The sequence below is a fragment of the Hydrogenophaga sp. genome (assembly GCF_050250835.1).
Lineage (GTDB): Bacteria > Pseudomonadota > Gammaproteobacteria > Burkholderiales > Burkholderiaceae_C > Hydrogenophaga.
Genome location: NZ_JBFWNX010000002.1, coordinates 1 through 56,979 on the forward strand (window position 1 = coordinate 1; position 56,979 = coordinate 56,979).

The 56,979-nt window shown below is 63.4% G+C and carries 53 protein-coding genes and 3 tRNA genes (1 of these 56 only partly in view); 16 read left to right on the forward strand and 40 right to left on the reverse strand.

The genetic code is table 11. From position 1 onward, the window contains the following. Nucleotides 1-70: 70 nt before the first annotated feature. The 24 genes from AB7F11_RS03140 to rpsB all read right to left on the reverse strand — a co-directional run bounded on the left by AB7F11_RS03140 (nt 71) and on the right by rpsB (nt 23,249). Nucleotides 71-159 (reverse strand) — tRNA-Leu (locus tag AB7F11_RS03140). Nucleotides 160-179: 20 nt separating this feature from the next. Then, nucleotides 180-623: a DUF4149 domain-containing protein gene (locus AB7F11_RS03145; RefSeq protein ID WP_428291423.1), complete on the reverse strand. Its 444-nt coding sequence runs from the start codon at nt 621-623 to the stop codon at nt 180-182. After that, nucleotides 623-1,099 (reverse strand): transcription elongation factor GreA, encoded by a 477-nt coding sequence (gene greA / locus AB7F11_RS03150; RefSeq protein WP_428291424.1) that lies wholly within the window; start codon nt 1,097-1,099, stop codon nt 623-625. The genes AB7F11_RS03145 and greA overlap by 1 nt, the downstream gene beginning before the upstream one ends. 111 nt (nt 1,100-1,210) lie before the next feature. Then, entirely contained in the window at nt 1,211-1,939 is a 729-nt protein-coding gene (locus tag AB7F11_RS03155) for an alpha/beta fold hydrolase (RefSeq protein WP_428291425.1), read from the reverse strand. A 105-nt stretch (nt 1,940-2,044) separates the two neighbouring features. After that, on the reverse strand, nt 2,045-3,019 hold the full coding sequence (locus AB7F11_RS03160; RefSeq protein WP_428291426.1) for a helix-turn-helix domain-containing protein: 975 nt from the start codon (nt 3,017-3,019) through the stop codon (nt 2,045-2,047). 63 nt (nt 3,020-3,082) lie between these two features. Beyond that, the gene (gene carB, locus AB7F11_RS03165) at nt 3,083-6,340 is read right to left on the reverse strand and encodes a carbamoyl-phosphate synthase large subunit (RefSeq protein WP_428291427.1); all 3,258 of its coding nucleotides are present in this window, start codon (nt 6,338-6,340) and stop codon (nt 3,083-3,085) included. A gap of 32 nt (nt 6,341-6,372) precedes the next feature. Continuing rightward, on the reverse strand, nt 6,373-6,735 hold the full coding sequence (locus AB7F11_RS03170; protein WP_428291428.1) for a hypothetical protein: 363 nt from the start codon (nt 6,733-6,735) through the stop codon (nt 6,373-6,375). An 11-nt stretch (nt 6,736-6,746) separates the two neighbouring features. Then, the gene (gene carA, locus AB7F11_RS03175; RefSeq protein ID WP_428291429.1) at nt 6,747-7,913 is read right to left on the reverse strand and encodes a glutamine-hydrolyzing carbamoyl-phosphate synthase small subunit; all 1,167 of its coding nucleotides are present in this window, start codon (nt 7,911-7,913) and stop codon (nt 6,747-6,749) included. A gap of 169 nt (nt 7,914-8,082) precedes the next feature. Then, entirely contained in the window at nt 8,083-8,883 is an 801-nt protein-coding gene (locus tag AB7F11_RS03180) for a TrmH family RNA methyltransferase (protein ID WP_428291437.1), read from the reverse strand. Then, nucleotides 8,883-9,530 carry a ribonuclease HII gene (rnhB, locus tag AB7F11_RS03185; protein WP_428291430.1) on the reverse strand — a complete coding sequence of 216 codons (648 nt, stop codon included), beginning with the start codon at nt 9,528-9,530 and terminating at the stop codon, nt 8,883-8,885. The genes AB7F11_RS03180 and rnhB overlap by 1 nt, the downstream gene beginning before the upstream one ends. Then, on the reverse strand, nt 9,502-10,653 hold the full coding sequence (gene lpxB / locus AB7F11_RS03190) for a lipid-A-disaccharide synthase (RefSeq protein ID WP_428291431.1): 1,152 nt from the start codon (nt 10,651-10,653) through the stop codon (nt 9,502-9,504). Before lpxB ends, rnhB begins: the two co-directional genes overlap by 29 nt. Beyond that, nucleotides 10,650-11,444, reverse strand: a complete 795-nt coding sequence (gene lpxA, locus AB7F11_RS03195; RefSeq protein ID WP_428291432.1) for an acyl-ACP--UDP-N-acetylglucosamine O-acyltransferase — start codon at nt 11,442-11,444, stop codon at nt 10,650-10,652. The genes lpxB and lpxA overlap by 4 nt, the downstream gene beginning before the upstream one ends. Before the next feature lie 19 nt (nt 11,445-11,463). Beyond that, nucleotides 11,464-11,904 carry a 3-hydroxyacyl-ACP dehydratase FabZ gene (fabZ, locus tag AB7F11_RS03200; protein ID WP_428291433.1) on the reverse strand — a complete coding sequence of 147 codons (441 nt, stop codon included), beginning with the start codon at nt 11,902-11,904 and terminating at the stop codon, nt 11,464-11,466. Further along, nucleotides 11,901-12,953, reverse strand: a complete 1,053-nt coding sequence (gene lpxD, locus AB7F11_RS03205) for a UDP-3-O-(3-hydroxymyristoyl)glucosamine N-acyltransferase (RefSeq protein WP_428291434.1) — start codon at nt 12,951-12,953, stop codon at nt 11,901-11,903. Before lpxD ends, fabZ begins: the two co-directional genes overlap by 4 nt. A gap of 9 nt (nt 12,954-12,962) precedes the next feature. Next, nucleotides 12,963-13,469 (reverse strand): OmpH family outer membrane protein, encoded by a 507-nt coding sequence (locus AB7F11_RS03210; protein ID WP_428291435.1) that lies wholly within the window; start codon nt 13,467-13,469, stop codon nt 12,963-12,965. Nucleotides 13,470-13,480: 11 nt separating this feature from the next. Next, on the reverse strand, nt 13,481-15,802 hold the full coding sequence (gene bamA, locus AB7F11_RS03215) for an outer membrane protein assembly factor BamA (protein WP_428291436.1): 2,322 nt from the start codon (nt 15,800-15,802) through the stop codon (nt 13,481-13,483). Between the two features lie 13 nt (nt 15,803-15,815). Beyond that, nucleotides 15,816-17,180, reverse strand: a complete 1,365-nt coding sequence (rseP, locus tag AB7F11_RS03220; protein WP_428290782.1) for an RIP metalloprotease RseP — start codon at nt 17,178-17,180, stop codon at nt 15,816-15,818. A gap of 48 nt (nt 17,181-17,228) precedes the next feature. Beyond that, nucleotides 17,229-18,413 (reverse strand): 1-deoxy-D-xylulose-5-phosphate reductoisomerase, encoded by a 1,185-nt coding sequence (ispC, locus tag AB7F11_RS03225; RefSeq protein WP_428290783.1) that lies wholly within the window; start codon nt 18,411-18,413, stop codon nt 17,229-17,231. 3 nt (nt 18,414-18,416) lie between these two features. Then, the gene (locus AB7F11_RS03230; protein ID WP_428290784.1) at nt 18,417-19,238 is read right to left on the reverse strand and encodes a phosphatidate cytidylyltransferase; all 822 of its coding nucleotides are present in this window, start codon (nt 19,236-19,238) and stop codon (nt 18,417-18,419) included. After that, nucleotides 19,231-20,001 carry a polyprenyl diphosphate synthase gene (gene uppS, locus AB7F11_RS03235; protein ID WP_428290785.1) on the reverse strand — a complete coding sequence of 257 codons (771 nt, stop codon included), beginning with the start codon at nt 19,999-20,001 and terminating at the stop codon, nt 19,231-19,233. Before uppS ends, AB7F11_RS03230 begins: the two co-directional genes overlap by 8 nt. A gap of 32 nt (nt 20,002-20,033) precedes the next feature. Then, nucleotides 20,034-20,594: a ribosome recycling factor gene (gene frr, locus AB7F11_RS03240; RefSeq protein WP_428290786.1), complete on the reverse strand. Its 561-nt coding sequence runs from the start codon at nt 20,592-20,594 to the stop codon at nt 20,034-20,036. 43 nt (nt 20,595-20,637) lie between these two features. After that, the gene (gene pyrH, locus AB7F11_RS03245; RefSeq protein WP_291121862.1) at nt 20,638-21,348 is read right to left on the reverse strand and encodes a UMP kinase; all 711 of its coding nucleotides are present in this window, start codon (nt 21,346-21,348) and stop codon (nt 20,638-20,640) included. Nucleotides 21,349-21,494: 146 nt separating this feature from the next. Beyond that, the gene (gene tsf / locus AB7F11_RS03250; protein ID WP_428290787.1) at nt 21,495-22,382 is read right to left on the reverse strand and encodes a translation elongation factor Ts; all 888 of its coding nucleotides are present in this window, start codon (nt 22,380-22,382) and stop codon (nt 21,495-21,497) included. A 111-nt stretch (nt 22,383-22,493) separates the two neighbouring features. Further along, the gene (rpsB, locus tag AB7F11_RS03255; protein WP_428290788.1) at nt 22,494-23,249 is read right to left on the reverse strand and encodes a 30S ribosomal protein S2; all 756 of its coding nucleotides are present in this window, start codon (nt 23,247-23,249) and stop codon (nt 22,494-22,496) included. A gap of 339 nt (nt 23,250-23,588) precedes the next feature. On the opposite strand from rpsB, the gene AB7F11_RS03260 reads away from it, so the two are divergent. Together AB7F11_RS03260 and AB7F11_RS03265 are read left to right on the forward strand one after the other, a co-directional pair. Next, complete coding sequence (locus AB7F11_RS03260) at nt 23,589-24,875, forward strand: FAD-dependent oxidoreductase (RefSeq protein WP_428290789.1); 1,287 nt, start codon at nt 23,589-23,591, stop codon at nt 24,873-24,875. Nucleotides 24,876-24,940: 65 nt separating this feature from the next. After that, a complete protein-coding gene (locus tag AB7F11_RS03265; protein WP_428290790.1) occupies nt 24,941-26,551 on the forward strand; it encodes an NAD(P)H-hydrate dehydratase in 1,611 nt (536 codons plus the stop codon). A gap of 7 nt (nt 26,552-26,558) precedes the next feature. Here the strand turns inward: AB7F11_RS03265 and AB7F11_RS03270 are convergent, their stop codons facing one another. Genes AB7F11_RS03270 through rnr form a run of 3 tightly spaced genes read right to left on the reverse strand, consistent with a single transcriptional unit; the run spans nt 26,559 to nt 30,380 of the window. Further along, nucleotides 26,559-27,110, reverse strand: coding sequence for a YggT family protein (locus AB7F11_RS03270; protein WP_428290791.1), 552 nt, complete (start codon nt 27,108-27,110; stop codon nt 26,559-26,561). 56 nt (nt 27,111-27,166) lie between these two features. Next, a complete protein-coding gene (locus AB7F11_RS03275) occupies nt 27,167-28,066 on the reverse strand; it encodes a gamma-glutamyl-gamma-aminobutyrate hydrolase family protein (RefSeq protein ID WP_428290792.1) in 900 nt (299 codons plus the stop codon). Nucleotides 28,067-28,085: 19 nt separating this feature from the next. Beyond that, nucleotides 28,086-30,380, reverse strand: a complete 2,295-nt coding sequence (gene rnr, locus AB7F11_RS03280) for a ribonuclease R (protein ID WP_428290793.1) — start codon at nt 30,378-30,380, stop codon at nt 28,086-28,088. Between the two features lie 34 nt (nt 30,381-30,414). Between rnr and AB7F11_RS03285 the strand changes: the two genes are divergently transcribed. After that, nucleotides 30,415-30,499: transfer RNA gene (locus AB7F11_RS03285), tRNA-Leu, on the forward strand. A 55-nt stretch (nt 30,500-30,554) separates the two neighbouring features. Here the strand turns inward: AB7F11_RS03285 and rimO are convergent. The 5 genes from rimO to AB7F11_RS03310 all read right to left on the reverse strand — a co-directional run bounded on the left by rimO (nt 30,555) and on the right by AB7F11_RS03310 (nt 36,092). Continuing rightward, complete coding sequence (rimO, locus tag AB7F11_RS03290; RefSeq protein WP_428290794.1) at nt 30,555-31,940, reverse strand: 30S ribosomal protein S12 methylthiotransferase RimO; 1,386 nt, start codon at nt 31,938-31,940, stop codon at nt 30,555-30,557. Nucleotides 31,941-31,983: 43 nt separating this feature from the next. After that, nucleotides 31,984-32,526: a polyhydroxyalkanoate synthesis repressor PhaR gene (phaR, locus tag AB7F11_RS03295; protein ID WP_428290795.1), complete on the reverse strand. Its 543-nt coding sequence runs from the start codon at nt 32,524-32,526 to the stop codon at nt 31,984-31,986. 196 nt (nt 32,527-32,722) lie between these two features. Beyond that, nucleotides 32,723-32,799: transfer RNA gene (locus AB7F11_RS03300), tRNA-Val, on the reverse strand. Nucleotides 32,800-32,840: 41 nt separating this feature from the next. Next, a complete protein-coding gene (locus tag AB7F11_RS03305) occupies nt 32,841-35,150 on the reverse strand; it encodes a RelA/SpoT family protein (protein WP_428290796.1) in 2,310 nt (769 codons plus the stop codon). A gap of 21 nt (nt 35,151-35,171) precedes the next feature. Next, complete coding sequence (locus AB7F11_RS03310; RefSeq protein ID WP_428290797.1) at nt 35,172-36,092, reverse strand: alpha/beta fold hydrolase; 921 nt, start codon at nt 36,090-36,092, stop codon at nt 35,172-35,174. Between the two features lie 77 nt (nt 36,093-36,169). Between AB7F11_RS03310 and AB7F11_RS03315 the strand changes: the two genes are divergently transcribed. After that, complete coding sequence (locus AB7F11_RS03315; protein WP_428290798.1) at nt 36,170-36,940, forward strand: 3-hydroxybutyrate dehydrogenase; 771 nt, start codon at nt 36,170-36,172, stop codon at nt 36,938-36,940. A 66-nt stretch (nt 36,941-37,006) separates the two neighbouring features. Here AB7F11_RS03315 and AB7F11_RS03320 read toward each other — a convergent pair whose 3' ends face one another. Further along, nucleotides 37,007-37,759 carry an SIMPL domain-containing protein gene (locus AB7F11_RS03320; protein WP_428290799.1) on the reverse strand — a complete coding sequence of 251 codons (753 nt, stop codon included), beginning with the start codon at nt 37,757-37,759 and terminating at the stop codon, nt 37,007-37,009. Further along, nucleotides 37,756-38,052 (reverse strand): hypothetical protein, encoded by a 297-nt coding sequence (locus tag AB7F11_RS03325; RefSeq protein WP_428290800.1) that lies wholly within the window; start codon nt 38,050-38,052, stop codon nt 37,756-37,758. The genes AB7F11_RS03320 and AB7F11_RS03325 overlap by 4 nt, the downstream gene beginning before the upstream one ends. Before the next feature lie 169 nt (nt 38,053-38,221). Here AB7F11_RS03325 and ompR point away from each other — a divergent pair, with 169 nt between their 5' ends. Both ompR and AB7F11_RS03335 read left to right on the forward strand, forming a co-directional pair. After that, complete coding sequence (ompR, locus tag AB7F11_RS03330; RefSeq protein ID WP_428290801.1) at nt 38,222-38,953, forward strand: two-component system response regulator OmpR; 732 nt, start codon at nt 38,222-38,224, stop codon at nt 38,951-38,953. After that, entirely contained in the window at nt 38,953-40,356 is a 1,404-nt protein-coding gene (locus AB7F11_RS03335) for an ATP-binding protein (RefSeq protein WP_428290802.1), read from the forward strand. Before ompR ends, AB7F11_RS03335 begins: the two co-directional genes overlap by 1 nt. Here the strand turns inward: AB7F11_RS03335 and ispF are convergent. After that, nucleotides 40,340-40,840: a 2-C-methyl-D-erythritol 2,4-cyclodiphosphate synthase gene (gene ispF, locus AB7F11_RS03340; protein ID WP_428290803.1), complete on the reverse strand. Its 501-nt coding sequence runs from the start codon at nt 40,838-40,840 to the stop codon at nt 40,340-40,342. The two genes, AB7F11_RS03335 and ispF, sit on opposite strands and share 17 nt — an antisense overlap. Continuing rightward, nucleotides 40,837-41,559, reverse strand: a complete 723-nt coding sequence (gene ispD / locus AB7F11_RS03345; RefSeq protein ID WP_428290804.1) for a 2-C-methyl-D-erythritol 4-phosphate cytidylyltransferase — start codon at nt 41,557-41,559, stop codon at nt 40,837-40,839. The genes ispF and ispD overlap by 4 nt, the downstream gene beginning before the upstream one ends. A gap of 122 nt (nt 41,560-41,681) precedes the next feature. On the opposite strand from ispD, the gene mfd reads away from it, so the two are divergent. Together mfd and serB are read left to right on the forward strand one after the other, a co-directional pair. After that, a complete protein-coding gene (gene mfd, locus AB7F11_RS03350) occupies nt 41,682-45,221 on the forward strand; it encodes a transcription-repair coupling factor (RefSeq protein ID WP_428290805.1) in 3,540 nt (1,179 codons plus the stop codon). 35 nt (nt 45,222-45,256) lie between these two features. Further along, entirely contained in the window at nt 45,257-45,982 is a 726-nt protein-coding gene (gene serB, locus AB7F11_RS03355; protein WP_428290806.1) for a phosphoserine phosphatase SerB, read from the forward strand. A gap of 115 nt (nt 45,983-46,097) precedes the next feature. On the opposite strand, the gene AB7F11_RS03360 is transcribed toward serB, so the two are convergent. Then, entirely contained in the window at nt 46,098-46,469 is a 372-nt protein-coding gene (locus tag AB7F11_RS03360) for a translation initiation factor Sui1 (RefSeq protein WP_428290807.1), read from the reverse strand. A 38-nt stretch (nt 46,470-46,507) separates the two neighbouring features. Between AB7F11_RS03360 and AB7F11_RS03365 the strand changes: the two genes are divergently transcribed. Continuing rightward, nucleotides 46,508-47,758, forward strand: coding sequence for a DEAD/DEAH box helicase (locus AB7F11_RS03365; RefSeq protein ID WP_428290808.1), 1,251 nt, complete (start codon nt 46,508-46,510; stop codon nt 47,756-47,758). A 186-nt stretch (nt 47,759-47,944) separates the two neighbouring features. Continuing rightward, complete coding sequence (locus AB7F11_RS03370) at nt 47,945-48,493, forward strand: PEP-CTERM sorting domain-containing protein (RefSeq protein ID WP_428290809.1); 549 nt, start codon at nt 47,945-47,947, stop codon at nt 48,491-48,493. 60 nt (nt 48,494-48,553) lie between these two features. Here the strand turns inward: AB7F11_RS03370 and AB7F11_RS03375 are convergent, their stop codons facing one another. Next, nucleotides 48,554-49,756: an HD-GYP domain-containing protein gene (locus AB7F11_RS03375; RefSeq protein ID WP_428299826.1), complete on the reverse strand. Its 1,203-nt coding sequence runs from the start codon at nt 49,754-49,756 to the stop codon at nt 48,554-48,556. Between the two features lie 272 nt (nt 49,757-50,028). Here AB7F11_RS03375 and AB7F11_RS03380 point away from each other — a divergent pair, with 272 nt between their 5' ends. From AB7F11_RS03380 to AB7F11_RS03395, 4 genes are all read left to right on the forward strand, one after another. Continuing rightward, entirely contained in the window at nt 50,029-51,210 is a 1,182-nt protein-coding gene (locus tag AB7F11_RS03380) for a tyrosine-type recombinase/integrase (protein ID WP_428299827.1), read from the forward strand. Between the two features lie 286 nt (nt 51,211-51,496). Continuing rightward, nucleotides 51,497-51,661: an AlpA family phage regulatory protein gene (locus AB7F11_RS03385; RefSeq protein ID WP_082585995.1), complete on the forward strand. Its 165-nt coding sequence runs from the start codon at nt 51,497-51,499 to the stop codon at nt 51,659-51,661. Between the two features lie 25 nt (nt 51,662-51,686). Continuing rightward, entirely contained in the window at nt 51,687-52,061 is a 375-nt protein-coding gene (locus tag AB7F11_RS03390) for a hypothetical protein (RefSeq protein WP_428299828.1), read from the forward strand. A gap of 546 nt (nt 52,062-52,607) precedes the next feature. Continuing rightward, on the forward strand, nt 52,608-53,618 hold the full coding sequence (locus AB7F11_RS03395) for an HTH-type transcriptional regulator ArgP (protein ID WP_428299829.1): 1,011 nt from the start codon (nt 52,608-52,610) through the stop codon (nt 53,616-53,618). On the opposite strand, the gene AB7F11_RS03400 is transcribed toward AB7F11_RS03395, so the two are convergent. Further along, nucleotides 53,544-54,806, reverse strand: coding sequence for a hypothetical protein (locus AB7F11_RS03400; RefSeq protein ID WP_428300719.1), 1,263 nt, complete (start codon nt 54,804-54,806; stop codon nt 53,544-53,546). The two genes, AB7F11_RS03395 and AB7F11_RS03400, sit on opposite strands and share 75 nt — an antisense overlap. Nucleotides 54,807-54,817: 11 nt before the next feature. Next, on the reverse strand, nt 54,818-55,762 hold the full coding sequence (locus AB7F11_RS03405) for a fatty acid desaturase family protein (RefSeq protein ID WP_428299831.1): 945 nt from the start codon (nt 55,760-55,762) through the stop codon (nt 54,818-54,820). A 267-nt stretch (nt 55,763-56,029) separates the two neighbouring features. Between AB7F11_RS03405 and AB7F11_RS03410 the strand changes: the two genes are divergently transcribed. Further along, nucleotides 56,030-56,443 carry an ACT domain-containing protein gene (locus tag AB7F11_RS03410; RefSeq protein ID WP_428299832.1) on the forward strand — a complete coding sequence of 138 codons (414 nt, stop codon included), beginning with the start codon at nt 56,030-56,032 and terminating at the stop codon, nt 56,441-56,443. Between the two features lie 465 nt (nt 56,444-56,908). Then, on the forward strand, nt 56,909-56,979 hold the start of the coding sequence (locus AB7F11_RS03415) for a hypothetical protein (protein ID WP_428300720.1). Its footprint extends 103 nt past the window's final position; only the first 71 of its 174 coding nucleotides appear in the window; its start codon is at nt 56,909-56,911; its stop codon lies off the right edge, out of view.

Sequence of the window (56,979 nt, forward strand, 5' to 3'; positions counted from 1 at the left end):
GATTTCGAAGGGCGCGTTGTATCGGGTCATGGAAACTCACTGTACCGGCGAAACCGGAAAAAACCTAGCCTGGTGCCTCGAAGCGGACTTGAACCGCTAAGTCGTTTTCACGACGGGGGATTTTAAGTCCCCTGTGTTTACCAGTTTCACCATCGAGGCCGGAGGGGGATTGTCGCAGGTCACCCCGACGCAGGGCGCGCGCCGGACAGTCGCCAGAGCGCTGCGCCGGCACACAGCCACTGCCCCAGCACCATGGCCGTGCCCACGCCATGCCACAGGCGCAGGTTGCCGCCGTTGGCGCGGGCGGTGACGATGTTCTGCGCTACCGCGAATTCCTGCACCAGCGCCAGCAACATCCCAAACAGGACGATGCCCATGGTGGTCAAGGCTTCGGGGGCGATGGCGATGCCATGGCCGCGCCGGTGGCGCAGGATCATCAGCAGCGCCAGCCCGAGCAGGAGACTGGCCCAGCATTGCAGAGAAAAAATGCGGGCCGTCACCGGTCCGGCCACCGCCGGACTGCCCAGGCTGGCAAACAGCAACGGCACGGCCAGAAAGCTCAGTGCGGTGATGCCACCCCACCAGAGCGCAGCGATCAGGATGGCGAGCCGCTGCAGTGGCATCAGGCGTAACGCACAGCCACGATCTCAAAGCGCTTGGTGCCGCTGGGTGCCTGCACCTCTGCCACGTCGCCCTCTTCCTTGCCAATGAGCGCACGAGCGATGGGGCTGCTGATGTTCACCAGGCCCTGTTTGAGGTCGGCCTCGTCTTCACCCACGATCTGGTAGGTCACGGCGGTGCCGCTGTCCTCGTCTTCCAGCTCGACGGTGGCGCCGAACACCACCCGGCCACCGGCATCGAGCTGGGCGGGGTCGATGATCTGGGCAGCGGAGAGCTTGCCTTCGATCTCGGCGATGCGACCTTCGATGAAGCCCTGGCGGTCCTTGGCGGCGTCGTATTCAGCGTTCTCGCTCAGGTCACCCTGCGCGCGCGCCTCGGCAATGGCGTTGATGACCCAGGGGCGGTCCACGGTTTTGAGCCGGTGCAGCTCTTCCTTGAGCTTTTCGGCGCCGCGCTTGGTGATCGGAATGGTGGCCATGTGTGCATGTCTCCAAAAGCAAACCGCCGGGCGTTGCCGCTCGGCGGTGGTCATGAAAACCGATTATGCCGTGAAAGATTCCGGCTCCCCAATCCGGGGCAAATACACGTGTCAGTCGCGGCCAGCCTCTTCCATTTTGTGGGCCAGGAGGGCCGGGTTGGTGAAGCAGAGTTCGTGGCTGCCGGGGCAGCACACCAGCCGATACAAGCCCAGGCGCTCCGACAGGCGGGGATGCCAGGGCATGCTGTGCGGCAGGGCAATGTCTTCCGTGCAGAGCAGGAAACTCTTGCCCAGGGGCTTGGCAGCGAGTTCGCTTTGCAGCACCACCGGCTCGGTAAAGGTGCGGTACGGCTGGAGATTGAGCCGGTCGAAGGCGCTCCGGGCCAGGGCGGCGTCTGCATCGTTGATGAAGGCCTCACGCCAGATCGGGTACGGCAGCATGACGGCGTTGCCGTTGGCCGCCGCAATCTCGTCGAACAGCGCCTTGTAGTGCGGCGGCACCATGTCGTTGAGGCATTCGCCATTGAGTGGCACGAAGGCGCACCAGTACACCAGCCGCGTGATGCGCTCAGGCACCTGATCGGCGACCTTGCTGATGACCATGCCGCCGTAACTGTGACCAACCAGCCTGACATGGCGCAGATCGTTCGCCTCCAGGTAGTCGACCACAGACTGCGCCGCTTCGGTCAGGCCGCAGGTGGCCCGGTCATCGCCGGGGCGGTTGCCAGCCAGCGTAGGGCAATGCACGGTGTGGCCGCGCTCGCGCAAGTGCCTGGCCACAGGTTCGAGCTCGGTGCCGGTGTGCCAGGCGCCGTGCACCAGAACATAGGTATCTGCCATCGGATAGCTCCTTGAGTGGGGTTGAAGCCCGCAGCTTAGGGAGCAAGCGCACCGCCGGATGGCTCAGGCGGGCCACGCCGCTGGCCTATGTGTGCCAGAGATCGTTCAGCGCGCCAGCCGTTCGCGTCGCCAGCGCGCCGGCGTGGCGCGGAAATGGCGCTGGAATTCACGCACGAAGTGCGAGGCGTCGACGAAGCCACAGCGCCGTCCGAGTTCAGAAATGGCAATGTTTGCCAACCTCGCCTGCGCCAGCAGCAGCTCCGCGCGGTCCAGCCGCAGACGCCTCAGGCTCTGCGCGAAACTCGTCGATTCGGCGGCGAAGGCGCGATGGAGGGTTCGCACAGAAACGCCCAGTTGTTCGGCCACTCGTTGCGAGGTGAGGCCAGGCTGGTCCAGCTGCTCCTGCTGGAGACGCTGCGCGCGCTGGAAGAGGTCATGGGAGGGTGGCGAACGCACCGGTGGCTGCGGCTCGATGGCCGCCGCCAACATGGCTCCCAGTTGATCGCACAAGAGCTGCGATGGGTACTGGGCGGCCAGCAGCGGGTCGTGCGCAAATTGCAGGGTCAGGCCCGATAGCGCTCTGCCCCAACCCTGGTCGCGATAGGCCACGCGAGGAAATGCGTCGTCGGTCCGGTTCAGCCATTGGCCGACCCAGGATCGGGGCAGCTGGATCGACATCACCTCCACGGACTCGGGAAAGTGCAATTCGTACAAGCGGGCCGAATCCACCAACACCGAATCCCCCGGGCGCAGCCCCGCACGGTGGCCGCCCTGGCACACGTGCCAGGGCGTCTGGCGCTGGGTGATCAGGTAGAAGGGGTGGCTGGCACTGCGTGCGATGCCCGCACGCGTGCGGTAGACGTCCTGGGTGGAGGCCTCCACCTGATTGAACGACAGCGGCCCGACCTCCACACTGATGAGACGCCCTTCGAAGGCTTGGGGCAGCCGTGAGCTGCAGTCCATCTCCAGAAAGGCTTCGCAGATCGCACCCACCCAATAATCGAGCCGGCCCGGGGCGTCTACCTGATCGGTGGACCACTGCCGGGCCAAGCCTGAGGACGGATTGCTGCCGAGCGCCATGGCTGCAATGTAGCGCCGCGCCCGGGCCGACGCCTCGGCGCAAACCCGGAGTCTGGGCCCGCGTCAGAGTTGGGCGTGCATCTCCTGGACGGAGATCACGTCCAGGTTGTCGAGGTACTTCATGCCCTCGACTGCAGCTTCAGCGCCGGCAATGGTGGTGAAGGTGGTCACCCGGGCCAACAAGGCCGACGTGCGGATGGCACGCGAATCGGTAATGGCGTTGCGGCGTTCTTCCACCGTGTTGATCACCAACACGATGTCACCGTTCTTGATTGCATCGACGATGTGCGGTCGGCCTTCGGTGACCTTGTTCACCGTCTGCACAGCCACACCAGCGGCGCTGATGGCAGCGGCCGTGCCGCGCGTGGCCACGAGCTCGAAGCCCATGTCGACCAGTTGGCGCGCGATTTCCACCGCGCGCGGCTTGTCGCCGTTCTTCACGGTCAGAAACACTTTGCCCGAAGTGGGCAGCTTGGTACCTGCGCCGATCTGGCTCTTGACGAAGGCTTCGCCAAACGTCTTGCCCACGCCCATGACCTCACCCGTGGATTTCATCTCGGGGCCAAGGATGGTGTCCACGCCAGGGAACTTCACGAACGGGAACACGGCTTCCTTGACGCTGAAGTACGGTGGCGTCACTTCCGCGCCGATGCCCTGCGCATCCAGCGACTGGCCCGCCATGCAGCGCGCAGCCACCTTGGCCAGCTGGATGCCGGTGGCCTTGGAGACAAAGGGCACGGTGCGCGAAGCGCGTGGGTTGACCTCCAGCACAAAGATCACATCCCTCTTGACGCCGTTCTCTTCCACTTCCTGGATCGCGAACTGCACGTTCATCAAGCCGACCACGTTCAGGCCCTCGGCCATCGCCGCGGTCTGGCGCTTGAGTTCGTCCACCGTGGCCTTGCTCAGGTAGTAGGGCGGCAGCGAGCAGGCAGAGTCGCCGCTGTGCACGCCCGCCTGTTCGATGTGCTCCATCACACCACCGATGAAGACGCGGCCCGCGGCGTCGCGCACGGCGTCCACGTCGCATTCGATCGCGTCGTTGAGGAAACGGTCCAGCAACACGGGTGAATCGTTGCTCACCTTGACGGCCTCACGCATGTAGCGCTCCAGGTCGCGCTGCTCGTGCACGATCTCCATGGCGCGACCGCCAAGCACATAGCTCGGGCGCACCACCAGTGGGTAACCCAGTGCGGCGGCCTTCTCAAGCGCCTCGGGCTCGGCGCGCGCAGTGGCGTTGGGCGGCTGGCGCAAGCCCAGCGTGTGCAGCAATTGCTGAAAGCGCTCACGGTCTTCGGCGGCGTCGATCATGTCGGGGCTGGTGCCGATGATGGGCACGCCAGCGGCCTCCAGACCCAGCGCGAGCTTCAGGGGGGTCTGGCCGCCGTACTGAACGATCACCCCCAGAGGCTTTTCCTTGTCCACGATCTCCAGCACATCTTCCAGCGTGAGCGGCTCGAAATACAGGCGGTCGCTGGTGTCGTAGTCGGTCGAGACGGTCTCCGGATTGCAGTTGACCATGATGGTCTCGTAGCCATCCTCGCGCATGGCGAGTGCAGCGTGCACACAGCAGTAGTCGAACTCGATGCCCTGGCCGATGCGGTTGGGCCCGCCGCCCAGAACCATGATCTTCTTGCGGTCGGTAGGTTCGGACTCGCATTCACCATCGCCATGACCTTCGTAAGTCGAATACATGTACGCGGTGTTGGTGGCGAACTCTGCGGCGCAGGTGTCCACACGCTTATAGACCGGGCGGATGTTCTCGGCGATCCGGCGTTCACGAACGGCCTGGTCGTTGGTCTTGAGCAGCTTGGCCAGGCGGCGATCCGAGAAGCCTTTCTTTTTCAGGCCGCGCAGGGTGTCCGCGTCGATCGCGTCCAGGCTGGTCTTTTCCAGCGCCAGTTCGATCTTCACGATTTCTTCGATCTGCACCAGGAACCAGGGATCAATCTTGGTGAACTGATGCACCTCCTCCATCGTCCAACCGGCGGCGAACGCATCGCCCACATACCAGATGCGGTCGGGACCAGGCTCGCCGAGCTCGCGCTCGAGCGTCTCGCGGTCCTGCGTCTTCTCGTTCATGCCGTCCACCCCCACCTCCAGGCCGCGCAAGGCTTTCTGGAAGCTTTCCTGGAATGTGCGGCCCATGGCCATGACCTCGCCCACGCTCTTCATTTGCGTGGTCAGGCGGCTGTCGGCGGTGGGGAACTTCTCGAAGGCGAAGCGAGGAATCTTGGTGACCACGTAGTCGATCGAGGGCTCGAACGAAGCTGGGGTGGCCCCGCCTGTGATCTCGTTGCGCAGCTCGTCGAGTGTGTAGCCCACGGCCAGCTTGGCCGCCACCTTGGCAATAGGGAATCCCGTGGCTTTGGATGCGAGGGCAGACGATCGCGAGACACGCGGGTTCATCTCGATCACCACCATGCGCCCGTCCTTGGGGTTGATGGAGAACTGCACGTTGGAGCCACCCGTGTCCACGCCGATCTCGCGCAGCACGGCCAGGCTGGCGTTGCGCAGAATCTGGTATTCCTTGTCGGTCAGGGTCTGGGCTGGCGCCACGGTGATGGAGTCGCCGGTGTGCACGCCCATGGGGTCCAGGTTCTCGATAGAGCAGACGATGATGCAGTTGTCCGCCTTGTCGCGCACCACCTCCATCTCGTATTCCTTCCACCCGAGCAGCGATTCCTCGATCAGCAGCTCGTTGGTGGGCGAAGCTTCCAGGCCACGCTTGCAGATGGTCTCGAACTCTTCCGGGTTGTAGGCGATGCCGCCGCCGGTGCCGCCGAGCGTGAAGCTGGGGCGAATCACCACGGGGAAGCCCACGGTCTTCTGCACACCCCAGGCCTCTTCCATGCTGTGCGCAATGCCCGAGCGCGCCGACCCCAGGCCGATCTTGGTCATCGCATCCTTGAACTTCAGGCGGTCCTCGGCCTTGTCGATGGCTTCGGGCGTGGCGCCGATCAGCTCCACGTCGTACTTGGCGAGCACGCCGTGACGCCAGAGGTCAAGTGCGCAGTTCAGCGCGGTCTGGCCGCCCATGGTGGGCAGGATGGCAAAGCCGCCCTGGGCCAATGGTCGCTCCTTGGCGATGATTTTCTCGACCGTCTGCCAGGTGATGGGCTCGATGTAGGTGACGTCGGCCGTGGCCGGGTCGGTCATGATGGTCGCGGGGTTGCTGTTGATGAGCACCACGCGATAACCCTCCTCACGCAGCGCCTTGCAGGCCTGAACGCCTGAGTAGTCGAACTCACAGGCCTGCCCGATGATGATGGGGCCGGCGCCGATGATGAGGACGGTCTGGATGTCTGTTCTTTTGGGCATGGTTCGCGGTAGTTTGTGCCGGCTTGGGTCGATCAGCCCTGGCGCTGGGTATCCAGTGTGTGGAGCAATGCCTGCAGGCGTTCGGCTGGCACGTTCTTCTGCATCAGTTGAATCAGGCCGTCACCTTCAATGAGGGGGCGCAGCACCTCGATCTCTGCGTCGTGGAAACGTGCGTCCCAGGCGGCCAGTTCGGTGTTGAAGGTCTCGTCGTCCCAGGTCTTGCACTTGGCGAGCAAGGTCACCAGTGGCATGGCCTTTTTGTCCAGGAAGGACTTTCGGTACGGCTTCTGGGCCCAGCGCTGGCCGAACCACTCGCGGTGCGGGGACTCCAGCGTGAGCATGCGCTTGGCAATCGCCTTCTCGACGGTGTAGATGGGGAAACTGAAGAGCTTCATGGCGAAGGGACTCAGGCTGTGGCAGGCACGCGGGCCTGCATCAGGTCGATGAAGCGGTCGAACAGGTAGCCGATGTCGTGCGGGCCGGGCGAGGCTTCTGGATGCCCCTGGAAGCAAAAGGCGGGTTTGTCCGTGCGCGCCAATCCCTGCAGCGTGCCGTCGAACAGACTCACATGCGTGGGCCGAAGGGTCGCAGGCAACGTCTTTTCGTCCACCGCGAAGCCGTGGTTCTGGCTGGTGATGGAGACACGCCCGTTGTCCAGGTCTTTCACCGGGTGGTTGGCACCATGGTGACCAAACTTCATTTTGAAAGTCTTCGCACCGCTGGCCAGCGCGAGGATCTGGTGACCCAGGCAGATGCCGAAGGTCGGCACGCCGCTCTCGATGATCTCGCGCGTGGCGGCAATCGCGTAGTCGCAAGGCTCCGGGTCGCCAGGGCCGTTGGAGAGGAACACGCCATTGGGCTTGAGCTTGAACACATCGGCGGCCGAGGTTTGCGCTGGCACCACGGTGATCTTGCAGCCACGCTGTGCCAGCATGCGCAAAATGTTGTGCTTGACGCCGAAGTCGTAGGCGACCACGTGAAAACGTGGCGCAATCTGCTCGCCATAGCCAAAGCCCAGCTGCCACTCGGTCTGCGTCCAGGCGTAAGGCGCGGTAGCCGAAACCACCCTGGCCAGATCCGTGCCAGCCATGTTGGGTGCCGCCTTCGCGGCTGCCAAGGCCCTGGCACGGTGGGCGTCCGAGATGGATTCGCCCGGGGCAAGCGCCACGATGCAGCCGTTCTGGGCGCCGTGGGTGCGCAAGCGACGGGTGAGCGCTCGGGTGTCAAGGTCGGCAATGGCCACGGTACCTTCTCGGTTCAGGTACTGCGAGAGGGTTTCGGCGCTGCGGAAATTGGAAGCCAGCAAGGGCAGGTCTTTGATGATCAGGCCAGCGGCATGGATGCGGCTGGCTTCGACGTCTTCGGCATTGATGCCGGTGTTGCCAATGTGCGGATACGTGAGTGTCACGATCTGCTGGCAATAGCTCGGATCGGTGAGGATTTCCTGGTAGCCGGTCAGTGCGGTGTTGAACACCACCTCACCCGTGGTCTGGCCGGTGGCCCCGATGGAAATGCCTGTAAAGACCGTGCCGTCGGCGAGCGCGAGAAGGGCTTTCGGGTGGACGGGAAGCACGGAAATCTCCAGATGGTTGGCTGCAACGTCCTCGCGCCGGCGGCAGGTGCCGCGCAGGCTTCGCACCCGCCTTGCGCCGGGGGGTGGGCCGGGGCAGAAACGGATCAACAACCTGGGGTGAAAAGCCGGGGCGCGCAGGGATTGCGCCGATTGCGGGTAAACCGTGGGATTATAGCCCGGCGCCCAGGGGCAAACTCCCACCGGCACCCTCACCAACCACGCTGGCATGCAGACAAATCGCGGCGGCCGCGGCCACGTTGAGCGACTCCTCGCCACCTGGCTGCGCAATGCGCACCGCACGGTCAGCCAGCGCTTCAAGCAGGGTGCTCACGCCCTGCCCTTCATGGCCCAGCACCCAGGCGCAAGGCCTGGGCAATACGCTGCGATGCAACCACTCGCCCTGGTGCGAGCTGGTCACGATCAGGGGCACGCCCAACGCGGAGAGATCGTCGACCGACAAGCCCTCGATCAGCTTCAGACTGAAATGAGCGCCCATGCCGGCGCGCACGACCTTGGGCGACCACAGGGCGGCCGTGCCCTTGAGCGCGAGCACCTGACCGAAACCGAAAGCGGCAGCGCTGCGCAGAATGGAGCCGACGTTGCCCGCGTCCTGCAAACGGTCCAGCACCACGCTGGCCCGGCCTGGCTCCAGGCCACCGGTTGCGGGCAGGTCCCACACGAAGCCTACCCCGGAAGGCGACTCCAGTCCGCTGATGCTGGCCATGAGGGCTGCCGGCACCGTCACGACGTGATCGGACGCGTCTCGCAGATCGTGCGGCGCCTGCGCCCAGAAGGATTCGGTGAACACGGCCGTGGCGGGCCGGTGCCCACGCGCGAGCAAGGCTCTGCAAAGATGATCGCCTTCGAGCCAGACCTGTCTGTGTTTGCGATACGCCGTGCTGTCCTGTGCCAGCAAGCGAAGGCGCTTGAGCAGCGGGTTGTCACGCGAGGTGATTGCACTGGGTGTGATCAAGGGATGCGGGCCTCAGGGTCCACGGGCACGGCCAGTGCACGTGCTACCGGTGCAAAGGAGCGACGGTGAACCGCCAAGGCCCCATGGGCTTGCAGGGCGCGCAAGTGCTGCGCGGTGCCATAGCCCTTGTGCCGATCGAATCCGTATTCCGGATGCTGCAGATGCAGCTCACACAGCAGCCGGTCGCGCGAGACCTTGGCCAGGATCGAAGCAGCAGATATGGAGGGAACCAGCGCATCGCCCGAGACGATGGCTTCGCACATCACATCCAGGGAGGGCAGGCGGTTGCCATCGACCAATACCTTGGCGGGCTTGAGCCGCAGGCCCAGTACCGCCCTGCGCATCGCCAGCATGGTGGCCTGCAGGATGTTGAGTTCGTCGATTTCCTCCACCGTGGCGTGCGCCACGCTGCAGCAGAGCGCCTTGGCGCGGATTTCGTCGTACAGGCGCTCACGGCGCAGCGCGGTGAGTTGCTTGGAGTCGGCCAAGCCCTTGATGGGAAAACGATCGTCCAGGATCACGGCGGCGGCGAACACCGGTCCGGCCAGAGGCCCGCGGCCGGCTTCGTCCACACCGGCCAGCAGGCCAGGCACGTCCCAGGGCAGCGTGGCCTGCTCAGCCTTCAAGAACTTTTTCGATCGCATCGGTGGCCAGTCGGGCGGTGTCGCGCAAAAGGGTGTGGTGCAACGCTTCGAATCGTTGCTGCAAAGCCGTGATTCTCGCAGGCGCGTCCAGCCAGTCCAACACCCCCCTCGACAGCGCCTGAGGCGTGGCGGCCTCCTGGAGGTATTCCGGGACCACGAATTCGCCGCTGAGGATGTTGGGCAGGCCCACCCAGGGCTGGAGCTGTTTGCGCCGCATGATCTGCCAGGACAACCAGTTCATGTTGTAGGCAATGACCATGGGGCGCTTGAACAGTGCCGCTTCCAGCGTGGCTGTACCGCTGGCGATCAGCGTCACGTCACAGGCAGCCAGAGCGGCGTGCGACTGACCAGCCAGCACCAGGGTCTCCTCGCCCAGGCCCGCCGCGCGCACGGCGCTGACGATGCGTTCGCGAAGGGCGGGCACTGCCGGTACAAGAAAGCGCAGGCCTGGCCGTGCGCGCTTCATGAATGCCGCCGCCTCGAAGAACGTCTGGGCCAGGTACTGCACCTCCGAAGCCCGACTCCCCGGGAGAATGGCCACGACCATATCGTCCCCGCCCAGGCCGAGCATCGAGCGAGCGGCGCTCCGATCTGGCTGCATCGGGATCACGCTGGCCAGCGGATGCCCCACATACGTGGCGCCAATGCCGTGCTGGGCCAACAAGCCGGGTTCAAACGGGAAGATGCACAGCACATGGTCGGCGCTGCGGCGAATCTTCTCCACCCGCTCAGCCCGCCATGCCCAGATGGAAGGGCAGACGAAATGCACGGTACGGACGCCCCTTGCCTTCAGCGCGGCCTCGAGATCGAGGTTGAAATCGGGTGCATCCACGCCGATGAAGACATCGGGCCGATCAGACACAAGCAGTCGCTGCCTCACCCGATCGCGGATGCCCACGATTTCCCGGTAATGTCGCAATACCTCGACGTAGCCGCGCACCGCCAGCTTTTCGCTGGGCCACCAGGCCTCAAAGCCCTGGGCGGCCATGTTCGCCCCCCCGATGCCAAAGGATTTCAGGTCGGGCCAGCGTTCGCGAACTCCGCCGAGCAGCAAGCCTGCCAGCAAGTCACCCGAGGTTTCCCCCGCCACAAGGGCCAGGCGTTTCGGCGCAGGCGCATTCACCGCACGATGCCGCGATGGGGCGAAACCTTGCCAAGAAAGTCCAGCATCATGTCCACGTCTGGCTGGGCTTCGGGGGTCTTGTGCGGCAAGCCGCGCACTTGCTCCATGGCCTGCTCCAGCTTGAGGTCGTCGCGGTACAGCGCCTTGTGCATGGCCTTTACCGCTGCAATGCGCTCAGGCGAAAACCCACGGCGACGAAGACCTTCGAAGTTCATGGAGCGGGCCTGAGCCGGCTGGCCCTGGGCCATCACGAACGGAGGCAGATCGGCGAACAGCAGCGAGCACATGGCCGTCATGGCATGCGCACCAATTCGCACGAACTGATGTACCACGGAGAAGCCACCCAGAATCACCCAGTCGTCTACCACCACATGCCCGGCGAGCTGGGAGTTGTTGGCGAAGATGGTGTGGTTGCCCACCTGGCAATCGTGCGCAAGATGCACGTAGGCCATGATCCAGTTGTCGTCCCCCACGCTGGTCACCGCACGGTCGCCCGGCGAGCCGATGTTGAACGTGCAGAACTCCCGGATGGTATTGCCGTTGCCGATGACGAGTTCGCAGGGCTCGCCCGCGTACTTCTTGTCCTGCGGAATCGCACCCAGCGAATTGAACTGGAAGATGCGGTTGTCGCGCCCGATGGTGGTGTGCCCCTCGATCACGCAATGCGCACCAATGGTGGTGCCCGCACCGACCTTCACATGGGGACCAATCACGGTATAGGGTCCGACACTGACCGAGCTGTCCAGTTCGGCTGCGGAATCCACCAGGGCGGTGGCATGAATCAGAGACACGATGCGCCCTCTTGCGGCATCAGGCGATGGTGCGCATGGTGCACATCAACTCCGCCTCGCAGGCCACGTCGGCGCCCACGCGGGTGATGCCCTTGAACTTGAAGATTCCCGCCTTCATGCGATCAAGCGTCACGTCCATCACCAATTGGTCGCCTGGCTCCACCGGACGCTTGAAGCGCGCACCGTCGATGCCTGCAAAGTAATACACCGTCTTGTCGTCAGGTGTCACGCCCACGGTGTCGAATGCCAGCAGAGCCGCCGCCTGCGCCATGGCTTCCAGCATCAGGACCCCGGGCATCACCGGACGGTGTGGAAAGTGACCCACGAAAAACGGCTCGTTGATGGTGACGTTCTTCAACGCCTTGATGCGCTGTCCCTTCTCCAGTTCCAGCACGCGGTCCACCAGCAGGAACGGATAGCGGTGGGGAAGCTGTTTGAGTATCTGGTGAATGTCCATCATGGCTTGGAAGGAGGTGTGCTGGCGTGGGCGATCGCCTGTTCGAGCAACTTGATGCGCTCGCGAAGGCGGTTGAGTTGCTTGAGAGAGGCTGCGTTCTTTTCCCAGGCCGCATTGTCGTCGATGGGGAACATGCCGGTGTAATGCCCCGGCTTGAGCAGGGAACGCGTCACCACCGACGCGGCCGAGACATGCACCCCGTCGACAAGGCGAAGATGACCCAGCACGACAGCACCACCGCCGATGGTGCAATGCGCACCAATGTCGGCACTGCCCGCTACACCCACGCAGCCAGCCATCGCGGTATGCGCGCCAATGCGCACGTTGTGCCCGATCTGGATCAGGTTGTCGAGCTTCACGCCGTCTTCGATCACGGTGTCGTCCAGCGCACCCCGATCAATGCAGGTGTTGGCGCCGATCTCCACATCGTTGCCAACACGCACGGCGCCGAGTTGTTCGATCTTGATCCAGGCACCCTGGTGCGGCGCAAAACCGAAGCCGTCTGCACCAATGACCACACCGGGATGCAGGATGCAGCGCTCGCCCACCGAACACCCGTCGCCCAGACTGACCCGGCCATGCAATACGCTGCCCGCTCCCACGCGGGCTCCGCGGCCCAGCACCGAATGAGCGCCAATGCGGGCGCCGTCGGCGACGTCGGCATCCGGGCCGATCACGGCGAAAGGCCCTACGCCCACATCGCGGCCGAGGCGTGCCGTCGGGTGCACGCTGGCCAGGACTTCCACCAGCGCGGGCTGCCCCTGCTCGTGGCGTTCTTTCCACCATTGTGTCAAGCGGGCGAAATAGAGATAGGGGTCTTCGGTAACGATACAGGCCCCTCGAACACGTGCGGCAGCCTCCAGGGCCGGCGGCGCAATCAAGGCGCCCGCGCGCGTGCTCTCCATTTGGCCCGCGTAGCGGGCATGGGAGATAAACGAGAGATCGGCCGGGCCCGCCGTGGACAAGGGCGCCAGCCTCTGCACCAGCTGGTCGGAGGAGCCGAACAGCTTGCCGCCAAGTGCCTGCACGATATCGCCGAGCAGCACGGCCACGGTGGCTCTTTACTTGGCGCTGTCAAGCGTGGACATGACCTTGTCGGTGATGTCCACGCGGGGATTGATGTAGTAAGCCTCGGAGACGATCAGATCGTACTTGTCGGTTTCGGCGATCTGACGAACGATGCGGTTGAGCTTCTCGATGACCTGCTGCAAGGCTTCGTTGCGGCGCAAATTGAGCTCTTCCTGGAAATCGCGCTGGCGACGCTGCAAGTCACGCTCTTGCTCGGAGAGCTGGCGCTGCCGTGCGGTGCGCTGGCTTTCGGACATCGTTGGACCTTCCTTCTCGAATTTCTCGATGGATGCCCGGAACGTGTCGGCTGAGCCACGCAGCTCGCGCTCGCGCTTGGAGAACTCCTGCTCCAGTTTGGCCGAAACCGCCTTGGCGGTATTGGATTCGCGCAGGATCTTCTCGACGTTGACGGCGCCGATCTTGGTGTCCTGCGCCATGGCTGGCGAGGTGATCAACGCGGCGCCCAGCGCCAGCGAAAGCAGAACGTTTCGGGCTAGCATGAAAGTCTTCATCAAAAGGAGGTTCCGATCTGAAACTGGAATTTCTGGATTCTATCGCCTGTGAATTGGCGGATAGGGTTTGCAAAGGCGAAGCGAAGCGGGCCGATCGGTGAGATCCAGCTCACGCCGATACCGACGGAGGCCCGCAAGTCGGAAAAGGAAGACTTCTGCCCTTCTCCATAGACATTCCCGACATCAATGAATCCGAACAGGCGCAGTGTGCGGTCATTGCCTGCGCCGGGAAATGGCGTGATGAATTCGGCGTTGAGCGCCACACTGCGATTGCCACCGATGTTGACTTGCTGGCCGGCCGAAATGCCAGAAAGAATGGGCGACGTGGGGCCCAGCGTGCCTTGGTCAAAACCGCGAACCGAACCCAGGCCACCACCAAAGAAGTTCTTGAACAGGGGGTACGGGCGTCCGCCCAGGCCCTTTCCATAGCCCACCTCGCCATTGAGCGCCAGGGTGTATTGCTTGGTCAGCGCGAAGTACTGCTGAATCTGGTAGTTCGTCTTGATGTAACGGGTGTCACCTGCCACGCCCACTTCGGTGTTGAAACGCTGCAGACGGCCTTCGGTGGGCACGAGCGCACTGTCTCGCCCATCACGCGACCAGCCGATCGTCAGGGGGAGCGACGTGCTGCTGTCACCAAAGGTGTTCGAATAGGTCTGGTAGGCCTGGGGCAGGCCATTGCCGGGCTCGATGCGTGTCTGCTCCACGCCGACACCGAAGAACACCGTATCCTGCTCACTGAACGGCACGCCGAACTTCACACTCACGCCGGGCGTGATCAGTCGGTAGTCGCCGCCCTGCTGCGTGTAGGGTGTGGTGGTCTTGTAGTAGGCATCAAATGCGCGTGAAATGCCGTCTTTTGTAAAGTAGGGGTCCACCGTGCTGAGCACGATCTGGCGGTTGAAACGGCTGGTGTTGACGTCGATGCCCAGGTAGTTGCCCGAGCCGAACACGTTCTCCTGCCGGATGCCTGCAATCAGGGAGATCTGCTCAGCCTGCGAATAGCCAGCGCCCAGCGAAATGTTGCCCGTGGGCTTTTCAGCCACGTTCACGGTGATATCGACCTGATCGGGCGTGCCAGGCACTGGCTGAGTGTCGATGCCCACTTCGGTGAAGAAGCCCAGGCGGTCCACCCGATCGCGCGACAGGCGGATGCGGTCGCTGTCGTACCAGGCCGATTCAAACTGGCGGAATTCGCGCCGAACGACCTCGTCGCGTGTGCGGTTGTTGCCTTCGATGTTGATGCGTCGCACGTACACGCGGCGAGCGGGCTGTGCGCGCAGCACGAATGCCACCTGCTTGTTCACGCGGTCGATGTCGGGCGTGGCCTCGACCTGTGCGAACGCATAGCCAAATGTGCCGAAGTAGTCGGTGAATGCCTTGACGGTGGCGGACACGTCTTCAACGTTGTAGGCCCTGCCTGCGCGCAACGTGACAAGGGATTCGAACTCCTCCTGCTTGCCCAGGTACTCCCCTTCTAGCGCCACCGATTTCACGACATAACGGTCGCCTTCGGTGATGTTGAGGGTGATCGACATGTCCTGCTTGTCGGGCGAGATGGCCACTTGCGTCGACTCGATGCGGAACTCCAGGAAGCCGCGTGTGAGGTAATACGAACGCAGGGTTTCGATGTCGGCATTGAGCTTGGCGCGTGAATAGCGGTCTGACTTGGTGTACCAGCTCAACCATCCGCCGGTGTCAAGGTCGAACAGGCCGCGCAGCGTCGATTCCGAATAGGCCTTGTTGCCGACGATGCGGATTTCGCTGATCTTGGCCACCTCACCCTCGACCACACTGAAATTCAGGTTGACGCGGTTGCGTTCACCTGGCGTCACGGTGGTCACGACCTGGGCGGCATACATGCTGCGGTTGATGTACTGGCGCTTGAGCTCCTGCTCCGCCCGATCGGCCAGGGCCTTGTCGAACGGACGGCCTTCGGCCAGGCCAATGTCGCGCAGGGCCTTCTTCAGCACCTCGGCATCGAACTCCTTGATGCCGGAGAAGCCGACGTCGGCCACGGTGGGGCGCTCTTCCACGATGACCACCAGCACGTCGCCGTTGACCTGCAGACGCACGTCGCTGAACAAACCCAGGCTGAACAGCGCGCGAATGGCCGTGGAACCTTTGTCGTCGTTGTACAGGTCGCCAATGCGGAACGGCAACGACGCGAACACCGTGCCCGGCTCCACGCGCTGCAGACCTTCGACGCGGATGTCTCTCAAGGTGAAGGGGTCGACGGCCCAGGCAGGAAGGGCCGAAAGCAGGGACACCGCGAGCGCTGAGAACGTCAGGCCGCGAAGACCGAAGAATTTTGTTTTCATGGAAAGGAAGCGTTCAGCCCGCCAGGCGGACCACATCATTGAATAAGGCGACGGACATGAGAGCCATGAGAACCACGACCCCCCCGCGCTGCAGGCGTTCCATCCAGACTTCGGAGACGCTGCGACCAGTCACACCCTCCCAAAGATAATACATCAGGTGTCCACCGTCCAAGACCGGCAGAGGCAGCAGATTGAGGACGCCGAGGCTTACGCTGATGAGGGCAAGAAACAGAAGGTAAGAGGACACACCCAGGCTCGCCGACTTGCCGGCGTAGTCGGCAATGGTCAGGGGCCCGCTGAGGTTCTTCACCGACGCTTCTCCCACCAGCATTCGGCCCATCATCTTGAGCGTGAGCCACGAAACTTCCCAGGTTCGCACCACCCCATGAATGAGGCTGTCCACCAGCCCGTGGCTCACGGTCATCATCTCCGGGGCTGCACCGATGTAGGCCCCCACGCGGCCGATCCAGGCACCATCCTGCTGTTCAGGCAGCGGCTTGACCACCAGATTCAGCATCTGCGAGCCCCGTTCCACGGTCCAGCGCTGCACCCTGGGCTGGCCTTCGGGCCCCACGCCAGCACGGATCAATGCCCGCAGGCTCTGGCCATCGGACACCGGGGCATCATCGACTCGGCGCACCACGTCGCCCTTTTGCAGACCCGCCTGCGCAGCCGCACCGCCTTGCATCACTTCGCCCACCAAGGGGGCACTCCATGGCGAGGTGATGCCGATGCGCTGGAACAGCGAGGCGTCGGCCTCGCGCACGTTGAGCTCGCTCAGGGGCAACACGACCGGACGGGCACTGGCGCCCTCGCGCGGGCTCACCCACAAGGTCAGGTCTTCGCTGGACAAGGCGGCCTGGGTGAGACGCCAGCGCAGGTCTTCGAAAGAACCGACTTCGGCGGGTTCGTCATCTTTGGTGGCGATCTGCACCACCCAGTCGCCACCTCTGATGCCCGAGCGTTCGGCCAGAGATCCTGCCATCGGCGCAGACAGCACGGGCCTGGGTTCATCCACACCGGTCCAGCTGACCACCGCGTACAGAAGGATGGCCAGCAGCAGATTGGCCGCGGGCCCAGCTGCAACGATGGCGGTGCGGGACCGCAGCGGCTGCGTGTTGAATGCCAGGTGACGCTCGGAGGGATCGACCGGCGCCTCGCGCTCGTCGAGCATGCGCACATAGCCCCCCAGGGGCAGCGCGCAAACCACGAATTCGGTAGCACTGCCCTTTTTTCGCCAGCTCAGCAAGGGCTTGCCAAACCCGATCGAGAAACGCAACACCTTGACGCCGCATGCCACGGCCACCCGGTAGTGCCCGTATTCATGCACCGCGATCAAGAGACCCAGGGCCACCACGAAAGCAACGATTGTGAGCATGTAGGGGATGGGATTGAGGAGATTCGGGCCGCCGCCAGCAGCCAGTGCTCAGAGGGCGAGCCGCTCGACCTGGGCCAGAGCCAGGCTGCGTGCCTCGGCATCAATGGCCAGCAAGTCCGCCAGCTGCCCAGGCTTGGAGGGCACCAGCGCCTGCAAAGTTGCATCGTTGACGACGTGAATCTGATCGAAGCGCAAGCGATCGTCCAAAAAGGCGGCCACGGCGACCTCGTTGGCCGCGTTGAGCACCGCAGTGGTTCCCGCCGGGCTGTCCAGCGCCTGCCACGCCAGACGCAGGCCAGGGAAACGACGGTCGTCAGGACTTTCAAAGCTCAACGAACCGAGTGAGGCAAAGTCCAGCGCGGCAGCACCGGACTCGATGCGCTCGGGCCAGGAAAGGCCATAGGCGATGGGCCCGCGCATGTCCGGCGTGCCCAGTTGCGCCACCACCGACCGGTCGTGGTACTGCACCATCGAATGGATCACGCTTTGCGGATGGATGACCACCTCGATCCGAGAGCCTGGCAGGCCGAATAGATAGCTGGCCTCGATGACTTCCAGGGCCTTGTTCATCATGGTGGCCGAGTCAACCGAGATCTTGCGACCCATTACCCAGTTGGGATGAGCACAGGCCTCCTGGGGTGTTACGTCCGCCAGGGTGCCGGGATCGCGGGTTCGAAACGGCCCGCCTGAAGCAGTGAGCACGATCTTTTCCACGCGGCGTGACCAAGTCTGCGGGTCCTCTGGCAACGACTGGAACACGGCGGAATGCTCGCTGTCGATAGGCAGCAGCGTGGCCCCACCCTCCTTCACCGCCTGCATGAACAGGTCGCCGCCCACCACCAACGCTTCCTTGTTGGCCAGCAGGACTTTTTTTCCAGCGCGGGCGGCGGCCAGGCTGGGTGCGAGTCCAGCAGCACCGACGATGGCCGCCATCACGGCGTCCACCTCAGGGTCTGAACAGACGTCGCACAGCGACTGCGGGCCCGAAAGCACTTGCACCGCAAGGCCTTCCTCGCGCACCTTGTCCGCCAGCTGCCGGGCAGGGGCGGGGTTGGCCATGACGGCGTAGCGCGGCGAGAAGCGTCTGCATTGCGCCAGCAAGGCGTCGACCTGCGTGGCCGCAGTGAGCGCAAAGACCGAGTAGCGTTCGGGGTGACGCGCCATCACATCGAGCGTGCTGGTGCCGATGGAGCCCGTCGAGCCCAGGATGGTGACGGATTGCAAACGTGTCATGGGTCAGATTGTGATGAGCATCATGGCCAGCGGCAACACGGGGAGCAATGCATCGACGCGATCGAGCACGCCGCCATGCCCAGGCAGCAAGGCGCTGGAGTCTTTCACGCCAGCACCGCGCTTGACCAGAGATTCCACCAGATCGCCCACCACACTCATGGCACACAGGAAAACCAGGGCAAGCAGCGTGACCACAGGGCTCAGCGACCAAAGCCGTGCGTACAGGCTGTCGCCCTGCGCGTCGGCCCAGATCCAGGCTGCCGCCAGCACCAGCACGCCCAACAGTCCGCTGACGGCCCCTTCCCAACTCTTGCCGGGGCTGATGGCAGGGGCCAGCTTGCGCCGCCCAAATGCCTTGCCACCAAAGTAGGCGGCAATATCGGCCATCCAGACCAGCAGAAGCACCGAGAGCAGAAAGCCCAGACCGACGGCGCGGGCCTGCACCAGAGCCAGCCAGGCGCAGGCAATCAGGGCCAGGCCGCCCCACAGCCGAAGACTCGAGGGCCATGCTTTCCAGCCCGACACTCCGCGACCGAGCATGGCCACCGCCAGCAACACCCACAGAGCGCCCACCGCCAGCCAGAGCGGGCGCAAGGCCATGGCAAGACCGCCGGCCAGCCAGACCAATGCCATCAACGCGCCCATGCCCATGCCCACCGCGAGAGATTGCTTCGAACTGCAACCGTTCAGACGCGCCCACTCCCAACTAGCCGCCCCGATGAGCAACAAGGTCAGCGCTGCAAATGGCTCGATCGCAGGATAGAACAACGCTGGAAGCAAAACGGCCAGCAACAGCACGGCCGTGATGATTCGCTGCTTAAGCATGTTGCTGGCCCGCGGCCACCATCAAGGGGTTCTCTTCGACGCGCTGTTCGGCTGTCTGTCCAAATCGGCGCTCTCGGTTGGCGAACTCCGCCAGCGCACGGTCCAGTTCAGCGGCGTCGAAATCAGGCCAAAGGCACTCGGTGAACACCAGCTCGGTGTAAGCCGACTGCCACAGCAGGAAATTGCTGATGCGCAATTCGCCGCCGGTACGGATCAGAAGATCTGGATCGGCCACATGCGCAAGCGCCATGGCAGAAGACAGATTCGCTTCAGTGATGTCTCGACCTTGCTGGACAAGACGGCGCGCCGCCTGCGTCACATCCCAGCGGCCACCATAGTTGAAGCATACGTTGAGCACCAGCGTGCGGTTGTGTGCCGTGTCGCGCTCGGCGGCTTCCAGGCCCTGCACCACGCGCACTGAAAGGCCAGACCGATCTCCAGGAAAATGCAGTTGCACACCGTTGTCGCGCAGGCTCGGCACCTCCCGCGAAAGCGCCATCACCAGCAAGTCCATGAGGCCGGAGACCTCTTCCACCGGGCGGTTCCAGTTCTCGGACGAAAACGCAAACACCGACAGCACCGGAACGCCGCGCTCGATGCAGGCCTTGACCACCCGACGCAACGCCTCGACGCCCTGCTTGTGGCCTGCCACACGCGGCAGCCACCGCTTCTGCGCCCATCGACCGTTCCCATCCATGACGATGGCGACGTGCCCAGGCTGCACCGAGGGCGAAGGACTTGGGGGAGCGGCGGAGTTGGACATCGGGCGCAAGGGGTCGGTGGCGAGGCAAAGCCTCAGACCGCCATGATGTCCTGTTCCTTGGAAGCCACGAGGCGGTCCACCTCGGCAATCATGCGATCGGTGAGCTTCTGGATGTCTTCCTGTGAACGGCGGTCGTCGTCCTCGGAGGCCAACTTGTCCTTCACCAGCTTCTTAACCGCCTCGTTGGCGTCGCGGCGCAGGTTGCGAATCGCAATCTTGGCCGCCTCGCCATCGCCCCTCACGACCTTGGTGAGCTCCTTGCGACGCTCTTCGGTCATTGGCGGCATCGGCACACGAATCAGGTCGCCCTGGCTGGAGGGGTTGAGCCCGAGATCCGATTCGCGGATGGCTTTCTCGATCTTTGCACCCATGCCCTTTTCCCAGGGCGCCACACCAATGGTGCGCGCATCCAACAGCGTCAGGTTGGCCACCTGTGACAGCGGCAACATGGTGCCGTAGTACTCGACATGAACCGTGTCGAGCAACGCCGGATTGGGGCGGCCGGTGCGCACTTTCGTCAGACCGTTCTTGAGCGCTTCCACCGATTGAAGCATCTTGTGCTCAGCGGTTTTGCGGATGTCGTCGGTGCTCATGAAAACTCCTCGATGCGTCGAAATGAAATGGGAGAAGACGCCATCAGACGTGAACCAGCGTGCCCTCGTCGCCACCGAGCACCACTTTGCGCAGCGCCCCTGGCTTGAAGATCGAGAACACCTTGACGGGCAGCTTCTGGTCTCGGCACAGCGCGAAGGCCGTTGCATCCATCACCTGCAGGTTCTTGCTCATGGCTTCATCGAACGAAATCGTGGTGTATCGCGTTGCGCTCGGATCCTTGTTGGGATCTGCGGTGTAGACACCATCCACCTTGGTGGCCTTGAGGACAATTTCGGCACCAATCTCGGCGCCACGCAGCGCCGCTGCGGTGTCGGTGGTGAAAAAGGGGTTGCCGGTACCGGCCGCAAAGACCACCACCTTGCCCTCTTCGAGGTACTGCAATGCCTTGGGGCGCACGTAGGGCTCAACCACCTGCTCGATGGCAATGGCCGACATCACTCGCGCCACCAGCCCCGCCTTGTCCATGGTGTCAGCCAAGGCCAGCGAGTTCATCACCGTGGCCAGCATGCCCATGTAGTCGGCGGTTGCGCGATCCATGCCCACCGATCCACCCGCAACTCCGCGAAAGATGTTGCCACCACCAATGACGATGGCCACCTGGACGCCCAGGCGCGTGACCTCGGCAATTTCCTCAACCATGCGCACGATCGTGGCCCGGTTGATACCAAAAGCGTCGTCACCCATCAGGGCCTCTCCCGACAGCTTCAGCAGGATCCGTTTGTAGGCTGGCATGACGCAACTTTCAGAATTCAAAAGACAAAGACTTAACCGGCAAGTGTAGCGAGGACCCCGGCCTCTCCCGCGGCCTCAGGATGTAAAAAAGACCCATACGGCACAACGGGCCTTGCGGCCCGTTGTAGCGTTCAGCGATCCCAGGGTTAGGCGCCCTTGGCGGCGGCCACCTGAGCCGCCACCTCTGCAGCAAAGTCGTCCACCTTCTTTTCGATGCCTTCACCCACGACGTACAGCGTGAACGCCTTGACAGTGGTGCCGGCTGCTTTGAGCATCTGCTCCACGGTCTGCTTGTCGTTTTTCACGAAGGGCTGATTGAACAGCGAGACTTCCTTGAGGTACTTCTGCACCGAGCCTTCGATCATCTTGGCGGCGATATCGGCCGGCTTGCCGGATTCGGCCGCCTTGGCCGTTGCCACCGAGCGCTCCTTTTCGATCAGGTCGGCAGGCACATCGGCGCTGGTCAGGGCCACGGGCTTCATGGCAGCGATGTGCATGGCGGTGTCCTTGGCGGGGGTTTCCTGACCCTCGAACTCCACGAGCACGCCGATGCGCGTGCCGTGCAGGTAGCCGGTCACATTGCCGCCAGCGCTGTACCGCTTGAAACGGCGAAAGCTCATGTTCTCACCAATCTTGCCGATCAGGCCCTTGCGCACATCTTCCAGCGTCGGGCCAAAGCCGTCCTGGCTGTAGGGCAGCGCGCCCAGGGCTTCGACGTTGGCCGGGTTGTTCTGAGCGACCAGTTTGGCAGCAGCGTTGGCAAGCGCCAGGAAACTGTCGTTCTTGGTGACGAAGTCGGTCTCGCAATTGACCTCGATCAGAGCACCCGTATTGCCTTCAATGAAGCTGGCCACCACGCCTTCGGCGGTGACGCGGCTGGCAGCCTTGCCGGCCTTGGTGCCCAGCTTGACGCGCAGCAACTCTTCGGCCTTGGCCATGTCGCCATCGGCCTCGGTCAGTGCCTTCTTGCACTCCATCATGGGCGCATCGGTCTTGGCGCGCAGTTCGGCGACCATACTTGCGGTAATTGCCATTCTTGTTTCTCCTTTGCCGGCGCCATCCCGAGGCGGCGCAGGCGGGTCAATGATTCTGTTGCCTTGTGAAAAAGGGGCTACACGAGCCCCTCTTTCATGGGGAAGACACGCTCAGGCAGAAGCGTCTTCCTTGACTTCCACGAACTCGTCCGAGCCTTCGGCTGCGACAGCCTTGACGACGTCGTTGACGGCGTTGCTGCGGCCTTCAAGGATCGCGTCGGCGATGCCACGGGCATACAGCGCCACGGCACGGGCCGAGTCGTCGTTGCCAGGGATCACGTAGTCGATGCCCACTGGCGAATGGTTGGTGTCAACCACCCCCACCAGAGGAATGCCCAGCTTCTGGGCTTCGAGCACGGCGATCTTGTGAAAGCCCACGTCGATGATGAAGATCGCATCGGGCAACGCGGTCATGTCCTGGATGCCGCCGATGTCCTTTTCGAGCTTTTCCATCTCGCGGGCAAACATCAGCTGCTCCTTCTTGGTCATGCTTTCCAGGCCGGCTTCCTTCTGGGCCTGCATGTCCTTGAGGCGTTTGATCGAGGTCTTGACGGTCTTGAAGTTGGTCAGCATGCCGCCGAGCCAGCGCTGGTCGACGAAAGGCACGCCAGCGCGGCGGGCTTCCTGCGCCACGATGTCGCGCGACTGGCGCTTGGTGCCCACCATCAGAATGGTGCCGCGATTGGCGGAGAGCTGGCGCACGAACTTGGCCGCCTCTTCGAACAGGGGCAGTGTCTTCTCGAGGTTGACGATGTGGATCTTGTTGCGATGGCCGAAGATGTACGGCGCCATCTTGGGGTTCCAGAAGCGGGTCTGGTGACCGAAATGGACACCGGCTTCCAGCATTTCGCGCATGGAGATGGACATGAGATAACTTTCCAGAGGTTGAGTCTAAAATCCAGCCCCGATCGCCAGCAACAGAGAGCCCTAGACGGCTCACATGCGGCGGACAACACCCGGTTGGGCTGGTTTGCGATTTCGCTTTGTCCCGGACGCCTGTGAACACCATGTTCACGGCTGCCATTGGCAAAGCCTGTCGATTATAGCAGCCTCCCCGGCCTCACGGTCACTTGCGCGCTGCACCATGCCCCACGTTCCGCCCGACTCTGATTCAACACCCAGCGCAGAGCCCGCGCCCGACCCCCTCCCCGTCCCCGTCCCCGTCACGTTTGCCACCTTTTTCCCGGCCGCTGCGCGAGGCCGGCCTTGAGGCTCGCGGTGATCGGTGCGGGTGTGGCCGGTGCCACCACCGCCTACGAACTCACACGCGATGGCCACGAAGTGACCGTGTTCGAACGCCGGAGCACCATCGCCGAGGAGGCCAGCTTCGCCACTGGCGCGCTTGTCGCCCCGGGCTGGACGGCCGACTGGACCGGTTCACAACGGCAATTGCGCATGCCCTGGTCTGCGCGACGTGGCGACGGTCTGCGACTCACGGGGTTGCCAGCGGTGGGCGAATGGCCCTGGCTTTGGCGGTGGCGCCAGGCAGGCAAGGGAGGGCGGCTGGCACCAGCCCATCGTCAGCTCCACCAGTTGCTGCGCTACAGCCAGCAACGGCAGATGACCATCACCGCCGAGCATGTGCTCGAACACGATCGCAGCCAGGGCATGCTGGTGTTGTGGCGCGATGCACACGACGCGGAAATGGCGCAGCCGGCGCTGGCCCTGATGCGTGAGAGCGGCGTCGCCTTCAAGCTGCTCGGTGCCGAGCAGGCGCGCGCGCTCGAACCCGCCTTGAGTGAGGAGACGCCGCTGCAAGGCGCCGTCGAACTCGCCGGAGAAGGCGTCGCCAACTGTCGCGAGTTCGCTTTGCTGATCCGCAACGCCGCCCAATCGCAGGGCTGCCGCTTTGAATTTGACACCCTGGTGAGCGCGCTTGACCCTCGGTCCGACGGACAAGTGGAGGTTTCGGTTCGATCCACTGCACCGAGCAACGACGCAGTCGTGCGGACGGAGCGATTCGATGCGGCGATCGTTTGCGCGGGCGCACTCGGCGCAGAACTTCTCAAGCCCCTGGGCCTGAGAGTGCCGATGAACGTGGTGCATGGGCACTCCCTCAGTGCGGCCGTACGGGAACCGCTGGACGCGCCGCTGTCGGCCGTGCTCGACGCCCGCAGCGGCGTCTCGATCGCACGCCTGGGACAGCGGGTGCGCGTGGCCGGTGGCCATGAATTCGGCGCCATTCCGGGCGAGGCATCCAAACCGGCACTGACCCAGCTCTACAAGGTCTTGGCCGACTGGTTTCCGGGCGCTGTCCGGCTGGGCGGTCCACGCGGCAGCATCCAGGAATGGCAAGGTGCGCAGGCCTGCCTCCCGGACGGGCTGGCCCTGATTGGCCCCACCCGCCTGCCAGGTCTGTGGCTCAACCTGGGACACGCTGCCAGCGGGTGGTCCGCAGCCTGCGGCAGTGCCCGCGCCCTGGCCGATCGCCTGCAAGGTCGCGAACCCGATGTCGATCTGACGGGCTTCTCGCCGCAACGTTTCGGGCTCTGAGGCGCTGGCGATCCCGTCACCCGGCAAACGTGATGAAATGCCGGCTGCTTCACCTTGCGCAATTCGTGACCACCCCTACGTCCTCACAGGCACCCACCGTCGCACGGCCGGTGGACGCAAGCCGGCGCGAGCCGCTCTACGGCGCCGATGCCACGCGGCGCATAGAGCGCGAGGCGCTGGCGCGTCTGCCCGCGCACACCCTCATGTCGCGTGCCGGACTCTCGGTGGCCCGACTGGCGCGAGCTCTGCATCCGCATGCCAGGATGATCTGGGTGGCATGCGGACCCGGCAACAACGGTGGCGACGGTCTGCTGGCCGCCATCCATCTGCACCAGTGGGCCCAGGCGCGGGGCGGCTCGCAGACTGTGGTGGTGACTCACTGGATCGGCGAACCTGCGGACGAGAGCGGATTGCCCGCAGACGCCCGAAACGCTCTGGCCGCTGCGCGCCAGGCCGGCGTGGTGTTCGCCGATCGGCCGCCACTGGCGTTTGACCTGGCCATTGACGCCCTTTTCGGTCTCGGTGCGGCGCGGCCCGTGCAGGGGCGCCTGGGTGAATGGCTTGCCTTGCTTCGCGGTTCATCGCAAACCGTGCTGTGCGTGGACTTGCCCAGCGGATTGCACGCCGACACCGGCGCGCTCGCTCCCGCTGCGGGCGTGCACCCGCACCCGACCCCACGGCCGGGGCCGAGGCACACCCTGTCTCTCCTCACACTCAAGCCCGGCCTGTTCACGGCCCACGGCCGCGATGCCGCCGGCCAGGTATGGCTGGACGGTCTGGGTGAGAGCCCCTCGGCGGATGAGCCCGCGACCGCGTGGCTCGCAGGGCGTGCACCTCCGGCAGGCGCGAAGGCCGATCAGGCGCACGTCAGCCACAAAGGCAGCTTTGGCGACGTCGTGGTGGTGGGCGGACAAGGTATTTCTGTGGGTGGTGCCGGGATGACCGGCGCGGCATTGCTCGCCGCCCGCGCCGCCTTGCATGCCGGCGCTGGCAGGGTCTTCGTCGGGTTGCTGCAGAGGCCGGACGCGGTCGAGCCCACCTGGGACCCGGTCAACCCCGAGCTGATGTTCCGACGCCCCGAAAGTCTGCTTGACACGGCCACCCTGCAACAGGCATGTGTGGTCTGCGGTTGCGGCGGCGGAAAAAGCATCGCCTCGGTCTTGCCACGCGTCCTCTCGGGCACGGCGCGACTGGTGCTCGACGCCGACGCGCTCAATGCCATCGCCACCGATTCGGGATTGCAGACCTTGTTGCGGCACCGCCTGGGACGCGGCTGGACCACCGTGTTGACCCCTCACCCCCTGGAGGCCGCCCGCCTGCTGGGCTGCGACACGGCCACCGTGATGGCCGACCGGCTGAAATCTGCGCAGTCGCTGGCCGAAAGTTTTGGAGTGGTGTGTGTGCTCAAAGGTTCGGGCACTGTGCTGGCTGCGGCGAGCGAAGTACCGTGGATCAATCCCACAGGCAATGCATCCCTGGCCACGGCGGGCACCGGTGACGTGCTGGCCGGTATGGTGGGCGCCGCGCTGGCAAGCCCGCTGAAAGCCAACGGACCGAGCGTTCTTCAACGGGTTGCCGAAGCGGTGTTCCAGCATGGCTGGCTCGCCGATCACTGGCCCTGCGAATCAAGCCTGAACGCTGGCGCGCTGGCCGCTCGGGTGCAGACCCTTTCGTGACCCCGGCTCAGCCGAGCAACATCAACCCGACTTGCAGCAGGATGATCAGGACCAGCACCGAAAGGTCCACGCCGCCAATCAAGGGAACCACGCGCCGCACTGGCCGCAGGATGGGGCCACACAGTCGCTCCAGCGTCGCCATCACCGGCGCGTGAGGCTGCACCCAGGACAGGATGGCGTAGCCCAGCAACAGCACCATCAGGCCCTGCAGCAGGGTGCGAGCCAGCAGGCGCAGCGCCATTTGCAGCACGGTCAGCACCGAGGCCTCCGCGGAAAAAAAGCGGTCTGACACGCTGGTCGCCAGCAACAGCCAGACAACGCCGTAGATCAGCGCGAGCAGAAGCGCCGCAATCAGGCTGCCCCAATCGACGCGGCTTTGCGCCAGCGAGCGCGGAAGGACACGGCGCACGGGCGCCACGAGCCAGTCAGTCAGCGCGATAGCGAAACGGCCAGGCTGCGCGGACATGTGGATGCGCAACTGGTTCATCCAGGCACGCAACAAGGCCGCCGCCACCAGGAAGAAAAACAGAGTTTCGAGCAGAAAGAAAACGATGCGCATGCGTGTGGGTGGTTCAACCTGAAGAGAATGCGAAGTGTAGGCCCGGCTTAGGCACCTCAGTCGCCGGACAGACGCAAGGGCGCCAGCGGCAACCTGGGATCGGGTTCGCGCCCCGCGTTCAGTCGCTGCAGGGCGGCCGCGCGCGAGGCTTCCAGAAAATCCAGCATGATGGGTGAGCTGTCCGCCAGTGCGTCGCGACCGTGGTGAAACTCCGGATGCCACTGCACACCGCGTGCATAGGAATCGCCGGTCCAGCGTATGGCCTCCACCATGCCATCCAGCGTGGAGACCGCCTCGACCACCATGCCTTTGCCAATGTCAGCCACGGCCTGATGGTGGATGCTGGTGACGCGCAGCTGAGAAGCATGCGGGTACAGACGGGTGAGTGCCGTTCCTTGCACAAAGGTGACGTCGTGCTCATGCTGGTCGTACAGATCGGTTTCCACGTGGGGATGCGCCGCTGGGCATTGGGCGGCAATGTCCTGGTACAGCGTGCCGCCAAAGGCCACGTTGAGCAACTGAGCGCCTCGGCAAACGCCCAACACCGGCTTCTTTTGCGCGACAAAGGCGCGCAACAGCGCCAGCTCGTACCGATCGCGAACCACGTCACCCTGCCAGCGCGGGTCGATGGGTGTCTGGCCATAGGTCTGGGGCGCCACGTCGGCTCCGCCCTGCAGCACCAGCGCGTCGAGCTCCTGAACCACGTGGTCGACCTTGAGATGCCGCGCTGCGTGCTTGCTGTCGTGTGCTACGGCCGGCACCATGAAGGCCACGGCGCCGTGCTCCATGATCCAGTGCGCCAGAGACTGTTCGATGTACTGCAGGATCTTGTTGCGAAAGCCCAGTTCCTGAGGCACCGAGTGCAACAAGCGAGCCGACACGCCGATGCGCAGTGGACGCTCCGTCGGCACGGGAGGCCGTTTGCGCCGGGAAGAGGCGACTGCGCGATCGGGCATGCTCGTTCGACTGGAACTGTCACCGACGGCTCTTGCGCGATTTGCTGGCGGCACTGCGCGCACCGCCACGATCGGTTTTCTTGCCCGCCGCCTTGCGCACCGCCGATTTCACCTCGAGCACTGGCGCCGTGGGAGCCGCACCCCGTCGGCTGGGCGATCCGGCGTCTCGGCCGCGACGCGACTTGTCGGCTCGGCCCGAAGGCGATGCGCCATCCGAAGCGCCAGCCTGCCCCGTCTTGTCTCGCATCGCGCGCAGCAGACGATCGTCATCGCCGCTGACCAGACGGAAGTCAATGCGCCGGCCATCGAGGTCCACGCGGCTGACCTGAACCTGCACGCGTGTGCCCAGTGCATAGCGGATGCCTGTGCGCTCGCCACGCAACTCCTGGCGCGCCTCGTCGAAGCGGAAATACTCGCCACCAAGCTCGGTGATGTGCACAAGCCCTTCGACGTACATGGCGTCAAGCGTGACGAACAGGCCGAAGCTGGTGACCGAACTCACCACACCACTGAACTCCTCACCCAGGTGCTCGCGCATGTACTTGCACTTGAGCCAGGCTTCCACATCACGGCTGGCCTCGTCGGCACGGCGCTCGTTGGCGCTGCAGTGCAGGCCCGCGGCCTGCCACGCCAGCGTGTCCACCGACGGCTTCTTCACGACTTCGCCCACCGCAAGCGGCCTGGCACGGCTGGCCAGTCGTTTGCTCAGCTTGGCGTGCGCCTCGCCCGGCGTGGGCAGGGCTGGCAACTCGTAGCGCTTGCGCGCCAGGATGGCCTTGATCACGCGATGCACCAGCAGATCGGGGTAGCGGCGGATCGGACTGGTGAAGTGGGTGTAGGCCTCGAACGCCAGACCGAAGTGCCCGCTGTTGATGGGCGTATAGATGGCCTGCTGCATGGAGCGCAGCAACATGGTGTGGATCTGCTGCGCTTCTGGGCGGTCCTTGGTGGCGTTGGCGATCTGCTGGAAATCTGCCGGTTTGGGATTGTCGCCAATCGTCTGGGACACACCCATGGCCTTGAGATAGTTGCGCAGGATTTCCTGCTTCTCCGGCGTGGGGCCTTCGTGCACGCGGTACAGGCCGGTGTGCTTACCTTCGCTGATGAAATCGGCCGAGCACACGTTGGCGGCGAGCATGGCCTCTTCGATCACCTTGTGCGCGTCGTTGCGCGTGCGCGGAACGATCTTCTCGATGCGGCCGGACTCGTCGCACACGATCTGGGTTTCGGTGGTCTCGAAGTCCACCGCGCCACGCTCGCCACGCGCCGCCAGCAAGGCGCGGTAGACGTCGTGCAGGTTGAGCAGGTAAGGCACCAGGGCCTTGCGCTGCGCGGCTTCAGGGCCCCGGGTGTTTTGCAGGATGGCCGCGACCTCGGTGTAGGTGAAGCGCGCATGGCTGAACATCACCGCCGGATAGAACTGGTAGGCATGCACCTCGCCCTTGGCGTTGACCAGCATGTCACACACCATGCACAGCCGCTCCACACCAGGGTTCAGCGAGCACAGGCCGTTGGAGAGCTTTTCCGGCAACATCGGGATCACGCGGCGCGGGAAGTACACCGAAGTCGCGCGGTCGTAGGCATCCACGTCGATTGGCGAACCAGTCTCCACGTAATGGCTCACGTCGGCAATCGCCACCAGCAGGCGCCAGCCTTTGCCCTTGCCCACCTTGGCCGGCTCGCAATACACCGCATCGTCGAAGTCGCGCGCGTCTTCACCATCAATGGTCACCAGCGGCACATCGCGCAGGTCCACGCGGTGCTTGTGATCGGCCGCACGCACGTGGTCTGGCAGAGCTCGGGCCTGCGCCAGAGCAGCGTCAGAAAACTCATGCGGCACGCCGTACTTGCGCACCGCAATCTCGATCTCCATGCCGGGGTCGTCGATCTCCCCCAGCACTTCCTTCACGCGCCCGACCGGCTGCCCATACAGCGCAGGCGGCTCGGTGAGTTCAACCACCACCACCTGACCCGGCTTGGCCGAACCGGTGGCGCCTTTGGGAATCAACACATCCTGACCATAGCGCTTGTCTTCGGGCGCCACCAACCAGACGCCACTCTCCTGGAGCAGACGGCCGATGATGGGTGAATCGGAGCGTTCGACGATCTCGGTCACGCGACCTTCGGGACGGCCCTTTCGGTCCAGCCGCACGATGCGTGCCTTGACCCGATCCTTGTGCAAGACCGCCCGCATTTCGTTGGACGGGAGATAAATATCGGCCTGACCATCGTCGCGGATCACAAAGCCATGACCGTCGCGATGACCAGAGACGACGCCTTCATATTCGGCCAACAGGCTGCTTTTTTCGTTCACTTTTTCTCTGCTATAATTTCGGTTTTCCTGAGATGCCCAGGTGGCGGAATTGGTAGACGCACTAGTTTCAGGTACTAGCGCCGAGAGGCGTGGAGGTTCGAGTCCTCTCTTGGGCACCAATCATAAGGGCCAGCAAATGCAAGTTTGCTGGCCTTTTCCTTTTGTGACCTGCCGTCAAAACGGCACAGCCAATAGGTCGTGGCCTTGCGCTGCCACGACACGTGCCTTGGTGAATTCACCGACCTTCAAGGTCTTGCTGATCTTCTCCGGCGGCAACAGGCGCACCACGCCGTCAATCTCCGGCGCGTCCGCATAACTGCGTCCCACACCACCCTTCTTGCCCAGTCCTGGTGCCGAGTCCACCAGCACCTGCATGGTGGCGCCCACACGTTGCTGCAGCTTCTCTGCAGACACCGCTTCGGCCACCGCCATGAAGCGAGCGCGGCGCTCTTCACGCACAGCGTCGGGCACCGGATCAGGCAGCGCATTCGCCGTGGCACCCGGCACGGGTGAGTAGGCAAAACATCCCGCGCGATCAATGCGCGCTTCGCGCAGAAAATCCAGCAGGTGATCGAATTCGGCTTCCGTCTCACCCGGAAAGCCGGCAATGAAAGTGCTACGCACCACGATCTCCGGACACAGCTCGCGCCATCGCGCGATGCGCTCCAGGTTCTTCTCGCCACTGGCGGGGCGTTTCATGCGGCGCAGCACATCCGGATGGCTGTGTTGGAGCGGCACATCGAGATACGGCAGGCACAGGCCTTCGGACATGAGCGGGATGATGTCGTCCACATGGGGGTACGGATAGACGTAGTGCAAACGCACCCACGCGCCATAGCCTTGGGCCAGTTCGCCCAGCGAGCGCACCAGGTCGAACATGCGCGTTTTCACCGGTTTGCCATCCCAGAAGCCAGTGCGGTACTTCACATCCACGCCATAGGCCGAGGTGTCCTGACTGACCACCAGCAGCTCTTTCACACCGGCCTCGAACAGCTTGCGAGCCTCGGTCAGCACATCACCAATCGGTCGGCTCACGAGGTCGCCGCGCATGGAGGGAATGATGCAGAAGGTGCAGCGGTGGTTGCAGCCTTCGCTGATCTTCAAATAGGCGTAGTGGCGGGGCGTGAGCTTGATGCCCTGAGGAGGCACGAGATCCACGAACGGATCGTGCGGTTTGGGCAGATGCTCGTGCACGGCACTCATCACTTCGTGCGTGGCATGGGGGCCGGTCACCGCCAGCACACTGGGGTGCATCTGGCGCACCAGGTTGCCACCACTCTCGCCTTCGCGGGCGCCCAGGCAACCCGTGACGATGACCTTCCCGTTCTCGGCCAGGGCCTCGCCAATGGTGTCCAGGCTCTCGCGCACCGCATCGTCGATGAAGCCACAGGTGTTGACGATCACCAGATCGGCGCCGGCAAACGTCTTGGAAGTTTGGTATCCCTCGGCGCTGAGCTGCGTGAGGATGAGTTCGGAATCGGTCAGCGCCTTGGGACAACCCAGGCTGACAAAACCGACTTTGGGAGCCGCCGTGGGCGGCGAGACGAGCGTTTCAGACATCGCCCGATTGTCTCAGACCCGTCGGACATCGACGCGCGGGGGGCTAACGCTTGAGTCCCAGCGCCGCCAGCATCTGCTCGCTGTTCTTCTGCATCTGCTCCTGCATCTGCGTGAAAGCGTTGCGGGATTGTTCAAGGTAGGTGCCCATCATGCCCTGCATCATGGGTGATTGCACGTTCATGAACTGCTTCCAGGCCTCTGGATTGACGCCGGTGGACTGCTCGGTCATCTTGTGTTGCAGGTCCATGAAGATCTGCACGTTCTTCTCCAGGTAGGAGCCCATGAAGTCCTGCATGGCGTGCCCATAGAAACGGATGATGTTGGCCAGCACCTGCTCGGTGAAGATCGGCACGCCCGCCGTCTCTTCCTCCAGGATGATCTGAAGCAGGATGCTTCGGGTGAGGTCGTCGTTGGTCTTGGCGTCGCGCACGACGAAGGGCTCGTTGTCCATGACCAGCGCCTTCACCTCGGCCAGCGTGATGTACGACGACGTGTCAGTGTCGTACAGACGCCGGTTCGGGTACTTCTTGATCACGCGCACGGCGGGAGTTCGCTCACCGCCACTGTCGGCCTTGGTTTTTTGCACTGAAGGACTTTCTGGAATACGCGGGCAGGGTCGCCCACCGTCTGTACCGGAGGATACGGCACATTCTAAAAAACCCGATTGCCATGGCGAGGATGGGTTTTCCCTGTGCCTCAGGCACAGGCCGGGCAAAAAAAAAGCCCGGCGGGGCTGCCAGGCATTTCGGAGGTTTCTCTTCATCGAGAGAAACGAATCGGATTGGTAGGCGCGATTGGACTCGAACCAACGACCCCCACCATGTCAAGGTGGTGCTCTAACCAGCTGAGCTACGCGCCTACAAACGATTCGAAGCCTCGCAGTATAGCAGTTCGTCCTGGCTATTTGCGTCGGACCACGCGTACACCGGCCACATCCCCCACCACCGACATCGCACGCGCCACCTGCCGGGCGTCGGGCACCTCAATGGTGAAGGTCATCCAGGCGATGCCCTTGACCGACTGGGTCTGGACGCCGATCACATTCATTTTCTCGCGCGCGAAAACGTCGGAAATGTCACGCAGCAGGCCTTGGCGATCGAGCGCCTCGATGGCCACGTCGACGGGATAGACGGACGTTTGCGCGTCACGACCACCACCCTGGCCACCCCACTGCACCTCGATCACACGATCGGGATTTTTTCGCTGCAGGTGGGCAAAGTCGCTGCAGTCGCTGCGGTGGATGCTTACGCCCTTGCCCCGGGTGACAAATCCGCCGATCTCGTCGGGAGGCGCAGGTTTGCAGCACCGGGCAAGCTGGGTCATGAGCGACTCCACGCCCACCACCAGCACGCCACCTCCCGTCTGTCCCGCCGGCTTGCGCGGCTTTCTCAGCCATGCCGGCACCTCCGAGGGTGCTTCCGGCTCGGGGGGGCGCAGATGCGTCTCGATGGCGCGAAGCGAGAGTTCATCCTTGCCGACCTGTTCGAACAATTCCTGCGCGGACGCCAGGCCCAGCGACGTGGCGAGATCGTCGAACTTGAGCGCGGTCTTGCCCTCCCGCTGCAGCAACTTTTCGACCGCCTCGCGCCCCCGTGCGACGGTTTCCTCCATGGCCTGCGCATTGAACCAGGCGCGCACCTTGCTCTTGGCGCGGTGGCTGACCAGATAGCCCAGTTCGGCGTTGAGCCAGTCGCGCGAAGGTCCGCCCTCCTTGGCGGCGGTGATCTCCACCGTCTGACCGTTTTGCAGCGGCGTGTTGAGCGTGACCATGGCGCCATCCACCCGCGCGCCCCGGCAACGGTGGCCCAGGTCGGTGTGAACGCTGTAGGCAAAGTCCACGGCCGTGGCACCCTGGGGCAACTCCACGATGGCCGCGTCGGGTGTCAACACGTAAATGCGGTCGTCGAAAAGTCCTTGCGCAGCGCCGCTCAGGTCGCGCTCCCAGGCCAGCAATTGGCGCAGAACCGCGATCTTGGCGTCGTACTCCGTGCTGGCCGACACGCCTGCATACCCTTTGGCGCCTGCTTCCTTATAGGCCCAATGCGCTGCAACGCCATGCTCGGCGTGGTCGTGCATGGCCTGGGTGCGAATCTGGATCTCGAAAGCTTTGCCCTGCTCGTCACGCACCACCGTGTGCAAGGACTGATAGCCATTGGCCTTGGGCTTGGCGATGTAGTCATCAAACTCGTCAGGCAGCGGTGAGAACTTCGCGTGCACGAGTGCCAGTGCGGCATAACAGTCGGCCACCTCGGGAACGATCACGCGCAAAGCCCGGATGTCGAACACCTGCTCAAAGTCGAGCGACTTGCCACGCATCTTCTTGACGATGCTGTAGATGTGCTTGGGGCGTCCTTGCACGGAAGCCTGCACCCCCTGGCCGTGCAGATCTTCTTCAAGGCGCTGCCTCACCTGCTCCACGTGGGCTTCGCGCTCGGCGCGCTTCTCGTCCAGGAGGCGCGCCACCTGTTTGTAGGTCTGGGGCTCGAGGAAGCGAAACGCCAGGTCTTCCATTTCCCATTTGATCTGCCAGATGCCCAGGCGGTTGGCCAGCGGCGCGAACACATGCAGCGACTCGCTGGCCAGGGCATCGCCGGGCTCGCCTTTGCAGGCCGCGAAATAGCGCAGAGTCTGCAAGCGCGAAGCCAGGCGCAGCATGACCACGCGCAGGTCCCGCGAGAAGGCCAGCAACATCTTGCGAACGTTTTCCGTCTGGCTAGCCGCCAGTTCGGATACCAGGGCTTTGCCTGGTGCGGTGACGGGCAGGTCTTGCTCCTGCGCGGCCAGGCGCTCCACTTCTTTCTTGGCCTGCACCTCGGCGTGCTTCAAACGCGCCTGGCGCTGCAACTGAACCAGTTTGGTGGTCTCCACGGCCAGCGCCGCGAAGTTTTCGCCAAAGGCTTTGGCAATCACCTCCTGCGGTCGGTTCAGGTGCTGACAGGCGTAGACCAGATAGGCGGCCGCCTGCATGGCCTCCGAGCCACCGATGTCGTTGAGCACGCCCGCCACTGCATCGGCGTGGTCCAGGATGTTTTCACCAGTATCGAGGTGCTCACTGGCGATCAGGGGCTCCGCAAAGGCGCGCGCTCGAGTCAGCGCCTGCGCCTGCCTGGGCAGGCTGTCGGAGGTGGCGGCCACGATGGCCGAGGGCACCACCGGTACGGCGGGTGCATCTTGTGCCTCACCTGAGATAAACGCTGCAGATCGCTTCATGACCGTCCCGGGAATCCGCCCTCAATCCGACCACAGGAACGACCGGACGGCCGCCACCTGATCGGGCGCCATCAGCGTAGGTGCATGCCCCACGCCTTCGAACGCCACGCACTCTGCTCTGGGGCCGCGCCGTGCCATCTCGTTCGCGGTGGCCTGGGTCAGCAAATCGGACAGCTCTCCGCGCAACAACAGGGTGCGCGCCGTGATCGCGTCGTACATGCCCCAGAGCGCAGCTTCTCCATCGCGCACCGCTTGGCGCGCCTGCTCCTGGTCAGGCATGTCGACCAGGGCCTTCACGGGCAGTGCCAGCGCGGGGTCGTAATGCAACCACCATCGGTCCGCTCGCTCCCTCAACATCGGGAGCGATAGCGCGCGCCACTGTTCGGGCGTGTGGGGCCCGAAGGTGGCTGAGATCGACACCAGGTAGTCGATGGCGGCCTGTTCGCTCTCGAAGGACGGGTTGCGCCCCAGATAGGTGCCGATGCGCTGCAAAGCCTCCCACTGAACCACCGGACCCACGTCGTTGAGCACCAGCCGGCGAATGGCCAGCGAAGGCTGCGCCGCTAGCACCATGCCGATCAGTCCCCCCATGCTGGTACCCACCCAGTCGATCACCAGCTCGCGTTTTTCTGCACGCAAGGTCGTCACCAAGGCCACCAGATCGGCGGCGTACGTGGCCACCTGGTAGCCCATGGGATCGGCCAGCCAGTCGCTGTGGCCACGACCGGCCACATCCACCGCAAGGACCCGCGCGCGTTCCGTCAGGGTCCGGGCCAGGGTGTCGAAATCGCGGCCCTGGCGCGCCAGTCCGTGCACACAGATCACCACATGTGCCGTGCTCCCCGAGGTGCAAGGCCAGTCCCAGTAGGCCATGCGGCGCGGCGCGCCGTTCTGGCCAGCGGGTGCGCCGACGTTGAGATGTTGCAGGGATGGTTCTTGCATGGGGTGAGGTGGCCGAAGGCCTCCGTGATAATGCTTCAAGCGCTTTTCAACCAATCGTAATGGAACTGGAGAACCCCATGCTTGCCAACAAGACCGCCCTCGTCACCGGCTCCACCAGCGGCATCGGGCTGGGTATCGCCAAGTCGCTCGCCCGTCAGGGCGCGAACATCATCCTCAACGGATTCGGCGACATCGAAGGCCCGAAGGCGGAGATTGCCGCGCTCGGCGCGAAGGTGGCCTATCACGGTGCCGACATGAGCAAGCCGGCGGAGATCGAAGCCATGATGGCCTTCGCTGCCAGCACGTTCGGCCAGGTGGACATCCTGGTCAACAACGCCGGGATCCAGCACGTTGCCCGTGTGGAGAACTTCCCCATTGACCGCTGGGACGCCATCATCGCCATCAACCTCAGCAGCGCCTTCCTGGCCAGTCGCCTGGCCTTGCCCGCCATGCAAAAGGCCAACTGGGGCCGCATCATCAACGTGGCCTCGGTACACGGGCTGGTGGGTTCGGCCGAGAAGTCGGCCTATGTGGCCGCCAAACACGGCATTCTGGGACTGACCAAGGTCACCGCGCTGGAGAACGCCGCCTCGGGCGTGACGTGCAACGCCATCTGTCCCGGCTGGGTGCTCACGCCGCTGGTGCAGAAGCAGGTTGATGCGAAGGCTGCTGCCCAGGGCCTGTCCAATGAGGAGGCCACCAGGCAACTGCTGGGAGAGAAGGAGCCCTCGATGCAGTTCACCACGCCAGAAGAGTTGGGCGAACTCGCCGTGTTTTTCTGCTCCCCCGCTGGCAACAATGTGCGCGGCGTGGCCTGGAACATGGACGGCGGCTGGGCCGCGCAATAGAGGCGTCGGCCCGGTCGCGCTTCACGCAACCACGCCCGAGTCGGCAATCTCAGGCGCGAAGTCGGTTCACTTCAATTGAATGGAGCCCGACACCGTCACGTTGACGGTGGTTTTGCCCGCTTCCACGGGCACGGCGGCATCGGACATGGCTGCCTTGGCTTCCATGGCCATCACGCGTGGCTGGAACGGACGGCCTTCCTGATCGGTCGAACTCACGGCGACTTCTCGCAAGCTGTAGCCGGCAAAGCCGAAGCCCTTGGCAACGTCGCTGGCCCGTTGCTTGAAGCGCTCGATCGCCAAAGCCTGGACGTCAGCCTCGAGTTTCTGGCGAGCCTCTCGCGAAAGCGAGAAGCCCATATTGGCCATGGTGAGCGTCTGGATCCTGCCGGCGGTGGCGCTGATCAGTGCAAAATCTCGGCCCTCCAGCACCAACTCGGTGCTGCCTTGCCAACCGCTGATCTTGCCATTGCTCCCGTAGCGCGGGTGCAGGCTGAACTGCCCGGTCCGCACGTCCAGCTGCTGCGGCTTTGCGCTGCCTCGCGCGACCACCAGCGCAGCTTCAAGCGCCTGCTTGAGCTGGTTCTGCACGGTGACAGCGTCGGGTCCTTCGCGGGTGGTGTTCAAGCTCACGTTCAGCCAGTCCTGCGGCACTTCCATGAAGCCACTGGCCGAGATGTTCACCACGTTGGCCGGCACGGGCGCCGCGCCCTGTGCATGGGCCGTTGCAGCGGCCAGCGAGCCCAGGGCCATGGTGGCCAGAAGCAGCAAGCGAGAAAGGTAGGAGGTGAAGGTCTGCGTTCGGGTCGGGGGCAATGTCATGGCTTGAGGCGGAACTCGTAGGGAGGCTGGTCACGCAGCTGCTCGCGCAAACGCTGGCGCTCTTCCACCGAAAGGCGGTAGGGCTTGCTGGTGTCGTCCACGTCATCGAAGGGCTGGCGAAGCGCATCGCGAAGGCGCATGGGGCCACGCGCCTCGTTGCTGTCACCCACCGAGATGGGCAACACCGTCGGCGGCGCGTCCGATGGCACCGGATGCACGCGCTGACCGTCCTGGCCCGCCATCAGAGGACTGATGACAGACAACAGACATACGCTCGTCAGAATGGATTTCATGGTCCGCTCAAGTATGAACACCCTGCCGATTGTGTGATGTGGTCCCGGTGAAGTCGCTGCCAGCGCGGGCAACATCTGTAACAGCGTGTCAGGAAAATAAAATTCAAGCGCTGACAACCACTTGGCGCTGCCACAATCGAGTTTGTTACATATTTCGGAAGTTGCTCCCATGCCACAAAACAGTGTCCGCCCCAACAAGGTTCTCGTCGTCGACGACGACGTCCGCATCCGCGACTTGCTGCGCCGATACCTGATGCAGGAAGGCTTCGAGGTCATGCTGGCCGAGGACGGCAAAGCGCTCAACCGAGTTTTGCAGCGCGATTCGGTCGACCTGATCGTGCTTGACCTGATGATGCCTGGCGAAGACGGCCTCTCCATCTGCCGCCGCCTGCGCGCCAACGGCGACCGCACCCCCATCATCATGCTCACCGCCAAGAGCGAAGACGTGGACCGCATCGTGGGCCTGGAGGTCGGTGCCGACGACTACCTTGGAAAACCCTTCAATCCGCGTGAACTGCTGGCGCGCATCCACGCAGTGCTGCGCCGTCGCCCGCCCACCGAGGTGCCGGGTGCCCCGTCGCAAGACCAGGAAGTGGTGAAGTTCGGCCCCTTCGAGTTCGACCTGAGTCTGCGCACGCTGCGCAAGGACGGCGTGGACCTGCCGCTGACCACGGGCGAGTTCGCCATGCTCAAGGCCCTGGTTCGCCACCCGCGCCAACCGCTCTCGCGCGAGAAGCTGGCCCAATTGGCCCGTGGCCGCGAATTCGAACCTTTCGATCGCAGCCTGGACGTGCAGGTTTCGCGACTGCGCAAGCTCATTGAAGAGGACGCCGCCTCGCCCCGCTACCTGCAGACGGTCTGGGGTGTGGGCTACGTCTTCGTGCCGGACGGCAATGCCTGATGCCCGACGAATCACGCGTTCCCTTCGAGACCCAGCCGGCCTCGCTGGAAACGGCGCCCGCTCCGCTCGAATTGCGCCCCAACCGGGGCGTGAGCCTGTTCTGGCGCACCTTCCTCTTTCTGGCGCTGCTGCTCGTGGGCTGCATCGTTGCCTGGCTGCAAACCTTTCGGGCACTTGAATATGAACCGCGGGCGCTGCAGAGCGCCAACCAGCTCGCCTCTCTGGTCAACCTCAGCCGCGCAGCGTTGGTCCACTCGGACGCGATCGCCCGCGTCTCCCTGATCAAGACGCTGGCCAGCGAGGAAGGCCTGCGCATCGCCCCGCGCGAGCCCACCGACACCTTCCGCCTCTACAACACCGATGCGTTGAGCCGCAACGTGGCACAGCGCCTCAGCGGTCGCCTCGGGCCCGACACGCTGGTGGCACGCGAGGTCAATGGCACGCCTGGCCTGTGGATCGGCTTCACGATCGACGACGATCCCTACTGGCTGCTCACCGACCCTTCGCGCATCGGGCCGGTGGCGGGCACCACCTGGCTGATCTGGCTGGGCACGGCCGCCCTGCTCTCGCTCACCGGCGCGGCGCTCATCGCCCGGCTGATCAACCGCCCGCTCAAGAAGCTCTCGTTTGCCGCCAGCCGCGTGCGTGAAGGCGACTTCAATGCGAGCCAGCTCAACGAAACCGTGGCCACCAGCGAGATTCGAGAGGTCAACATCGGCTTCAACCGCATGGCGCAGCGACTCTCCAAGATCGAGCAAGACCGGGCCCTCATGCTGGCAGGCATCTCCCACGACCTGCGCACGCCGCTGGCGCGCCTGCGGCTCGAAACCGAGATGAGCGTGGATGATCCGCAGGCGCGCGAGCACATGGCGGCCGACATCGAGCAGGTCAACGCCATCATCGACAAGTTCCTCGACTACGCGCGACCGGATCACATCAAGCCCGAACGCGTGAACCTCAACCAGGTGGTGGACGCGGCAATTTTTTCGGTGGGACAGGACCCCAACACCGTCATTACCACGAACATTCCTCTGCACACCATCGTGATGGGCGATGCCGTGGAGCTCCAGCGCGTTTTTGCGAATCTGCTGGAAAACGCCATGCGCTACGGCAAAGACCCCGAAACCGGGGTGACGCGGGTCGAGATTGCGGCCAAGGCCAAGGACGACTTCGTGCTGATCAAGCTGCGTGACTACGGCCAGGGCGTCAATCCTGACCAGATCGAACAACTGACGCAGCCGTTTTTTCGGGGTGACGTCTCCCGCACCGCAGCCACAGGCACCGGCCTGGGGCTGGCTATCGTGGACCGCGCCATTGCGCGCATGGGTGGTCGCTTCGCGCTGGCCAACAGCAGCACGGGCGGCCTCGCGGCCCACATGAAACTCGTCAAGGCTCCGACTTGATCAGCAGCACGATGGCGCGCGCCTCCATGCTGAGGCCCTGGCCCACCGGGCCGATCTTTTCGGCCGTCTTGGCCTTGACGTTGACCTGACCCCGCGCCAGACCCATGGCGCTGGCGATGCGCTCGCACATGGCGCCGATGTGCGGCGCGAGCTTCGGGGCCTGCGCAATCACGGTACTGTCCACGTTGCCAATCTCGAACCCTGCCGCGCGCACGCGCCTCGCGGCCTCGGCCAGAAGCACGCTGGAATCGGCACCCTTGAATCGCTCGTCGGTATCAGGGAAGTGCCGTCCGATATCGCCCAGAGCGGCAGCGCCCAGCAAGGCGTCGGTGATGGCGTGCAGCAGCACGTCGGCATCGGAATGACCGAGCAAGCCCAGGTGGTGCGGAATGGCGACGCCGCCGATGATCAGGGGACGGCCCGGAACAAGTGCGTGCACATCCCAGCCCTCTCCGATGCGAAAGGGGGGCAGGCTGGTGTTCATGGGCGGCTCCTGAGGACGGCTTCTGCCAGTGCGAAGTCTTCGGCGTAGGTGACCTTGAAGTTCTGTGCGCTGCCGCGCACCAGCAAGGGGCGGTGGCCCGCCTGTTCCATGGCGCTGGCCTCGTCGGTCACGCCGGCAAAGCTTCGGCCTTCGGTGGCGGCCAACGCCGTGTGAAGCGCGCCCAGGCGAAACATCTGCGGCGTCTGCGCCAGCCACTTGTCACCACGTTCAATGGTGGCCGCCACGCGTCCGCTGGCTTCGACCTTGAGCGTGTCGGGCAACGGCAACGCCAGCAGGCCACCCACCTCGTCGTTCCAGCACGCGTCGATCAGCGCCTCCACCTGAGCGGGGGTGACCAGGCAGCGCGCCGCGTCATGCACCAGCACCCAATCGCCGGGATGTGCGCCGTTTTCCTGCAGAAACTTCAGGCCATTGAAGACACTTTCGGCGCGGGTCGCACCGCCACAACGCGCCAGCGCGGTTCCCACAGGCTGTGATGTCCACCAGGCGTCATCCGGCGCAACGACCATCACGCACAGATCAAGGCGGGGCACCGCCCGCAGTGCGGACAGCGTGTGCATCACCATGGGCTGCCCGGCGATGGGCTGGTACTGCTTGGGAAGGTCGGTGCCGGCCCGGGAGCCCTTGCCCGCACAGGGCAGCAACGCATGGCAGCGGGGTACGGGGGACGGGGTCAATTGGGACGGGGCATCGGGCATGGTGTGCCTGCATTCTAGAATCAGCCATCGCACCCCCGGTCCTTCAGGCCGGGGGTGTTCGTCATGGTCGCTTCAGCCTCCTGGTCTTTCAAGTCCCATCCTGCCCGTCATTTCGTCCCCCCATGGACTTGCCCAAACTATCTCCCGGCAAACGCCACACCCTGCCCCTGCCAGGTGGCTCGGCCGATGCCTTGCTGCTGGCCCGATTGGCTGCGCGCGAGAAGGCCGCTGGCCGGCTGACCGCGATCGTCACGGCCGATGCCAACGACGCCCAGCGCCTGATCGACGAAATGGCGTTCTTCGCATCTGGCCTGCGTTGCGCGCTCTTTCCCGATTGGGAAACGCTGCCGTACGACACCTTCTCGCCCCATCAGGATCTGATCAGTGAACGCCTGGCCACGCTCTGGCGCATCTCGCAGCGCGACAAGGACACCGGTGCCGATGTGGTGCTCGTCCCCGCCACGACCGCGTTGTACCGGCTCGCGCCGCCCGCTTTCCTGGCTGGCTACACCTTCCACTTCAAGGTCAGGCAGAAGCTCGATGAAGCCAGACTGAAAGGCCAGCTGACCCTGGCAGGCTACCAGCACGTCACGCAAGTGGTGAGTCCGGGCGAGTACGCCGTGCGCGGCGGGCTGATCGACCTCTTTCCCATGGGCAGCCTGGTGCCCTACCGCGTGGATCTGTTTGACGACGAGATTGACAGCATCCGCACCTTCGATCCCGACAGCCAGCGCAGCCTGTACCCGGTGACCGAAGTGCGGCTGTTGCCAGGCCGTGAGTTCCCCATGGACGACGCGGCGCGCGCACGCTTTCGCAGCCGCTGGCGGGAGTTGCTGGAAGGCGACCCGACCAAGAGCCGCATTTACAAAGACATCGGCAACGGCGTGGCCACTGCCGGCATCGAGTACTACCTGCCGTTGTTCTTCGATGACACCGCCACCGTGTTCGACTACCTCGGTGCCGATGCCACCGTGGTGCTGCACGGTGAACTCGAGCCCGCGTTCCAGCGTTTCTGGCAGGACACCAAGGACCGCCACCGCCTTTTAAAGGGAGACCCGGAACGACCGGTGCTGCCTCCAGAGGCCTTGTTTCTGGACGCAGAGCAGTTTTACGTTCGCGCGAACCAGCACGCGCAGCTCGCTCTCAGATCCGTTCGCCCTGACCTTGCCCTTCGACAGGCTCAGGACGATCGGCCGGCGGAGGCTTCGACAGGCTCAGCCCGAACGGCATTCGCGGAAATCAACGGCTTACCCGACCTCTCGGTGCTGCGCGGCGCGGAAGATCCGCTCGCCCGACTGCAAGGCCACATTCGAAACACCACGCACCGCGTGCTGCTGCTGGCCGAGAGCGATGGCCGACGCGAGAGCCTGCTCGATTTCCTGCGCGCCAGTGGCTTGAACCCGCCAGTGGTCGATTCTCTCGCCGAGTTCCAGGCGAGCGACGAAAAGACGGGCATGGCCACCGCCGCGCTCACGGTGGGCTTCTCGTGGCTCGACGAAGGCATTGACTTCGTCACCGAGACCGAGCTCTTCGCCGCTGGCCCCACCACACGCCGGCGCAGGAAGCAGGAACAGGTCAGCGATGTCGATGCGCTGATCAAGGATCTCTCGGAACTCAATGTGGGCGACCCGGTGGTGCACAACGCCCACGGCATTGGCCGCTACCGGGGCCTGGTCAACATGGACATGGGGGAGAAGAACCCCGACGGCTCGCCAGCGCTCCAGGAGTTCCTGCACCTGGAGTACGCCGACAAGGCCGTGCTCTATGTGCCGGTGAGCCAGCTTCAGCTGATTGGCCGCTACACCGGCGTGAGCGCCGACGAAGCCCCGCTGCACAAACTGGGCAGCGGCCAGTGGGAAAAGGCCAAGCGCAAGGCGGCCGAACAGGTGCGCGACGCCGCTGCCGAATTGCTCAACATCTACGCCCGCCGGGCGGCGCGCCAGGGCCACGCCTTCCGCTACTCGGCACAGGACTACGAGGTGTTTGCGAACGACTTCGGGTTCGAGGAAACGGCCGATCAGCGGGCTGCCATCCACGCCGTGATACAGGACATGATCAGTCCGCGTCCAATGGACCGGCTGGTCTGCGGCGACGTGGGCTTCGGCAAGACCGAGGTGGCACTTCGCGCGGCCTTCGTGGCGGTGACGGGCGGTCGCCAGGTGGCGTTTCTCGCACCCACCACGTTGCTGGCCGAACAGCACTTCCAGACCCTCTCCGACCGCTTCTCGAAGTGGCCGGTGAAGGTGGCCGAGATGAGCCGCTTTCGCTCCACCAAGGAGATCAACGCCGCGGCCAAAGGCCTGGCCGATGGCTCGGTGGACATCGTGGTCGGCACGCACAAGCTGCTCAGCGAGAGCGTGAAGTTCAAGGACCTGGGCCTGCTCATCATCGACGAAGAACACCGCTTCGGCGTGCGCCACAAAGAGCAGATGAAGGCGCTGCGCGCCGAGGTGGATGTGCTCACGCTGACCGCCACGCCCATTCCGCGCACGCTGGGCATGGCGCTCGAAGGGCTGCGCGATCTCTCGGTAATCGCCACCGCACCGCAGCGCCGACTGGCCATCAAGACCTTCGTGCGCAACGAAGGCCATGGTGTGATTCGCGAGGCGGTGTTGCGAGAATTGAAGCGCGGTGGGCAGGTGTATTTCCTGCACAACGAGGTGGAAACCATCGAGAACCGCCGACAGATGCTGGAGGAAATCCTGCCCGAGGCGCGCATTGCCATCGCGCACGGCCAGATGCCCGAGCGAGAACTGGAGCGCGTGATGCGCGACTTCGTGGCCCAGCGGTTCAACTTGCTGCTGTGTTCGACCATCATTGAAACGGGCATCGACGTGCCCACGGCCAACACCATCGTCATGAGCCGCGCTGACAAGTTCGGCCTGGCCCAGTTGCACCAGTTGCGCGGCCGCGTGGGCCGCAGCCACCACCAAGCCTACGCCTACCTCATGGTGCCCGACACCGAGGGCCTGACCAAACAAGCCTCACAGCGACTCGACGCGATCCAGCAGATGGAGGAGCTCGGCAGCGGCTTCTACCTGGCCATGCACGATCTGGAGATTCGCGGAGCGGGCGAGGTGCTGGGTGAGAACCAGAGCGGCAACATGCTCGAAGTGGGGTTTCAGCTCTACAACGAGATGTTGAGCGAAGCGGTGCGCTCGCTCAAGGCCGGCCGCGAGCCCGACCTGCTCTCGCCGCTGTCGGTCACGACCGACATCAACCTGCACGCGCCTGCGCTGCTGCCCAGCGACTACTGTGGTGATGTGCATCTGCGCCTGTCGTTCTACAAGAAGCTCGCCACCGCCAGGAACACCGACCAGGTGGATGCCCTGCTTGAAGAGATCGTGGACCGGTTCGGCAAACTGCCACCGCAGGCGCAGACATTGATCGACGTGCATCGACTGCGCTGCATCAGTTTGCCGTATGGCGTGGTGAAGGTGGACGCCGCCCCCGGAGTGATCCAGATCACGTTCCGCGCCAACCCGCCGTTCGATTCGATGCGAATCATCGAATTGATCCAGAAGAACCGTCACATCAAGCTGGCTGGCAACGAGAAGCTTCGCATTGAACGCGCCCTGCCCGAGGTGAAAGATCGGGTCCAGATGGTTCGAGACGTGCTGCGCTCGCTGGGTCAGCCCCACAAAACACCCGAAACCGCTTAGCCGTTCGGGCTGAGTTTGTCGAAGCGCACCAGACCATGACCACCATCACCGAATTCGCCCCCGGCCTCACCGTTCAGGGCTTCACCCCTCCCTTGAAGCTGAGCGACTACAAGCTCATTGCCTTCGACATGGACTCCACGCTCATCAACATCGAGTGCGTGGACGAGATTGCCGACGCCGTGGGCAAGAAGGCCGAGGTCGCCGCCATCACTGAAGCGGCCATGCGCGGAGAGATCGCCGACTACAAGGAAAGCCTGCGCCAGCGCGTGAAGCTGCTGCGCGGCGTCACCTTGGCCGACATGGAGCAGGTCTACACCGAACGCCTGCGCATCAACCCTGGCGCCGCGGAACTCATCGCCGCGTGCAAGGCCGCCGGCTTGAAGGTGCTGCTGGTGTCAGGCGGCTTCACGTTCTTCAGCGAACGCGTGCGCCAGACACTGGGCATCGACTTCACCCGCGCCAATGTGCTCGAAGTGGAAAGCGGCCCGAACTGCGGCCAGCTCACCGGGCATCTGGTGGACCAGGCATGGGGCGATATCTGCGACGGCGCTGAGAAACGCCGCACGCTGCTCGAGGTAGCTTCGTTGCTCGGCATCGAACCCTCGCAATGCATTGCCATGGGCGATGGTGCAAACGACCTGCCGATGATGGGCGTGGCGGGACTTTCGGTGGCCTATCACGCCAAGCCGGCGGTGCGGGCGCAGGCGATGGTGGCCATTCACGACGGCGGGCTGGATCGCCTGCTGGAAGTCCTGCGCTGACCGCACAGACCGACGCTGGCCCCGTGGGGGGAAGTGGTTTCACCACCTAAGCGGAGGCCGACTTGGCCCCTGCTCCCGTTCATACCAGGTGGAACCCCAGAAAGTGGCAGGCGGTTCAGCCGCCAGCGCGTTTGGCCTGGTGTCCGGCAGCGAGCAGCGTGGCCAACACACGCTCCACGTGATCGCCCTGGACCTCGACAACACCGTCTTTCACGGTGCCGCCTGAACCGCAAGCGGCTCTGAGCTGCTTGCCCAGTGCGTTCAAGGCGGCGCCGTCCAGCGCCAGTCCCTTGACCAAGGTGACCGCCTTTCCGCCTCGCCCCTTGGTTTCGCGAGACACGCGCACCACGCCATCACCCACCGATGCGGCAGCCGCAGCCGCCTTGCAGCGGCAAAGCGCCACAGGCTGGCGACAGCCCGGGCACATGCGACCGGCCTCCGTGGAATACACCAGCCCGCCATCGGCTGAACGCTTGTTTTTCATCATGGCTGCGGATGGTACCGGGCGCTACACTGCCCCGATCCATGCCATTCATCGCACTGGGCCTCGCGCCCGCCCTTTCCCGCGCCGCCGCCGATCTCGGCTTCACCACGCCCACCCCCATTCAAGCCGAAGCCATACCGGCTGTGCTGGCGGGCGCCGATCTGCTGGCCACGGCCCAGACCGGCTCCGGCAAGACAGCCGCTTACGCCTTGCCACTGCTGCAGCGGCTTGCAGCCCACGGACACGCCGCAGGCCCGAGGCCGGTGCGCGCACTGGTGCTGGTGCCCACGCGCGAACTCGCCGCGCAGGCCGGCGAAGTGGTGCGCAGCCTGGCGCAGCACCTGCCCGCGAGACCCAAGGTGGCGGTGGCGTTCGGTGGTGTCTCGATCAATCCCCAGATGATGGCGCTGCGAGGTGGGGCCGACGTGGTGGTGGCCACGCCGGGGCGCCTGCTGGATCTGGTTCAGCACAACGCGTTGAGACTGAATCAGGTCGAGGTCCTGGTGCTCGATGAAGCCGACCGCCTGCTGGACCTGGGTTTTGCCGACGAACTGGCGCGCGTGCTCGCGTTGCTGCCCGCCCAGCGGCAGAACCTCTTCTTCTCCGCCACCTTCCCCGCCGCCGTGCAGTCCCTGGCAGGTGGGCTGCTCGTGCAACCCCGACGCATAGATCTACCCGCCGCACCGGCCGCGACCGACGCGGTGGTGATGCAAAGGGCCATCCTGGTCGACAGCACGCGACGCGCCGGCCTGCTGCGCCAGCTCATCCAGGAACATGGGTGGCAGCGGGTGCTGGTGTTCGTGGCCACGCAACACGCCGCCGAACGCCTGGCGGCCAAGTTGCACCGGGGCGATCTGTACGCCACCTCATTCCACGGCGGCCTGAGCCAGGGGGCGCGTCAGCAGGCGTTGGCCGAGTTCAAGGAAAGGCGCTGGGACGTGGTCGTCACCACCGACCTGGCCGCACGCGGCATCGACATTGAATCGCTGCCGGTGGTGGTAAACCACGACCTGCCCCGATCGGCGGTGGACCACGTTCATCGCATCGGGCGAACCGGCCGCGCGGGTGAGGGAGGGCTCGCGGTGAGTTTCGTGACCCCCGGCACGCTCGCACATTGGCGCCTGATCGAGAAACGCCAGGGCATGAGCCTGACGCTGGAGGTGATGCCAGGCTTTGAGCCGACCGAGGCCACGCCAACGCCTTCGCCGGGCAGCGGCGGCATCAAGGGCCAGCGGCCCAGCAAGAAGGACAGACTGCGCGCTGCCGCAGCACTGTCAGAAAAACCCGAATAGCCAGGGCACCACAGGCCTCAAAGTGTCGGGTTTCTTGACGGCGCCCTCCTGAAAATACGGCCACTCCATGCCAAGTGTTTGATTTCAATGTGTTTTGTCGGGTTGGCACGGAGCCTGCTTTGTATAGCGTGCAGAGGTCGGAAAACCAGCCGATTTCGCAACCCTCAACCCAACGGAGAGAGCAACATGATCAACAAATTCAAGGCACTGCTGGCAGGTGTGGCGCTCGCAGCGGTCTCCGCTACGGCTTCGGCTGCCCCCTGGTCGCAAACCATCGACTTCAACCCGAACCCGAGCATCCCGCCTGCGTTCACCTGGACGCACGATCTGAAGACCGACGGATTCACCCCTCTGGTCGACCTGATCACCGACTTCACGCTCGAACTGAAGATCGTGGACGACTGCTCCGGCATCGTTGGCTGCATCATCGATGGCCTTGAGTTTGCTTTCGTTGATCTGCCTGGCCTTACCGACGATGCCACCTTCTTCACCCCCATCGGCTGGAACTCCACCGGCGGTGACTCTTTCCTCGGCTACGTTCAACTGAACCTGCTGGGTGAACTGACCGTCACGCTCTCCAGCGTGTTGGGCGACTTCCGCCTGGACCAGTCCGTCCTGACCGCCAACGGCATTGACCGCGGCAACTCGGTTCCTGAGCCGGGCGCCCTGGCTCTCCTGGGCCTGGGTCTGGCAGGCCTGGCCATGGCCCGCCGTCGTCAGCAAAAGCAAGCCTGATCGACCTGTCTCCCGAGAAAACCCGCCAGACTGGCGGGTTTTTTCATGGGCAAAAGGTTTTCAAAGCCGGCTCAACAGTTTCGACACGTTCACCACCACCTTCATCTCACCCGGTGGCAGGCTCTCTCGGACCTCGTGGAGCGGGTCCTGCGTGTCGCGAAGGGCCGGCTCGCCCAGGGGCAGGCCCTGGCGCCCCACCAGAGCGAACACCAGCGGCGCATGCGCCCTGGAACCCCGTTTGGCCACGACACCCAGCTCACCGCTGGCCAGGCGCACGCAGCTGCCCGGCGGATACAAGCCGATGTGCTTGATGAACAAGGCGCCCAGAGAATCGGGTTGCCGATCAGGCCCCATGTACAGCTCACGCGCCACTTGCTGCGACAGCAGCCCGCCCCGCCCCTGGCGCGGACTGAGCCGGGCCACGTACCCATCGGACATCTGCAGAAGCCGCTGCGCCACGCCCGTGACCGGCTTGCCAGCCGGATAACCGGTGCCGTCGGGTCGCTCGTGGTGTTCTTCCACCAGTTGCAGCCACACGGCGTCCGACACACCCAGCCGCCTCAACGTCATCGCCCCCAGCACCGGGTGCTCACGCACCGCCAGCCGCTGCGCGTCGGAAAGCGCACTGCCCTGGCGTGCCATGGCGTCGTGCGTACGCGTCATGCCGATGTTCATGCACATCGCAGCACGGAAAAGCGAAGTCTGCGCGTCGGGTGGCAGACCAGCAGCAGGCGACAGCAAGGCGCAAAGGCCCGCCGACAGCAACGCATGCGTGGTGCTGTAGCCCACCCGGACGTCGAACAACAGTTGCACCAGCACCAGCAGACTTTCATCCGGACTGTCCCGCCAGAGTCGTTCAGCACGCGCCGCCAGGCGCTCGATGCGCCCGACGAACTGCCCCGCGTCAGCTCCCTGGTGCAAAAGGGTGGCCAGCGCGGCGTGCACATCGGGCCAGACCTCGTGCGCGCGGCCCTCGTCCTGCGCAGCCAGCGTCCGCACCTCGACCATGTGAGTCAATCCCGCAATGCGGCTGAGCGACTCGTTGCTGCGAACCAGGCGGTCCAGCTCAGCCGTGTAGCTGTACGACCAGGCCTGCCAGTCGCTCTCGCGCACCATGGGCGCGTGCAGCATGAGATGCCCACGGTGTTGCTCAGAGGTGATGGGTTCGCCCTTGCGCAGCAACAGAACGCCCTTCGGATCCCAGACATTGACGGGAACCGGCTGGTTCAGGGCGATCACGTCCAAAGGCAGTGGCTTGTACATCCCGCCAATCTAAGCGCCGCACCGCGCCCGGAAAGCGCCGATAAGAAGCAGAAAAGCCTGCAAGTTCTTGGGAACCTGCAGGCTTTCTGGGTCTGGTGGGCGGTGCAGGGTTCGAACCTGCGACCCCTGCCGTGTGAATGACGGGAAACGGGACTTTGCGGGACCATCTGGGACCCCGTTTGTCTATGAAGCTTGTCTCCCGAAATCCCAAGGTGTTGAATAGTGTTTGGCCCACTTTTGGCCCACTACTTCCTCACCCCAAGGACGAAATCATGGCAAGAATCGATACGGTCGACTCACGTAGCAAGCTCAAGCCACGAGCAGAACCCTACTGGATCAAGCTCTCGTCGGGCTGCATGCTCGGGTTCCGCAAGATGACTTCAACTTCAACAGGCACCTGGGTTGCCCGATACCGTTCTGCAGACACGGGAAAACGAGACAAACGCAGCTTGGGGGAGTTCGATGACAAGATCCCCTCTCAACGTTTTGACGAGGCAAAGAAGGCGGCAGAGACTTGGTTTTCGCATCTTGGCAAAGGCGGGTCCTCTGAAGCCGTGACGGTAGGCATGGCTTGCAAACGGTACGTCAAGCACGTCCGCGCCATTCGGGGGAACGAACCCGCTGACGATCTCGAAATGCGGTTCAGAAGATGGGTCTATGACGATCCAGTGCTCGCAGATGTTGATCTTTCGAAACTGACCAAAACGCGCATAGAAAATTGGCGCAATGCGATGGCGCTCACGCCAGTCAAAGTGAATCGAGACAGTCGCGAAATACCGGTTACCCGGCCACGGGTGGCATCCAGTGTGAACCGGGATATTGCGGCCCTGCGCGCAGCCCTGAACTATGCCCATGACGCAGGCGATGTCACCACGGACATGGCTTGGCGGGTCGCGCTACGCCCTACCAAAAATGCTGATGGACGCCGTGACGTTTACATCGATCTTGAACAGCGCCGGAAGCTCATCGAGAAGGCGCACAGTGACCTTGCCATCTTTCTAACTGGGTTGTCCTCCGTACCTCTGCGCCCTGGCGCTCTGGCGTCCTTGAAAGCTGCCAACTTCGAGTCCCGGTTGTCGGTGCTGACGATCGGCAAAGACAAAGCCGGACAGGATCGCAAGATCAAGTTGCCTACCGCCACGGCGGCCATGTTTGCAAAGCTTTGCGAGCACAAGCCACCAAATGTTTGCATCTTTCGCCGAGAGGATGGCCAAGCTTGGAACAAAGACGCCTGGAAGAAGCCGATCAAGGCAGCCTTGGCCGCGGCGGAGCTGCGCGATGGAGTCACTGCATACACCCTGCGCCACAGCGTCATTACTGATCTGGTCACGGGTGGCCTTGATCTGCTCACGGTAGCCCAATTGAGTGGGACCAGTGTCGCAATGATTGAGCGCCACTATGGACACCTCAGGGCTGACCACGCTGCTGCTGCACTGGCCAAACTGACCGTCTGATCCAAACCTTGGACATCATCGGGAGAAAGGCCAATGGCCGAAAAGGCGATGCTCATAGCTGGTTGGCTGTGGATCAAGATCTTTCAGATTTGCACCAACGCTGTATCAGTGGCCCAATGATTACCGGACTGGGAGACAGCACGATTCGAAGGTAAATCCAGCGCTTGAAACGCGCGCCATGTCCCTACATTGAGAGCATTGCTGCTACCGGGAACGCGCCGTGCAAAACCTACACACCAACTCGCCTTCAAACGGACAAAACCAGCCTCCAACCGTGTTCTTGCGAATGCACTCAGTCATGAAGATCACGGGTCTTGGCCGTTCGACGATCTACCGACTGGTCGCTTGCCAGAAATTCCCGAGTCCTGTGCGCCTGACTTCACGCGCTGTGGCCTGGCGAAGCACAGACATCGACGCTTGGAGCGAAAACCGTCCCGTTGTCGCTCACTGAGTGCCGTTGTTTCGGGAGCGGCGAAATGGGACTGTTACACCAGCCGAATGTCACGCAGTGGAGTCACGGCGATCTGGTCATCCACGATGCAGATGCTAAGCGCGCGGACATGCTCATGATCGTGATTGGCCGAGATGCCTCCGGTGTCTACCGCACCCGCTATGCCTTCCCCTGGGCACAACCTCGACCATGGCGCCGGAAGGTCTGGCGCAACACCGTTGAATGTTTGCACGACCCTGAGCTTTTCGGCATCTATGTCACCCGCCTCTTCCAGCGCAAGTTAGAGCCACTTCAGAACGGCCCCCAGCAGGATCAGAATGAGCGCAACGCGGCCCCATCGCCAGATGGTGAACCAGTAGCGGTGGTTGACCCAGATAGCGCGATGCAGTCGAACACCTGAAATTCCAAGCGCCACCGCAATCGCAACAGGGCCAACGATGCCCAAGGGCACGAGTGCCGTGTGGATCAGCAGAATGCCGACCATTGGCCAAATGACGGCATCAAAAGCGGCAAGCCACTTCCTGCCCCTCCAACGAGGGGCATCTTGCCGGGGTTCGCGAGCTACAAGCAGCCACATAAAGTGCCTCCAATTGCTGTCCTTCCAATGGTGCCACGCCACTTCAAATGATTCGATTCCCATGGCAACCATGTGTAATTCTTGTTCGATGCTGAACAGCAATCACGCGTACGCGCATGGTCGAACTTGAACCGCTAGGGTCAGGCAATTCATTGACTTTCCTCAACGTCAAGGGCTCTGTGATTCATTCGAGCTTATGAATTGAAAGCGGGCACAAAAGGACGGCTTAGGAAGCCAGCCTCCATATACCGCTTGTAACCATTGAAGCTCGTTCGCAACGCCAAAACCATCGACATTTTTCTCGTTTGCACTACTAAATTGAGGGAGGGAGGCTGACCACACAGTCAGCCAGCACATCGGGAGATGTCTATGCTGGATCGCGATCAATTAGAAACCTTTGCGGTGGTGATTGAGCAGCAAAGCTTTGAGCGAGCAGCAGCTGTTTTGAGCATCACAAGGGGCGCCGTCTCCCAACGCATCAAAGCACTGGAAGAATCTTTGTCTACCGTCCTGGTACTTCGAGATCGACCTGTCTCCCCTACCCCTGCGGGCGAGGTACTGCTCCGTCACGTCAAGGCGCTGCGCATCCTCGAAGGCTCGGCCTTGCAGCAAATGGTCCCAAGGCCCAAACCTCACGCTCCTGTTCCGCTGTCAATCGCGGTCAATGCAGATTCGCTGGCGACATGGTTTCCAGAAGTCTTGAAGGAGCTTTTTTTGAGTCAGCTCGTTGCCCTAGAAGTGGTTGCGGATGATCAAGACCACACCTCGCAGTTGCTGTCACGAGGTGAAGTCATCGGTTGTATTTCGACAAACTCCAAGGCCGCTGACGGTTTCATTGCTGAATGCCTTGGCGCGATGGAGTACCGCTGCTACGCGACACCTGAATTCGCCAGCAAGTCGTTTCCCGACGGCTTGACTGTTCCTGCTGTTCTTGCCGCACCAGCCGTGCTGTTCAATCGAAAAGACTCTCTGCACGACGACTTCCTGAAAGACCGGTTTGGTTTTCCGATAGACAGGTACGCCAAGCACTACTTGCCGTCGCCAGTTGCCTTATTGGAGGGTATTGCCATGGGTGCCGGATATGGGCTGATACCGAGCACGCAAGCCGAGCCATTCGTGGAGAGTGGGAAGCTCATCGACTTGTGCCCCGGCGATGGCGTCATGGTGGACTTGTACTGGCACCACTGGGAACTCGAACCGCCTCTGGCTCACGACATCACAGCGCTGATCGTCAAGGTTGCTCACCGCATCCTCGTACCACGCGGCGCGGCGGAACAACAGGTGGAAGCGCCAGCGCCTGCGGTCTCATTGGTACGTCTTCGAAACACTATTTCTGCGATGGCCAGCAACAAGGCCAAAGCCGACTGCAACACCGGCTGAAGCGGCCACTCCAGCCAACAGGGAAACAGCATCTGCCTGCGGCCCCGGCCCCAGCATACCTGTCCAGCCGGCCAAGTAGACACCCACTGACACCCCTAAGCCTGCAAGCATGGCAGCTCTGGCGTGGTGGGGTGGCAGCGAGATGTTCGCCAATAGCGCAACAAAGCAAACGCCAATACTGGCGAGGTAAATGATGTTGACCGACACCATGGTCTCCACAATGCGCTGGTCTCGCGATGCCAGGATGGCACCGATCAAAAGAGAAAGGCCAGGAGCCACCCAGAGATGACTGCCCCACCTCACCGGCAGTGTCGCACTCGTTGCAGAAGCCATCGCCCGCAAAACGGCAGCGCCAGATCCGAGTGCCGCGATAGACAGCGCCACCAGCATGCCTGCCCCCATGCCATTTACAAGTGACCCTGCGGCCTTGGAAAGGGCCCACGGTATGACCTGCTTGCTGTCTGGCAGTTCGGCAAGTGCCCCCGTGGCCTGCATGGCCACCACGACCGTGGCGGGTAGAAAGCCGATCACAAAAAGCATCACGCCAGCGACGATGCAGCCTACAACAGCGCTTCTGGCACTTCGACCGGACATCACGAACTGATGGTAATCGGCGCCTGTGATGACCAGCAGGCAAACAGCCAGTGACACAGTGCCCAAATGTGTCGGACTGAAAGTGTCCAGGTCGTCGAGAAACGTCGGCACGGCGCGCAAGTACAGCCCGACTCCGCCAGCAACGAAGAGGGAATAGATCAGAACCAGCGCGCTTGCAAGCAGACAGGCGGCGAAGACTCTCGAAGCAACGCGAAGGTTCAGGCGAGAGGCGGAGAAGATAAGACCCAAGACGAGGAGCAGTCCGTACGGATCGGAGACTCCCAGCAATCGGGCCACAGCCACCCCACCATGAATCTGGGCCGCAAGCACGCCCGCCATCCAGACCAAAGACAGCATAGCTACCAACCCGCGAAGCTGTGATCCGTAGGCTCGCCCAAACAGATCCCACACCGAAAGGCCAGATGTCCACAGTGGCCTAGCCACCACCGCCAAGATCAGCATGCCAAATCCGGTGGCAACGCCATAGATGCTGCCAGCGATCCCGTGCGTCAGTGCCAGTTCGCCTGATCCGAACAGGAAGCCAATACCGTAGCTGGCCGACACCAACAGCGCAGCAAGCTGGACGCTGCTCAATACTCTGTCGATCACGTCACTGCCTCGCTCTGCCAGGCAGCCGTGACCGCTGTCGGCATCGTGAAATAGGAACGGCAAACGTGGGATCGCTCGTTGAACGATGGCAGACCGAGCAATAGATCGTGAGCTTCTGGAAGCCGGTAGTAAGGAACCGCAGGCAGCAGGTGGTGGGTGAGGTGGTAGCCGTTGTTGCGCGGATGAAAGATCCAGCGCCAGGGGCCATGACAAACCACGTCCCGGGTGAATCCAAACACCCCGCCTGGATGCAAGCCAAAGTGATCGCACATCTCCCGAAAGGTGGTGATGCAGTGAAACAGAGTTGCACGTGCGATCAACCACAGCGACAGGAAGCCAAACGCAAATTCCACCCCGAGCAAGCCTGCTATGGCACCGATGAAACAGAGCCACCAGCCCACGATGTAGAGCTTGCTCTGCAAACCAACCTTGCCAGCAAACAAGTGACCGCCCAAAGAGCCCATCCATGTTGACCAACAAACCAGACATCTCATGTAGCTGGTCATCCAATGCGACGGCAAACCATCTTGCCCGGGAAGCAAGTCCGGATCGCCCTCCACTCGCCCCAGCTCAAGGTGATGCTGGAAATGCGTCTCGCGGTACCGGGTGAGACTCGAAAACAGAAATGGGGCCACCAGCGTTCGCGCGATCAAGTCGTTACGCTCCTTGTCGCGCCAAAGGTTTCGATGCCCCGCATCGTGGAGGATGTTGCCGAGGGCGCGCTGCCGGTTCGAAATCACCAGCACGGACAAGGGTGCCCACCCGACATGGAGCCACACGGCGGCAGCGACTGCGCTGAAGATGATTGCCCAGTCGAATGCGATGTCCAACAATGCATGCACAGGCTGCAACTTGAACAGCTCGCTGTACGGAAGGCCTCTCAGCTTCAAATGGTTGCGAAGCTCGGCCATGTCCGCAAGGACTTCGGAAGTCGGTGCCATTTGGACACTCCTTCTCACTGCGCCTTGCCGTGCGGAGCCCGGCGGCAAGAACTGTGGACTGCAGGTGTGTGTTCCGGGCTGCGTCAGACGGTAGCAGGAGATACCAAAAATGTTGCAGAGTTTAGGAACTTTGGCGCTCGGTCAATTCCGCTAAACCAGCCCGATCACCGTCAAAGGTGAGCACATGTGCACAAACTGAACGCCCTCTGGCGGCACATAATCAACGCCGCGATTCGTATTCGGTGCGCCAGTTCTGGAGGACTCCTGATGAGCGGTGAAAAGGATCAAGGTCGACTGCAGCAGATGATGGCCCCCGAGCTGCGACCAGAGACGTTCGTGTATTGCACCTTCCCCGACTTTCGGCTTCCAGCGGGCATCCACCCCATCTGCACGTTCAGGGAAGTAGAAGGCATGACCGCCATCGTGGAACGGTCACAGGCCGTGAGAGCAGAAGTGCCTCACATCTTCGAAGCCCGTCTCATCACGCTTACCGTGCATTCGTCTCTGGAGGCTATTGGATTTTTGGCCATGGTCTCCGCCAACCTGGCCAGAGCCGGCATTCCATGCAACGCAGTTGCAGCCTTTCATCACGATCATCTCTTCATCCCAGTGGACCGCGCCGGAGAGGCGCTCAGCTTGCTGGAAGCACTCAGCCAACGTGACGCCCAAGCAGCCATCTGATCTGCCTTGCCCGCACTTCGGTCGCTGTTTAGCTGTGCTGCCCAGCGTGCAGATTTGGCCACCCCAGCCTGATTTCCTTTGACATTACGCGCCGCGCTTGTCTACCCTTCCCTTCCCTCAGTCGTCTGAGGATAAAGCGTGGATCGCGCGATGACAGCACACCGCGCGGCCTTTAGGTCAACCCGATCCGAGGGAGCGACGATGAACGACTTTGAGCTACCCACGGCAGCAACGCCAGCACATGCGACCCTAGAGCGGCCAGTGGCCAAGCGCCGTCTCGACCCGATCGATGAACCGGCGCGACCGCTGGGGGCGAAACGAGCGGCACTGCAGACGCGACGCGCAGCAACGTCTGGCCCGACTGCTCGCCGAAGCAGGTGTGGCGCAGAGCCGGGGACCTCACTTCTGGGCTCCCACGATGACAAGGTCACGTTCTTGCTGCGATCGACCACTTTCGGTCTGCTGATGGAGCGAACTCAACGACAGATTCATGGTGTGTGCCTGGTGCAGGCTATGGTGTTTCCCGATGCGGAGAG

Bases quoted from the DNA above. Each gene is read 5' to 3' on its own strand.
- AB7F11_RS03145 (WP_428291423.1), bottom strand. From the start codon at position 623: ATGCCACTGCAGCGGCTCGCCATCCTGATCGCTGCGCTCTGGTGGGGT.
- greA (WP_428291424.1), bottom strand. From the start codon at position 1,099: ATGGCCACCATTCCGATCACCAAGCGCGGCGCCGAAAAGCTCAAGGAA.
- AB7F11_RS03155 (WP_428291425.1), bottom strand. From the start codon at position 1,939: ATGGCAGATACCTATGTTCTGGTGCACGGCGCCTGGCACACCGGCACC.
- AB7F11_RS03160 (WP_428291426.1), bottom strand. From the start codon at position 3,019: ATGGCGCTCGGCAGCAATCCGTCCTCAGGCTTGGCCCGGCAGTGGTCC.
- carB (WP_428291427.1), bottom strand. From the start codon at position 6,340: ATGCCCAAAAGAACAGACATCCAGACCGTCCTCATCATCGGCGCCGGC.
- AB7F11_RS03170 (WP_428291428.1), bottom strand. From the start codon at position 6,735: ATGAAGCTCTTCAGTTTCCCCATCTACACCGTCGAGAAGGCGATTGCC.
- rnhB (WP_428291430.1), bottom strand. From the start codon at position 9,530: ATGCGATCGAAAAAGTTCTTGAAGGCTGAGCAGGCCACGCTGCCCTGG.
- fabZ (WP_428291433.1), bottom strand. From the start codon at position 11,904: ATGATGGACATTCACCAGATACTCAAACAGCTTCCCCACCGCTATCCG.
- AB7F11_RS03210 (WP_428291435.1), bottom strand. From the start codon at position 13,469: ATGCTAGCCCGAAACGTTCTGCTTTCGCTGGCGCTGGGCGCCGCGTTG.
- bamA (WP_428291436.1), bottom strand. From the start codon at position 15,802: ATGAAAACAAAATTCTTCGGTCTTCGCGGCCTGACGTTCTCAGCGCTC.
- rseP (WP_428290782.1), bottom strand. From the start codon at position 17,180: ATGCTCACAATCGTTGCTTTCGTGGTGGCCCTGGGTCTCTTGATCGCG.
- ispC (WP_428290783.1), bottom strand. From the start codon at position 18,413: ATGACACGTTTGCAATCCGTCACCATCCTGGGCTCGACGGGCTCCATC.
- AB7F11_RS03230 (WP_428290784.1), bottom strand. From the start codon at position 19,238: ATGCTTAAGCAGCGAATCATCACGGCCGTGCTGTTGCTGGCCGTTTTG.
- uppS (WP_428290785.1), bottom strand. From the start codon at position 20,001: ATGTCCAACTCCGCCGCTCCCCCAAGTCCTTCGCCCTCGGTGCAGCCT.
- frr (WP_428290786.1), bottom strand. From the start codon at position 20,594: ATGAGCACCGACGACATCCGCAAAACCGCTGAGCACAAGATGCTTCAA.
- pyrH (WP_291121862.1), bottom strand. From the start codon at position 21,348: ATGCCAGCCTACAAACGGATCCTGCTGAAGCTGTCGGGAGAGGCCCTG.
- tsf (WP_428290787.1), bottom strand. From the start codon at position 22,382: ATGGCAATTACCGCAAGTATGGTCGCCGAACTGCGCGCCAAGACCGAT.
- rpsB (WP_428290788.1), bottom strand. From the start codon at position 23,249: ATGTCCATCTCCATGCGCGAAATGCTGGAAGCCGGTGTCCATTTCGGT.
- AB7F11_RS03270 (WP_428290791.1), bottom strand. From the start codon at position 27,110: ATGCGCATCGTTTTCTTTCTGCTCGAAACTCTGTTTTTCTTCCTGGTG.
- AB7F11_RS03275 (WP_428290792.1), bottom strand. From the start codon at position 28,066: ATGCCCGATCGCGCAGTCGCCTCTTCCCGGCGCAAACGGCCTCCCGTG.
- rimO (WP_428290794.1), bottom strand. From the start codon at position 31,940: ATGTCTGAAACGCTCGTCTCGCCGCCCACGGCGGCTCCCAAAGTCGGT.
- AB7F11_RS03305 (WP_428290796.1), bottom strand. From the start codon at position 35,150: ATGAAGCGATCTGCAGCGTTTATCTCAGGTGAGGCACAAGATGCACCC.
- AB7F11_RS03310 (WP_428290797.1), bottom strand. From the start codon at position 36,092: ATGCAAGAACCATCCCTGCAACATCTCAACGTCGGCGCACCCGCTGGC.
- AB7F11_RS03315 (WP_428290798.1), top strand. From the start codon at position 36,170: ATGCTTGCCAACAAGACCGCCCTCGTCACCGGCTCCACCAGCGGCATC.
- AB7F11_RS03320 (WP_428290799.1), bottom strand. From the start codon at position 37,759: ATGACATTGCCCCCGACCCGAACGCAGACCTTCACCTCCTACCTTTCT.
- AB7F11_RS03325 (WP_428290800.1), bottom strand. From the start codon at position 38,052: ATGAAATCCATTCTGACGAGCGTATGTCTGTTGTCTGTCATCAGTCCT.
- ompR (WP_428290801.1), top strand. From the start codon at position 38,222: ATGCCACAAAACAGTGTCCGCCCCAACAAGGTTCTCGTCGTCGACGAC.
- AB7F11_RS03335 (WP_428290802.1), top strand. From the start codon at position 38,953: ATGCCCGACGAATCACGCGTTCCCTTCGAGACCCAGCCGGCCTCGCTG.
- ispF (WP_428290803.1), bottom strand. From the start codon at position 40,840: ATGAACACCAGCCTGCCCCCCTTTCGCATCGGAGAGGGCTGGGATGTG.
- ispD (WP_428290804.1), bottom strand. From the start codon at position 41,559: ATGCCCGATGCCCCGTCCCAATTGACCCCGTCCCCCGTACCCCGCTGC.
- mfd (WP_428290805.1), top strand. From the start codon at position 41,682: ATGGACTTGCCCAAACTATCTCCCGGCAAACGCCACACCCTGCCCCTG.
- serB (WP_428290806.1), top strand. From the start codon at position 45,257: ATGACCACCATCACCGAATTCGCCCCCGGCCTCACCGTTCAGGGCTTC.
- AB7F11_RS03360 (WP_428290807.1), bottom strand. From the start codon at position 46,469: ATGATGAAAAACAAGCGTTCAGCCGATGGCGGGCTGGTGTATTCCACG.
- AB7F11_RS03365 (WP_428290808.1), top strand. From the start codon at position 46,508: ATGCCATTCATCGCACTGGGCCTCGCGCCCGCCCTTTCCCGCGCCGCC.
- AB7F11_RS03370 (WP_428290809.1), top strand. From the start codon at position 47,945: ATGATCAACAAATTCAAGGCACTGCTGGCAGGTGTGGCGCTCGCAGCG.
- AB7F11_RS03375 (WP_428299826.1), bottom strand. From the start codon at position 49,756: ATGTACAAGCCACTGCCTTTGGACGTGATCGCCCTGAACCAGCCGGTT.
- AB7F11_RS03380 (WP_428299827.1), top strand. From the start codon at position 50,029: ATGGCAAGAATCGATACGGTCGACTCACGTAGCAAGCTCAAGCCACGA.
- AB7F11_RS03385 (WP_082585995.1), top strand. From the start codon at position 51,497: ATGCACTCAGTCATGAAGATCACGGGTCTTGGCCGTTCGACGATCTAC.
- AB7F11_RS03390 (WP_428299828.1), top strand. From the start codon at position 51,687: ATGGGACTGTTACACCAGCCGAATGTCACGCAGTGGAGTCACGGCGAT.
- AB7F11_RS03395 (WP_428299829.1), top strand. From the start codon at position 52,608: ATGCTGGATCGCGATCAATTAGAAACCTTTGCGGTGGTGATTGAGCAG.
- AB7F11_RS03405 (WP_428299831.1), bottom strand. From the start codon at position 55,762: ATGGCACCGACTTCCGAAGTCCTTGCGGACATGGCCGAGCTTCGCAAC.
- AB7F11_RS03410 (WP_428299832.1), top strand. From the start codon at position 56,030: ATGAGCGGTGAAAAGGATCAAGGTCGACTGCAGCAGATGATGGCCCCC.